We start from the raw sequence: 40,472 nt of genomic DNA, 5'->3' as shown, positions 1-40,472 counted from the left end.
CCGGTAAACAGATCATCTGCGCGGCGATGCGCAAGCTCCTGTGCATCGTTTATGGCGTGCTGAAATCCGGTGTGCCCTTTAACCCCGAATTGGCACTTGCTCGGTGAGGGCCAAGACGGTATCTACGTCAGGGCCTATGTCGATATTCGATGTGTGACGCGACACCAGGTCTGCTGGCGACCGAGTGTCGCGGTGGCGGGCGACGGTTTGCGCAGGGTGCGCACCGATCATGCGGGGGTCAGGATGCCTGGAATTCCAGCACCACGTTATGCGCGTCATCGGCAGCGATGCGGATCGCCTCGCCCAGTTCCTCGAAAGCGATGTTCGCCGAGCGCAGCCAGTCGCGGGTTGCATCGAGATCGGCGCTGTCGAAGCTGACCAGGCCGCTGGCCTGGCCGTGGGGCCAATGCGCCGTGGCGACGAAACGGAGCGGGGCGCTGCCGGTGTTTAATTCCAGGGCGTCGTCCTGGCGCCGATAGGCGTCGCCGCCGGCCAGCGCGCGCAGACGCGACTCCACCGGCTGCAGGTCGGCGACCGGCACGGTGATCGCCCGGACGCCGAGGGCACTGTTGGGATGGGCCGGGGCGTCGGCCTGGTAGACCCGTTCCGGGGTCAGGTGCTGGCAGAAGAACAGTTGCGCCTCCAGGGGCGCGCCGACGGCCTGCGGCAGGAGCACGTTGAACAGCAGTTCGACTTCCCCGCCCTGCGCGCCGGGGCCCTTGCGGCTGAGGGCGAAGGGGCCGAAGGCGTCGATTGCCTGGGCCTGCAGGTGGGCCTTGGCGGCCTCGGCGTCGGCGCTGCCCAGCGCCAGCATGCGCAGGCCGTCGCCACCCTGCTCGAGGAGGTCGGCCAGGGGCTGGTTGAGGGCATCGGCCTGGGTCACGGTCAGCAGCTCCAGGTAGTCACGCTGGAATACCGCGACATGGTTGGCGGTGGAGGACTGCGGGTGGCGGTTGCGCGGCGACAGGCGAAAGCCCAGTTGGCTGTAGCGTCGCTGGGCGCTCTCCAGGTCCTTGACCAGGATGACGAGGTGATCGAAGCCGGTGATATGGGCGCTGGTGGTCATGGGCATTCCTGTCTGACGGGCTGGGCGGGATAAGGGCGACACACCGGTGTCTCCGGCGTGCTCCAGGGGGCGATTGTCCCGCCCGGGCAGGACGCGGGCGATGGCCATCAGGCTTTCTGATGGTGGCGATGAGAAACGGTTATGCCGGCCCGGCCGCCAGCCGCAACAGGGCTGCGGGGACCGGGCTGTCGTCCAGTCGCCGGGCCTGGAAGCCTGCCCTGGCCGTCTCGGCCAACAGCGTGTCGAGGCCGAGGGTGCGCCAGTCGCGCTCGACCGAGAAGCTGCGGATGCGTGTTGCTCCGGCCGATTGATCGAAGCGCATATGCCAGCGGATCAGTTGCGCATCGTCCTCGACGGGTTCTCCGCGCAGCCAGATGTCGAACCGGTGATCGCCGATGTCGGCGCTGGCGACGAGGGATTCCGGCACCTGCTGCGGCCTGTCTAGCGGCATCGTATCCAGCAGGACGATGCCCGTGGGGCTGAGGGCCGCGGCCAGTCTCGGCCAGAGCGCGAGGCGCGCGGGCTCGTCGAAGAAGCCTACGCAGCCGCACACCATCGCGACATCGATTCCGCTGGGCAGGGGGGCTGTCGCGATGTCGTGCGGATGCACCGTCACCTTCTGCCGCAACTGCGGGTCGGCGAGGATGCGCGTCATCAGGCCGATGCGCATCGAGGCGGATGGCTCGATGGCATGGATGCGTGCCTGTGGAAAGGCTTCCCGGATGATCCCGAGCGCCACTCCGGTGCCGCTGCCGATATCTAGCACGAGTTCCGTCTCGGGGCTGGCCGTGCGGAAGGCATCGAGAACCGAGGTGCGCCGCGAGGCCCAGTGCTGCTCCGAGAGGATGTCGTATATTTCCGCCGATTGGCCGTAATACTCATGGGGTTCCCGGGAATTGTCGGACATACGCTTGCTGCTCCTGTGATGCTGATGTCTGTCGCGGGCGACCGTCGGCGGTGCCTGCATGGCCCGCCGCGGCTGTCGGCGGATGCGGGCCGTTTCGGCAATTCCCGCGGTTGTGCAAGGGCGGTGTACTGCAAAGGCGCTGCGGAGGCGATTGTCCCGTCCGGTTGTGGCGCGGGCGACGCCCATCAGGCTTTCTGATGCTGGCGATGAGAAACGGTTATGCCGCTGGGGCGCTGGTGAGGCGCGTTGCACAATCCGTCGCTCCATGATCCGCCAGGAAGCAGCGACGATGAGCAAACCGGCAAGCCCCCGCAAGATCATCCCGCCCGGCGTATGGCCGACGCCGGCCCAGGGCTGGTACGCGGTGGCCGCGCTGACCTTCGCGCACTTCGTGTCCTACCTGGACCGCACCATCATCAGCCTGCTGGTGGAGCCGATCAAGGCCAGCCAGCAGTTGTCCGACACCCAGGTCAGCTTCCTGCTCGGCTTCGCCTTCGCGGTGTTCTACGCGCTGGCGGGGATTCCGCTGGGCTATCTGGCCGACCGCAGCCGGCGCAAGCGGCTGATCCTTGCCAGCATCGGTATCTGGAGCCTGATGACCGCCGCCTGCGGCCTGGCCAAGGGCTTCTGGGGGCTGTTCCTGGCGCGGGTCGGCGTCGGCGTCGGCGAGGCCGGCCTCAACCCGGCGGCGATTTCCCTGATCTCGGACTGCTTCCCTCCACGCAAAAGGCACTTCCCGGTGGCCACCTTCATGGTCGGCGGCACCCTGGGCGGCGGCCTGGCGATCATCCTCGGCGCCGGCCTGGTCAGCCTCGGCGAGCGCCTGACCTTCACCCCGCTGCCGCTGCTGGGCATCCTCGAACCCTGGCAGTGGGTGTTCGTGCTGGTCTCGCTGCTCGGCCTGCCAGCGCTGCTGCTGGCGGCCGGGGTGCGCGAGCCGGCGCGCAAGGGGTTGTTGCAGGCCAGCGACAGTGGCGCGGCGGTCAACGCCTACCTGCGCCGCCACTGGCGCTGCCTGGCCGGGCTGTTCGTCGGCACCAGCCTGATCCTGATGGTCAACGTCTGCTACCTGGTCTGGGGGCCGACGCTGTTCGTCCGTGTGCATGGTTTGACTTTGCAGCAGGCCGGGCTGATGGTCGGCCTGCCGTGCTTTGTCGCCGGTATCGCCGGCAATTTCGTGGCGCCGGCGATCGCTCGTCGCCTCGGCCGGGGCGGCCGGCAGGACGCACCGTTGCTGACCATCCAACTGGTGGCCCTGCTGGTGGCGCTGCCGATGGTGCTGGGGCCGTTGCTGCCGACGCCGCTGGCGGTGATCGCCACCGTGGCGCCAGCCATCGGCCTGATGGTCGGCTCGGCCTCGGTGGTGCAGATCGCCGCCCAGCAGATCCTGCCCAACCAGTTGCGGGCGCGGGCGGTGGCCTTCTACAACCTGGCGGTGAATGCCCTGGCCTTCGGCCTCGGGCCGTTGCTGATCGGCCTGCTCAGCGACCGCCTGTACGCCGACGAAAAGCTGCTGCACTACTCGATCGCCACCCTGGCGCTGGCGGCGATCCCGCTGGCGCTGTTGGTGCTGGCGCGGACCCGGCGGCATTTCCTGGCCGCCGCCGCCGATGCGCGTGACTGGAGCCCGACATGAACGATGGCATTCTCGATATCGACCACGTCACCTGTGTGGTCGCCGACCCGGACGCCGCCGGGCGCCAGCTGCAGGCGCTGGGCTTCAGCGTGGCGCCGCTGAGCGTGATGGCGACGGCCGGCGTGGCCAACCGGCTGGTGCTGTTCGAGCCGGCCACGGTCGGCGTGGCCAACTTCATCGAGCTGATGGGCATCGTCGATCGCGAACGGTTGCCGGCGACGCTGTTGCCGCACCTGGAAGGCGAGCGCGGGCACCGCTGGCTGGTGCTGTCCGGTCCGGATGCGGCGGCCAGTGTCGCCGCGCTGCGCCAGCGCGGCTATGGCCTGGGCGAGCCGCTGCCGATCCGCCGCGAACTGCGGCTGGAGAGTGGCGAGGTGCTGCGTATCGCCTTCGACGTGGCGATGCCGATCGAGGCGCCGCTGCCGTTCAATTTCTGCCAGTACCGCACCCTCGAACATTACCTGCACCCGTCGCTGCTGCGGCATGCCAACGGCGCCCGCTCGCTGACCGGGCTGCTCTGCCGTTCGCAGCAGCCGGAAGCGCTGCTGGGCTATTTCGAAACGTTGTTCGGGCGGCCACGGCGGGAGCACGGCGATGGCCTGGCGAGTGTCTCGCCGGCGGCGCTGGAACTGCTGGTCGCCACCGACGCGGCCTGGCACGACTGGCTGGCGACGGCATTGCCGGCGCAGCGGCTGCACCCGCACCAGGTGTTCGGCTGCCGTATTCGCGTCGACGACCTGGCGGCGACGGCGGCCTGGTTCGCCGCCCACGGCGTGGCAGGCCACGCTTGCCGCCTCGGGCTGGCGGTCGCGGCGCCCGTCGCCGAGCTCGGCCTGCTGGTATTCCATCAATGAGCGGCGCGCCCCGGGTCGCCATCGCCGGTTTCGTCCACGAGACCAACAGCTTTTCGCTGCTGGCGACCCGCTACGAGGACTTCGACAGTTGCATCTTCACCGGCGGCATCCTGCGCGGGGCCGCGCTGGATGCCTTCCTCGCCCGCGCCCCGTTGGCCTGTGGCGGTTTCTACCGGCGGGCGCTGGACGAAGGCCTGCAACCGCTGCCGCTGCTCTATGCCTTCGCCGAACCGAGCGGGCTGGTGCGCGAGGATGCCTTCGAGGCGATCGTCGGCGAGATGATCGCCGGGCTCGAAGCGCTGACGGAGGTCGACGCGGTGTTCCTCGAGCTGCATGGTGCGATGATCTGCGAGGCGTACGACGAGGCCGAGGCGCAGATCGTCGAGCGGGTGCGGCGGGTGGTGGGCGAGGCGGTGCCGATCGTCGCCGCCTTCGACCTGCACGGCAACCTGACGCCGCGCACCCTCGGCCAACTGGATGCCGCCGTGGCCTTCAGGACCTACCCGCATATCGATATGGTCGCCACCGGCGAGCGCGCCTGCGCCGTGCTGCAACGCCGCCTGGCCGGCGAGCGCTTCGTGCTGGCCTGGCGCGCGCTGCCGTTCCTGATACCGATCAACCGCCAGTCGCACCTGGAGGAGCCCTGCAAGTCGCTCTACCCGCTGCTGGCAGCCAGCGAGGCGCGTTCGCCGGCGCTGGCGTCGCTGAACCTGCTGACCGGCTTTCCCCTGGGCGACGTGCCCGAGGCCGGTCCGAGTGTGTTCGCCTATGCCGCCAGCCAGGTACTGGCCGAGCGGGCGGTGGACGAGCTGCTGGCGGCGGTGCTGCGCCGCGAGCCGCAGTTCGTCAGCCACCTGGCCAGCGCCGACCAGGCCGCCCGCGAGGCCGCCGCCTGGTCGGCGGACAAGCCGCTGCTGCTCGCCGACGTGCAGGACAACGCCGGTGGCGGCGCCAGTTCGGACACCGTCGAGGTGATCGCCGCGCTGCTGCGCCACCGGGTGCAGGGGGCCATCGTCGGCCTGCTGCACGACCCGGAATTCGTCGAACAGGCCCATCGCCATGGCGTGGGATGCAGTGTGGAACTGGCGCTGGGCGGCAAGTCGATGCCCGGGCAGTCGCCACTGCGGGAGCGTTTCGAAATCCTCGCGCTGTCGTCCGCGCCCTTCCAACTGGTCGGCGCCGTCGCCGGCGGCGTACGCATGGACCTGGGCCGTTCGGCGCTGGTGCGCTGCCAGGGCGTGCGCATCGTGGTCACCAGTGGCAGGACGCAGTGCATGGATAGCGGCTATTTCCGCCATTTCGGCCTGCAGCCCGAGCGGCAGCGGGTGATCGTGGTGAAGAGCGCCAACCATTACCGCGCCGATTTCCAGCCGCTGATCGGGAGCATCATCGAAGTCGAAAGCCCCGGCGCCTGCATGATGGACCCGGGGCGGATCCCTTACCGCCGCCTGCGTGTGCAGGTACGCCGGGTGGCCGCCAGCGTCCCGCCCCTGGAATGAGCAAGAGGTTGCCTTATGCCCATCGCCGAACTGCTGGCCTGCCAGGATGAGTTGAGCGCCTGGCGCCGCCACCTGCACCAGTACCCGGAAGTCGCCTTCGAGGAACGGCGCACGGCACAGTTCGTCGCCGACAAGCTGGCCTCCTTCGGCATCGAGGTGCATCGCGGCCTGGCCGTCACCGGTGTGGTCGGCGTCTTGCGTTGCGGGCCGGGGCCGGCGATCGGCCTGCGCGCCGACATGGATGCGCTGGCGATCGAAGAGGCCAACGATTTCCCCCACCGCTCGCGCCACCCGGGACGGATGCACGCCTGCGGCCACGACGGGCATACCGCGATGCTGCTCGGTGCCGCCCGCCACCTGGCACGTACCCGGCGCTTCGCCGGCACGCTGTATTTCATCTTCCAGCCGGCCGAGGAGAACGAGGGCGGCGGCCGGCGCATGGTCGAAGAGGGGCTGTTCGAGCGCTTCCCGATGCAGGCGGTGTTCGGCCTGCACAATATCCCCGGTATCGCGCTCGGTCGCTTCGCCGCGCTGCCGGGGCCGGCGATGGCCTCGTTCGATGTGTTCGAGATCGTCGTCGAGGGCCGTGGCGCCCATGCCGCGATGCCGCAACAGGGGGTGGATGCCATCGTCATTGCCAGCGAACTGGTGCTGGCGTTGCAGAGTGTGGTCAGCCGCAATCTCGACCCGCACGAAGCGGCGGTGCTCAGTGTGACCCAGTTGCAGGCCGGCGAGACCTGGAACGTGCTGCCGGACAGCGCGACCCTGCGCGGCACCGTGCGCGCCTTCGACGAGGCGGTGCGCAGGCGTATCGAGCAGCGCCTGGGCGAGCTGGCCGAACACATCTGCGCCGCCCACGGCGGCAGCGCCCGGGTGCGCTATGAGCGCCGCTATCCGCCGACGCTCAACGACGCCGGCTGGACCCGCCGTGCCGCCCAGGTGATCGTCGATACCTTCGGCGCCGACGCGCTGCTGACCGACGTGCGGCCACTGATGGCGGCGGAAGACTTCGCCTATATGCTGCAGGCTTGCCCCGGCTGCTATGTGTGGCTCGGCAATGGCGATGACGCAGGTGGCTGCACGGTGCACAACCCGCATTACGACTTCAACGACGAGGCGCTGGTACATGGCGCCAGCTACTGGGTCCGGCTGGCGGAGACGATCCTGGCTACCCCGGAACGGCCATAGGCTGCGGGCGCCGCGTCAACGATCGAGTGTCATGGTGGGTAGCGGCGGCCTGCCGTAGGGCGCGCCGTGCGCACCTGGGCGCTCGACGCCGCCATCCCCGCTGCGCGCAGAGAGGTTTCGGCTCAATCTCCCAATGCCGCGCAATGGACCTCCAGCGCCTGACGCAGCCAGGCGTGGTAGCTGCGCGGTACCAGCAGTTCGGCATGCTCGCCGGCGGCCGCCACCAGGATGCGCACCGGCACTTGCAGCAGCAGGGTGCCGGCGACCGACTCGCGATCGGGCGGGAAGCAGGTGTGCAGGTCCAGCGGGCAGGTGCGGGACAGCAGGCCGCGCCAGTGCCGGCCGCCGATGCGGATCAGGCGCCAGTGGTCACTCAGGTCCTGCGTGGTACAGCCCGGCGGCGCCGGGTAGGCGGCGGCCTGGGGGCCGTCGAGCAGCCAGCGGCCTGGTGCCAGCCAGGCGATGCGCAGGCCGTCGGCGCTCAGTCGGCAGCTATTGGGCGCCAGCGGAAAGCCCTCCGGTGGCGCCGCGTCCCGGCCCTGGTCGAGCAGCCACAGGGGGCGCCCGTGGATATCCTGCAAATGGATGTCGCTCATTGTCCGTGTTCCATCTTGCCGAGGGCTTCGACCCGCACGGCGACCTGCCGCTGGCGCAGGGGATCGGCGGCCAGCAGTACCTGGCCCTGGCGTGCCAGCCCGTCGCGCAGCAGGCCGAGGGCGATCCAGCCGCCATGCCGGGCGCTGTGGGCGGCGCTGCTGACGTGGCCGAGGCTGTCGCCGCCCTCGGCGGTGAGCAACTGGCTACCGGCCGGGATGAGTGCAGTGGCCTGCAGCGGGCGCAGGCCGACCAGCCGTGGCCGCGCGGGGTCGGCGAGGCCGGGGCGCTGCAGCAGGGGGTAGCCGATATAACGCTTGTCATGGCGCAGCAGATGGCCCAGGCCGAGGTCGGCGGCGCTGCGGCGGCCGTCCAGTTCGTTGCCGCCCGGTTGGCCGCGCTCGATGCGCAGCAGTTCCTCGCAGGCCTGCCCGTAAGGGGCTATGCTCAAAGGCTGGCCGGCCTGTTCCAGGTCACTCCAGAGGCGCGCCGCGGTGCCTGCGGGGACGTGCAGCTCCCAGGCTGGCTCGCCATACAGGCCACAGCCGAACAGCCGCAGCGGGCGCCCATGAGGTTGCAGTTGCAGGGCCTCGCCAGGTCGCGGTGGTCGTTCCAGCAGGCCCAGCCGAGGGCTTTGCAGCAGCGCCTGCGCCTGCGGCCCGCGCAGCAGGATGGCGGCCCACTGTTCCGCGACATCGAGGGCGCGCACCGCCAGTTCCGGCCAGAGCACCTGCAGGCAATACTCGACGTGCCGCCTCACCGCCGCCGCGCGTGCCGCGTCGCTGGTCAGCAGATAGTGATCGTCGGCGAGGCGCACCAGCATGCCCAGTTCGAACAGCAGGCCATCCTCGCGCAGCATCAGCCCGGGGCCGGCTCGCCCGACCGCAAGTGCATCGGCAGGGTTGGCGTACAGCCGTTGCAGCAACCGCACGCAGTCCGGCCCGCGCAGTTCGAGCCTGCCGCTGGCCGAGCGGTCGAGGAAACCGCCGGCGGCGTGTACCGCCAGGCTTTCCCGCTGCGCCGACTGCGGCGTCGTTTCGCCTGGGAGCGGGTAGCCGGCGGGTAGCCGCCAGGGGCCGCTGTCGACCATCGCCGCGCCCAGGCGCAGGTGTTCATCGTGCAGCGGCGAGTGCCGGCGCGGGCTCTGCAGCGATTGCCGGCGCGAGCCGGCCAGGGCGCCGAGGCTGACCGGCACGCTGGGCGCGCGGGCGCGGATGGTGCCGATGGCCGCGGGCGCCTGCCCGCTGAGGCTGGCCAGTGCGCTCAGGCCATTGAGGTTGCTGCCCTTGCCCTGGTCGGTGCCCATGCCCAGGGCGGTGTAGCGCTTGAGGTGTTCGAGGGTCGCATAGCCCTCGGCGGCGGCCTGGCGGATATCGGCCAGGCTGACGTCGTTCTGCAGGTCGACGAAGGCGTCTTTTTCCCGAGATGTGGCGAGGATCGCCGGGCCGTTCGGCTGTGGCGCGGGTGTGCTGGCGGCGCGTGGCCGCCGCGCCCCGCCGCCGGCGGCCAGCCAGCCCTGTTCGAGGGCACCGTCCAGTCCCAGGCAGCCGTTGCAGGCGCCGACGGACACATGCCGCTGGTGCGCCCGCTCGGGCACGAAGGCATCCAGCCGGGGATCGTGGCGCAGCGTGCCCTGGGCCTGGACATGCAGTTGCACCGCCGGCATCCAGCCGCCGGACACGCACAAGGCATCGCAGTCGATGCGCTGGCGCCGGCCATTACGTTCGATATCCAGGCCGGACAGCCGTTGCCGGCCACGGGTCCGCAGCGCTTGCGCATGCAGGGGATGCCCGGGACGGGTATCGAGCTGGGCGACCACCTCGACGCCGGCCGCCAGCAACTCGTTGCCGAGGCTGTGGGCGTCGTCGTTGTTGGCGAGGATCGCCACCCGGTGGCCCGGCGCCACGGCGTGGCGATGCAGGTAATGACGGGCGGCGCCGGCCAGCAGGATGCCGGGGCGGTCGTTGCCGGGGAATACCAGCGGCCGCTCGTGCGCGCCGGTGGCGAGGATCACCCGCCCGGCGCGGATCCAGTGCAGGCGCTCGCGGAGCTGGCCGGCGGGCGCGTCGTCCAGCGTTTCGACGGCGGCGACCAGGTTGTCATCGTAGTAGCCGAAGGCGCTGGTGCCTTGCAGCACGCGCACCCCCCGTTCGAGCAGGCGGGCCTTGGCCCGCTGCGCCCACAGTTGGCCGCCCAGCCCTTCCAACGAGGCCGGCCGCGACAGCAGCGAGCCGCCCGCCAGGGTGTCAGCCTCTACGGCGATGACCCGTTGCCCGGTGCTTTCGCTGGCCGCCAGCGCCGCTGCCAGCCCGGCGGGGCCGAGGCCGATCACCAGGCAGTCGCAGTGCCAGTGCCGATGCTCGTAGCGGTGCGGGTCGGCCAGGCGCGGCGCGCGGCCCATGCCGGCCATGCCGCGCAACAGGCGTTCGTACCAGGGCCATAGCCAGCGTGGGCGCATGAAGGTCTTGTAGTAGAAGCCGGGGCCGAGCAGCGCCGCCAGCCAACCGCTGGCGGCGGCGAGGTCCAGGCGCAGCGACGGCCAGCGGTTCTGGCTGTGGGCGACCAGGCCCTGGCGCAGCGGCACCTGGGTGGCGCGGCTGTTGGGCGTCGCTTCGGCGCCACTGCCCAGGCCCAGCAGGGCGTTGGGTTCGTCGCCGCCGCTGGCGTACAGGCCGCGTGGCCGGTGGTACTTGAAGCTGCGCGCCAGTAGCCGCACGTCGTTGGCCAGCAGCGCCGAGGCCAGGGTATCGCCGGCGAAGCCGTGCAGCAGTTGGCCATCGAAGTGGAAGTCGAGCGGTTGCGAGCGGTCGATCAGGCCGCCGCCGGGCAGGCGCAGGGGTTGTCCGGTGTGGCTCATGAAAGCGCCGCGGCGGCGAGGATGCGGTGGCTGCGGGTATCGCGCCGCAGTTGCAGCCACTGGCCGCAGCCGGCCTGGTGCTGCCAGAGTTCAAGGTGTTCGCCGCAAGGGTTGTCGCGCAGGTAGACGTGCTCGACCCAGTCCTGCAACGGGGCGTCGTCGGCCGGGCGCACGCGGCCGGCCTCGCCGCCATAGTGGTATTCGGTCTGCGCCCGAGGGCCGCACCAGGGGCAGGGGATATTCAGCATGGAGACAGGCTTCCTCGTGTTCGTATTCAGTGCGCGTTGGGGGTCGGGCCGGCGCCCTTTTCGTCGATCAGGCGGCCTTCGGCGAAGCGCTCCAGGCCGTAGGGGCGGTTCAGCGCATGGGGCTGGCCCTCGGCGAGGGTGTGGGCGAACACCCAGCCGGACGCCGGGGTCGCCTTGAAGCCGCCGTAGCACCAGCCGGCATTCAGGTACAGGCCGTCGAGCGGGGTCGCGCCGATGATCGGCGCGCCGTCCATGCTCATGTCCATGATGCCGCCCCAGGTGCGCAGCACCCGCAGCCGGCTGAAGCAGGGGAACAGGCCCAGTACAGCGGCGGCGCTGTGCTCGATCTCAGGCAAGTTGCCACGTTGCGCGTAGCTGTTGTAGAAGTCGATGTCGCCGCCGATCACCAGTTCGCCCTTGTCGGACTGGTTGACATAGACGTGCAGCGCCCCGGAGGTGACCACGGTGTCGAGCACCGGCTTCACCGGTTCGGTGACGAAGGCCTGCAGCACATGGCTTTCCAGCGGCAGGCGCAGGCCGGCGAGGCGCGCCAACTGGCTGCTGTAGCCTGCCACCGCCATGCCGACGCGGCCGGCGCCGATGGTGCCCATACTGGTCTCTACGCCGCTGATGCGCCCACCCTGGCGGGTGAAGCCGGTGACCTCGCAGTTCTGGATGATATCCACGCCCAGGCTGTCCGCCGCGCGGGCGTAGCCCCAGACCACAGCGTCGTGGCGCGCGGTGCCGGCCCTTTCCTGCAGCAGCCCGCCAACCACCGGATAGCGACTCTGTTCGGAGCAGTCGAGCAACGGTACGCGAGCCTGCACTTGCTCGCGGTCGAGCAGCATGGCGTCGATACCGCCCTGGCGCAGAGCGTTGCCGCGGCGGGCATAGGCCTCCAGTTGCGCCGTCGAGTGGGCGAGATTGAGCACGCCGCGCTGCGACAGCATGACGTTGTAGTTCAGCTCGCGGCTGAGGCCTTCCCAGAGCTTGAGTGAAAATTCGTAGAAGCGGGCATTCTCGGACAACAGGTAGTTCGAGCGCACCATGGTGGTGTTGCGCCCGGCATTGCCACCGCCGATCCAGCCCTTCTCCAGCACCGCGACGTTGCCGATGCCGTGGTTGCGCGCCAGGTAGTAGGCGGTGGCCAGGCCATGGGCGCCGCCGCCGATGATCACCACGTCGTAATTGCGTTTGGGTGAAGCCGCGCGCCAGGCCCTGGGCCAGTGCCGGTTGCCGCCGAGGGCGTGTTGCAGAAGCTGCCATGCCGAATATCGATTCATGGCACCATGATCGGCATTCCGGTGCCGGCGAACAGCACTATAGGAACATGTGATGGCGCGGATAAGGCGCCGTGATCGAGTGGGCGGGGCGGGCTCCCATATGGACACAGTGGGACGCTTCAGGCGCGCTGCGGTACCCTCGGCGCGACCTGTGGCGAGGTGGCTCCGGGAGGCTTCAATCCAGGCGCGGGGGCCGCCCGATGCTGTCCGACAGGTCCGGTGGCAGGAAGTCGGTGTCGGGGTTGTAGTCTGGCTTGAGGTAGTTGGCCAGCTCCTGCAGGTCGCCGGGGTTGAGCGTGCCGGCGGACTGTTTCAGCAGCAGGTTGTCGAGGATGTAGTCGTAGCGGGCGTTGTTGTAGTCGCGAACGGCGGCGAACAGTCGGCGTTGTGTGTCGAGCACGTCGACGATATTGCGCGAGCCGACCTGATAGCCGATTTCCGTCGCTTCCAGGGCGCTCTGGTTGGAGATGATCGATTGCCGGCGCGCTTGCACCTGTTCGATATCGGTGTTCACCGCCCGGTGCAGGTTGCGTGTGCTTTCGACGATCTGCCGGCGCAGGCTCTCGCGCAGTTGTTCGCTCTGGTCGAGCTGGTGCCCGGCCTGGCGCGTCTGCGAGTTGGTCAGGCCACCGCTGTAGAGCGGTATGTTCAATTGCAGGCCGATGCTGCCCTGCTCGGCGTCGCCCCGATAACGGGTAGCCACGGCGGCGCTGTTGCTGAAACCGAGGGTGTCGTTGTCGCCCTTGCGGTAGGAGGCCACCGCATCCAGGGTCGGCGCGTGGCCGGAGCGGCGTTGGCGCAGGGTCTGCTCGGCGGCGATCACCGCCTGGTCGCTGGCTTGCAGCGCGAGGTTCTGGCGGGCCGCGGTCTCGACCCAGGCCTGGGCGTCGTTGGGCAATGGCGGCAGAACCGGCAGGCTGTGCCGGATGCCTTCCAGGGCCAGGTACTGGCGATTGGTCAGCGTGGCGAGCGCCTGGAAGGCGTCGTCGACCTGGCGCTGGGCGATCATCCGGTTGGCACGGGCGGTATCGTACCCGGCCTGGGCTTCGAGCACGTCGGTACGGTCGGACAGGCCGACCTCGAAGCGCTCGTTGGCCTGGTCGAGCTGGCGTTTGAAGGCGGCTTCCTCCGCTTTTACCGCGGCCAGGTTGTCCTGGGCGCGCAGTACCGCGAAATAGGCCTGGGCGCTTTGCAGGACCAGGTTCTGTTCGGCGACCGAGTATTCCAGGGCGGCCTGTTCGCTGCTGGCCTTGGCGGCTTGCAACTGATACCAGCGATCGGCACGGAACAGCGGCTGGCTGAGGTTGGCCTGGTAGGCGCTGCCGCTGCGCGAGAAGGATTGCGAGCCCTGCTGGGTTTCGATACGGGTACGGCTGTCGCCCAGTTCGGCGGAGGCGCTGAGGTTGGGCAGCAGGCCGGCGCGCGCCTGTGGCACGGTTTCCTGGCTGGCCTGGAACTGTGCCCGGGCCGCGGCCAGGTCAGCGTTGTTGTTGAGGGCTTCGCGATAGACGCTGAGCAGGTCGCTCTTGCTCGCCGGCGTGAGGACATTGTCCGCCCAGGCGTTGCTTGCGAGCGACAGGGTGATGGCGATGGCCAGGGGAAGTCTGCGCAGCATGTCGATGATCCTGATGAACGAGAGCAGGCGCTGAGACTAAACGGCGCCATGCCGCGGGGTCAAAAGTTTCCGGCGGAATCGACAGGGTTGCCGGGGCGGAAGGGTGAGGTCGCCGTGGACGTGGGGAAGCGCCCGGGGCGAGCGCATGAAATCCGCTCCATGGCCGTGGAAGCCGCAGTCGTGTTGCGACCGGGTTGGCGATTTTGTGTGGGCTGGTGGTGTGCTGCCCCGTCCCGCCACCAGGCATTCGCACAGAGACGGTGGTCCCTGGGGCACGCTGTACGCTCTATAGCCGGACACAGGATGGCCAAATCCGCTATCCCTCATAGAGCACCAGGGCGATCGCGCCATGCCGTTATTCACCGGCAAGGTGCTTCGATAAAAGCGCTGGAGGCTGGAACGCTGGACGAAAAACACCGGCTGTCACGCTCTTTCGTCCAGGCTCGAGCGCTTCCAGCGCTGTTTTCGGCTGTTTGCCGTGCATGGCGCGATCGCCCTGCATAGGGCACGATTTCCTCCCCATACAGCCCGATCATGCCCTCTCCCATCGCCCCGATCCGTTATCCTGCGGCCTTCGATTTCCCCGGGATGCGACCATGAAAGAGCAACTGACCGAACTGATTCGCCTGATAAGCTCGGGCTGCATGCGCGAGGAGGACATCCTGCGGGTCGCCGACGAGGCCAGCCAGGCCTATGCCGATCCACAGGCCTTCCTGCAGGCCAATGCCGATATCAACTACGACGATGACTTTCCGATCCCCCTCGGCGAGTGGGTGGTGGTGGGCAGCCTGCCGGATACAGTGCTGTTCCAGGCCGATGACTACCCGCAACTGTTCGCGCAGATCGTCGCTTCGTTCGGCGAGAGCGTGAGCTTCGTACTCAAGCCCAAGCAACTGGGGAAAACCGAACCGTTGAAGGCGCTCAACCGTATCCAGGTGCAGATGGGCAGCCTGTACCCGGAAAAGGGCGGCTATGTGCTGGTGGACTTCAGCGAGCCGCTGGACGATGAGTTGCAGGCGGTGCTGGTCTATCGCGAAGACTTGCCGCGCGTCATGCAACTGGCGGTGGAGGTGGGGATTTACGCGGAGCCTGCCCTGGAGGCGCTGAAGGTGCAAAGCCATCAGCCATAAGCGGGTTGCAATACCTGACGGCTACCCGAGCATTTGGAAGCTTGCAGCTTGTCTTATGGCTGCCTTTTCCGGCGCAGCGGGTCGAGCAGGGCGGACAGGCCGTTGTGGTCGATCTCGTGCATCAACTCCAGCAACTGGCCCAGGTCGCCGCGCGGGAAGCCGCTGCGGGCGAACCAGTTGAGGTAGTCGCCAGGCAGGTCGGCGATGGCGCGGCCCTTGTATTTGCCGTAGGGCATGGTCTGGGTCAGCAGGCGTTCGAGGTCCTCGGGGCGCATGGGTGTCCTGTGTTCAAAGGGTGTGGTATTTGCGGGCGTCTTTCCAGTAGCCGCGTATGCGCTCGACCAGGGCCGAGGGCGGTTCCCCATAGAGTTGCCGGCCCTGGACCAGGGCTTCGTGGCGCAGGGCCTGGCGGCGCTGCCCGATCAGGCGGGCGAGCAGGCTGCGCTCTTCTTCATCGCCGAACAGCGCGGGTTCGCGTTCCAGTGCCTGCTGCATCATATAGAGGTCGTGTTCGTCGCCGAGTGCTTCGGCCAACTGCTTCAGTGATTCGCAGCGTTGCGCCATCAACCCTGGCCAGACCGGGGTGAGCAGGCGGCACTGGTACCAGTGGTCCTTGACCCGCTTGCGCCACTGGTGGAAGCCCTCGTCGTCGGGTTCCTCGCCGAGTTTCGCCAGTTCCCGGGTGCCCGCCCGGTAGATGTCATGCAGCCCCTCGGCCAGTAACTCGAAGCCTTTGCCGTGCAAGCGCCAGTTGTCCACCCCGTGCATGATTGCCTGCAACTGCGCCTGGACTCCGGAGATCACCACGCCGAGGCCGGCATCGCAGGCCTCGGCCGTTTCGGCACGGGCCTGCAGGCGCTGGCGGGTCTGGCGCATGGCCTGGTTGTCGAATGGCTGGCCGAAATGGCCGGCCAGCAGGTCCCAGCTTTCCAGCATGGCCGTGGCATCGCGCGACTCGGACAGTTCGCGGGCGATGTCGCGCAGGCGGCGGTTTTCCCGGTCGAAGGTCACCCCCAGCGGTTTGCGCACCAGGCGCAGCAGCGCCCGGAGTTCCTTGATGCGCTTGCGTGCCTGGTGGATGCCTTCGCCCACGTCCATCGGTGGGGCTGCCAGGGCGTCTATCGCTTCGGCCAGTCGGTCGCGGGCGGCCTTGCGCACCTGGGCGGCGACGGATGAGCGGGGACGTAGCTGGTATGCCATAAGAGCCTGCTCCTGCATGCAATGCACGGGCGGTTGCCTGTGCCTGCATCAACCGTAGCGCTTCCTGGCCTCGATGGCCAGACCGTTGCCGATGCTGCCGAAGCGGTTGCCCTCGACGTGGCGTGCCTGCGTCAGCCTGCTGGCGACACACTGCCTCAAGGCCGGGATGACGCTGGAGCCCCCGGTGAAAAAGACGCTATCGACATCGCCCGGGCGCAGCCCGGCGTCGTTCAGCAACTGGTCGATGCAAGTACCGATACGTTCCAGCAGGGGGGCGATCGCCTGTTCCAGCGTAGTGCGTTGCAGCCTGGCGAGCAGACCGGGTTCGATGCGCCCCAGGTCGATGTCGCGCTGCGGCTGGTCGGTCAGGGCGATCTTGCTGTCCTCGACCTGCATGGCCAGCCAGTGCCCGGCCCGTTGCTCGACCAGGCGCAGCAGGCGGTCGATGCCGCTGGGATCGACGATGTCGTAGCGCATGCTCTGCAGTGCGCGCAGCGAGGCCTGGGCATAGACCGCGTTGATGGTGTGCCAGGTGGCCAGGTTGAGATGGGGGCTGGTGGGCATCAGGGCATCGCTCTTCATGCGGCTACCGTAGCCGAACAGGGGCATGACGCCCTGCAGGCTGAGCTGCCGGTCGAAGTCGGTGCCGCCGATATGGATGCCGCGGGTCGCCAGGATGTCGTGCTGGCGCTGGTCCAGGTGATGGCGCTCGGGGGACAGCCGGACCAGGGAGAAATCCGAGGTGCCGCCACCGATATCGACGATCAGCACGCGCTCTTCGCGTTCGATGCGCGATTCGTAGTCGAACGCGGCGGCGATCGGCTCGAACTGGAAGGAAACGTCGCGGAAGCCCAGCTTGCGCGCCACGCCTTCCAGGGTGTCGGCGGCTTCGCGGTCGGCCTGCGGATCGTCGTCGACGAAGAACACCGGGCGCCCCAGTACCACTTCCTCGAAGCTGCGTCCGGCCTGGCGTTCGGCACGCTGCTTGAGGGTGCCGAGGAACAGCCCGAGGATTTCCGTAAAGGGCAGGGCGCTGCCCAATACCGTGGTCTCGCTCTTGAGCAGGCGGGAGCCGAGCAGGCTCTTGAGCGAACGCATCAGGCGGCCTTCGTAGCCATCCAGGTATTCGGCCAGTGCCTGGCGTCCGTAGACCGGGCGGCGTTCTTCGAAATTGAAGAACACCACCGATGGCAGTGTGTCGTGGGCGTCTTCCATGGGCAACAGCGACTCTGCGCCCGGGCGCCACCAGCCGACCGTCGAGTTCGAGGTGCCGAAGTCGATACCGCAGGCGCGGGCGGGAGTGGGGGTTCGCATGGGGGCACCGGTGCCGGAAAAAAGGGCGCGCAGTTTAGCGTCAACGGCGATTCTTTCAAGCTTCAAGCTTCAAGCTTCAAGCTGTTGGCTTGCAGCGTCAGCGCCAGTCTTCGAGCCAGCCGAGGCTCTGCCGGGTGCTGTCTAGGCCGGGCCAGTATTCGGCGCCGAGCCAGCCCTGGTAGTCGATGTCGCGCAGGGCCTGCAATGCCCGCGGGAAGTCCATCTCGCCGCTGCCGGGGGCGCCGCGGCCGGGGCAGTCGGCGAACTGTACGTGGCCGATGCGCTTGCCCAGTCGCTGGATGCTGGCCGCGATGTCCAGCTCCTGGCGCGCCAGATGGTAGAGGTCCAGTTGGGCCAGGCAGTTCGGGTGGTCGACCCGTTCGAGGATTTCCAGCAGGTCATCCGGGGTGTTGATGAGAAAGCGCGGCATATCCAGCGGATTGATCGCTTCGCACAATACCGGGATGCCCAGCAGCTCGAACTCGCGGGCCGCGCGGCGCAGGTTGTCGGCCAGGGTCTGCATGGCCTGCTCGCGGTCGACGCCTTCGATCAGCCGTCCCGCGAGCACGTTGACGCATTGTGGGCGCACCATGGCCGCATAGCTCAGGGCATCGCGCAGTGCCTGGCGGAATTCATCCTGGCGCTGCGGTATGCAGGCGAGGCCGGGGCCGCCTTCCATCAGGTCGCCGGCGGGCAGGTTGATCAGCACCAGCGGCAGGCTGGCGCGTTCCAGCGCTTCCTTCAGGCGTATTGCCGCGATTTCGTAGGGAAACTGGATTTCCACGCCGGCAAAGCCGGATGCACAGGCCTCGTCGATGCGTTCGAGCAGCGGATATTCGCTGAACAGCAGGGACAGGTTGGCGGCAATCTTCACGGTGTCTGCTCCCTATACAGTTGTACCAGCGTCGCCGGGTCTTGCTGCAGGTTGCCGCGGCTGGCGTGCTGGCGCATCAGTTGCGCGGCCAGGCCGCTCATCGGGGTGGCGCAGCCTGCTTCGCGGGAAAGACCGACGGCGGTGTCGAGGTCCTTGAGCAGGGTGCGGACATGCCATCTGGCCGGTTGGAAAACACGGCTGGCCATTTGCGGCGCAAGTATCTGCAGCGGCCTCGAGTCGGCGAAGCCGCCGGCCAGCGCGGGTGCGAGCAGGCTGGCATCGACCCCGGCGCGCTCGGCCAGGGCGACCGCTTCGGCGATCACCATGGCATTGCAGGCGACGATCATCTGGTTGCAGACCTTGGCGACCTGGCCAGCGCCGACTTCCCCCATGTGGGTGACGCGTTGCCCTAACACGAGCAGGTGAGGGCGTACGCGTTCGATATCCTCCCGCCGGCCGCCGGCCATGATCGCCAGGCTGCCGGCCTCCGCCCCGGCCACGCCGCCGGAAACCGGCGCGTCCACCCAGCGCATGCCGGTACGCTCGAGCAGGCGTGCGGCCATTTCGCGGGTGGCGGCCGGCTCCAGGCTGGAGTGGTCCAGCAGAATCTGTCCGCTGCGGGCGCCTGCTGCGATACCGCCCGCGGCGAAGACCACCTCACGCACCGCCGAGGTATCCGTCAGGCACAAGTGGACGATATCCGCCTGGCAAAGCTGTGCCGGCGTATCCACGGCTGTCGCCCCGAGCGCCTGCAGTGCTGCGCATTTTTCCGGCGAGCGGTTCCATACGCGTAGCGTATAGCCCGCCGCCAGCAGGCGCCGGCACATGGGCAGGCCCATCAGGCCTATGCCGGCAAAGGCAAGGGTTGGCAGGGTCGTGGACATGGCCAGGCCTCCAGTTGTCGGGGGGCGGGATAACGAGACGAGTGCTTCCCTGGGCATCCGGCTCAGCCGAAGCTGATCGGCGGCAGGTTCTTCAGTTCGACGGTTTCGGCCTTGCGCGGCGCCAGCACTTCCGCTTCGCCTTCGACCACCTGTTGCCCATCCTGATTGAAGACGTTGGTGGCGATGCGCACTTTGTTCTTCGGCAGTTTTTCCAGTATTTCCAGGTGCACGCTGAGCGTGTCGCCGATCTTCACCGGGCGCACGAAGCGGATGCTCTGGCCCAGATAGATGGTGCCCGGCCCGGGGATGGTGCAGGCTACCGCGGCACTGATCAGTGCACCGCTGAACATGCCATGGGCGATCCGCTCCTTGAAGCGGGTGCCGGCGGCATAGTCGGCATCCAGGTGGACCGGGTTGCGATCACCGGACATGGCCGCGAACAACTGGATGTCGCGCTCCTCGACCGTCTTGTCGAAGGTGGCGGTCTGGCCGACTTCCAGGCTGGCGTAGGGTGTGTTGCTAAGGGTGCTCATAGACGTTTCCGGATTCTGATGGTGCGTGGTCGTTGGTGCTTTACGTATGACATCGAAGGGGCGCGATGGCATGCCGGAGTCTCGACAAAGGGCGGCATTCTATGGGCTGTTGGGGTCCAAAGGCGAGCCGCATCGACGTGATGTCGATGTTCGGGTATGGCTATTGGCCATATCATGCGGCCGTTTGTCCGACGTGGGCAGCGGCTCGTCGCAGCAGCCGGTCCCATGTACAGGTCGCATGGGCGCCCGCTGGCGAGAACTGCATTCCAGAGCGATTTGTCCATGGAATGCTTTGTGACTTGTTTTTTGTATTTGGTCATATAGTGTCCTTTTGTTCGTTTCGCGGCTCTATTCGCCCTGTTTTAAAGCTGATAATCTCGGGTCACTTTTGGCCGGAATCGTTGCCAGAACGCACACAAACAACAAAAAACAGCCGCCGCCTGTGCGGTGAAATAGCTGTCTCTCAGGAGTGGGTTCCATGACAGATAATTTCTGGAAGGATAAGTATCCCGTCGGCATTGCCAGCGAAATCGATCCAGACACCTATCCGAATATCCAGTCCGTGCTCAGGCAGTCCTGCCAGCGTTTCGCGGACAAGCCTGCGTTCAGTAACCTCGGCAAGACGCTGACCTACGGCGAACTCTACAGGCTCTCCGGCGACTTCGCCGCCTATCTGCAACAGCACACCGACCTGCAACCGGGCGACCGCATCGCGGTACAACTGCCCAATGTCCTGCAATATCCGGTGGTGGTCTTCGGTGCCTTGCGCGCCGGGCTGATGGTGGTCAACACCAACCCGTTGTATACCGCGCGGGAGTTGGAGCACCAGTTCAATGACGCCGGCGCCAAGGCCTTGGTATGCCTGGCCAACATGGCGCACCTGGCCGAGCAGGTGCTGCCCAGGACCGGCCTGAAGACCGTGATCGTGACCGAGGTGGGCGACATGCTGCCGCCGCTGAAGCGCCTGCTGGTCAACGCGGTGGTCAAGCATGTGAAAAAGATGGTGCCGGCCTACGACCTGCCGTCGGCGGTCAGCTTCACCAGGGCTATGGCGCTGGGGCGCGGCAAGGCCGTGCGCGAGGCCGAGCCGGACCGCGAGGAGGTCGCCGTGCTGCAATACACCGGCGGCACCACCGGGGTGGCCAAGGGCGCGATGCTGACCCACCGCAACCTGATCGCCAACATGCTGCAATGCAAGGTGCTGATGGGCTCCAATCTGAACGAGGGCAGCGAGGTCGTGATCGCGCCGCTGCCGCTCTATCACATTTATGCCTTCACTTTTCACTGCATGGCGATGATGCAGTGCGGCAACCACAATATCCTGATCACCAACCCCAGGGACTTGCCAGCTTTCATCAAGGACCTGGGCCAGTACCGCTTCACCGGTTTCGTCGGTCTCAACACGTTGTTCGTCGCGTTGTGCAACAACGACAGTTTCCGCAAGCTGGATTTTTCCGCGCTGAAAGTGACGATCTCCGGCGGCATGGCCTTGCAGCGCGCCACCGCCGAGCGCTGGGAGCAGGTTACCGGCTGTCCGGTCTGCGAAGGGTATGGCCTGACCGAAACCAGCCCGGTGGCTTCGGTCAATCCGATCCAGCGGATCCAGATCGGCACCATCGGTATTCCCGCGCCCTCGACGCTGTTCAAGGTCATCGACGATGAAGGCCGGGAACTGGCGCTGGGCGAGATCGGCGAGCTGTGTGTCCAGGGGCCGCAGGTGATGAAGGGCTACTGGCAGCGCCCCGGCGATACCGCCGAGGTGCTGGATGCCGAGGGCTGGTTGAAGACCGGGGACATCGGGTTGATCCAGGAGGATGGCTATATCCGCATCGTCGACCGCAAGAAGGACATGATTCTGGTGTCCGGCTTCAACGTCTATCCCAACGAACTGGAGGATGTGCTGGCGACTTTGCCCGAAGTGTTACAGGGCGCCGCCATCGGTGTCCCTGACGAGCGCTCGGGGGAGGCGATCAAGCTGTTCGTGGTCACCCGGCCGGGCAAGAGCCTGACCCGGGAGCAGGTGATGAAGCACATGCATGATAACCTCACCGGCTACAAGCGGCCGAAGGTGGTCGAGTTCCGGGACAGCCTGCCGACCACCAACGTCGGCAAGATCCTGCGTCGCGAGCTGCGTGACGAAGAACTGCGCAAGGCCGGGCTCAAGTAACCGCATGGGCGTTTGCGTTGCGCCCGCCCGTTCATCTCATCCTTCGGGAGATAGCCATGCCTGTATCGAGACCGTGGGTCGCCCTGGCCCTGGCATGTGCCAGCGGCGCGGCCCTGGCCGCCGAGTGTCCACCGCTGTTGCAACATGAACTGCCCAAGCTGCGCTCCAAGGAAGTCGTCGATTTCTGCGAGCGCTTCAACGGCAAGGCGCTGGTCGTGGTCAATACGGCCAGCCACTGCGGTTTCACGCCACAGTTCAAGGGGTTGGAGGCGCTTTACCAGCGCTTCAGGAAGGATGGGCTGGAAGTGGTGGGCGTGCCTTCCGACGATTTCTTCCAGGAGGCCGATGACGACCGGAAGACCGCCGAGGTCTGCTATGTCAATTACGGCGTGACCTTCACCATGACCCAGACGCAACCGGTACGGGGGCGCGATGCCACGCCCTTGTTCCGGGAACTGGCCGAGCAGGCGGGCAAGGCGCCACGCTGGAATTTCTACAAGTATGTGGTCGATCGCAATGGGCAGGTGGTGGCCAGTTTCCCGAGCAAGGTCAAGCCGGATGACCCGCAACTGATCGAGGCGGTGCAGAAGGCGCTGGCGAACTGACGCGGCGGGCGTGCTGGTCCAGGCCGCCTGGAACCATGGCCTTCAAGGTCCTTGCAGACAAAGCAGCCGCAAGCGGAATGCGCCTAGTGTCACGACACGCATCAACTGTCGGCATGTGCTCAGCTCTCTGTGGGAAGGGGTGCGCCGTGCGCACCTGGGATAGCGGTGCCGATCGTTCAGGTGCGCGCGGCGCACCCACACAAGGCTGCCGTCCGCGACATTTGATCGTTGACGCGATACCAGGGCGCTGTGCGCACCGGGGAATTGCGCGTCGCTTGCCGGTGTACGCGGCGCACCCTGCAACGGCTTCAGGCTTTCGACCGCTCCTGTGCATTCGTATGGGGCTCGCAGGTAGCCGAATTTCAAGGCCAGGCGTTTTTCCAGTGCGGCGCTGTGGCCTTCTTCCCGTGCCTCCTTCAAACATCTGACTTTGTCATGCAGGGCGCGTTCGCGGACGAAGGCCGGGCGCCGGGCTTCGGCGTCTTCGGAAAGGTGCCGGAGCTTTTCCTGGGCCTGTCTAGCAGGCGGATGATGAATGCCTTGCATGATGCTGTCCTCCTGTCAATGCTCGAACTAGGCGGTCCAGTACGCCGTGGCGTTTCATTCAGCCTCCAGCTTTCCAGCGCTCTTTTCGATGCTGGCGCGTTCGCCCTGGGCGATGGGGGCGCCCGTTGCCAGAGCCAGCCTGTATGGCATGGGTCATGCCGGCTGGCGCCTATCGGCTTCTCCAGAGATGGATGGCCAGCGCCAGGGCTGTTAGCGGCAGCGCGTAGTGGAACATGATCTCGCCGAGGCGCTCGAGTTGCGGCCTGCCGGTGGCGAACAGTGCCAGGTAGAGGATGTAGGCGGCATAGTGGCCGAGCAGCAGCAGGCCCAGCCAGCGCGGCAGCTTGCCGGCACAGAAGATCATCAGGACGGCCAGGGTCGCCATGAGCATGACGGGGAAGTCGATATCCAGGGCGTTCGGCGAAATCGACAGGGGCTGTGGCGACAGCAGTGCCGCCAGGCCCAGGGTGCCCAGGAGGTTGATGATGCAAGCGGTGGTGATATGGCCCGCGGCGGTGTCGCGCCGACCGCGCAGCAGGCCGGCGCAGATATTCAGCAGCAGCGGGATGGATGTGAGCAACGCGAGTAGCGTCAGCCCACTGAGCAGGTCGGAAAGCCCCAGGAGCTGTGCCGCGTCACGCACGCCATCGACCAGGAAATCGGCGCCGCTGCACAGCAGCGTGATACCCAGCAGCAACTGCAACGGACCCAATAGCCAGGTGCGACGTCGCTGGCGGATGCCGCCATTCTCGCCACCGGCGTTCCGCGCATCTGTCGGGAGCCTGGGGCTGGCCCGCCGGCGCAGTAGGATATAGGCGAGGCTGCCCAGCAGCAGGAGGCTGGCGTCCAGCCGCCCCAGCGTACCGTCCTGGGCCAGGACGAATGCCAATAGCAGGGCACCGAACAGGCTGGGCAGTTCCACGCGGAGCAGGCGTGCCGGGATCAGCAGGGGCGCGAGCAGGGCGCTGCCGCCGAGCACCGCGAGCAGGTTGGCGATATGCCCGCCGAGTACGCTGCCGAGGGCGAGGTCGTCATGGCCTTTCAGTATGGCCGTGACGCTGACGACCAGCAGTGGGGCCGTATTGTTGAGGGCCAGCAGGGCATTCGAGTCGGCTGGCCATGCCTTGCCCAGCCTGGCGCCCAGGCGCGCCAGGGCTGCCGTCGTCATCTCGTTGCCGGCGATGATCAGGGTCAGGCCCAGGGCCAGGTGGAGAAACACGAACATGCTCATCGGCGGCCCGCTTTCCGGTCCGGACTCAGGGTTTCAGCGGCTGGATGCGCACCGGGGCGATGCCGGCGCGAAGCATGTCGAGGCGTTGCGCGGCGGCACGGGACAGGTCGATGACGCGGCCGCGCTTGAACGGGCCGCGATCATTGATGCGCACGGTCACTTCCCGGCCATTGTCCAGGTTGGTGACCCGCACCCGGGTGCCGAAGGGCAGCGTGCGATGGGCGGCGGTCATGGCGTGTTGGTCGAAGCGCTCGCCACTGGCGGTCTTCTTGCCGTGATGGGGGCTGCCGTACCAGGACGCCTTGCCCGTCTGTGAGTCGCCACCACCCAGGGTCGAGCAGCCGGCAAGGGCAACCGCAAGCGACAAGCCCCAAGCTGCAAGAGAGAAGCGGGTGCGGCCTGCTCGAGGCTTGTGGCTTGAAGCTTGTGGCTGCTCTTTCATCCTTCCAGTTTTTTCTTCAACAGTTGGTTGACCTGCCCCGGGTTGGCCTTGCCTTTCGAGGCTTTCATCGCCTGGCCGACGAAGAAGCCGAACATCTTGCCGCGCTTGGCTTCATCGCTGGCGCGGTACTGTTCGACCTGGGCGGCGTTGGTGGCCAGCACCTCGTCGAGCATGGCTTCGATGGCGCCGCTGTCTGTGACCTGTTTCAGCCCTTTCTGTTCAATGACCTGGTCGGCGCTGGCGCCTTCGCCATTGACCAGTGCCTCGAACACCATCTTGGCGATCTTGCCGCTGATGGTGTTGTCCCTGATGCGCAGGATCAGGCCGCCCAGTTGCTCGGCGGACACCGGCGACTGGTCGATTTCCAGGCTTTCCTTGTTGAGCAGGCTGGACAGTTCGCCCATCACCCAGTTGGCCGCCAGCTTGGCGTCGCCGCAGGTCTTCTCGACCGCTTCGAAGTAGTCGGCCAGTTCACGGCTCGCCGACAGCACGCTGGCGTCGTAGGTGGACAGGCCGAACTGGTGCTCGAAGCGCTCGCGCTTCTGCGGCGGCAGTTCCGGCAGGCCGGCTCGCAGCTCATCGAGGAAGCTGCGCTCGATCACCACCGGCAGCAGGTCGGGGCAGGGGAAGTAGCGGTAGTCGTTGGCTTCTTCCTTGCTGCGCATGGAGCGGGTCTGGTCCTTGTTTGGGTCGTACAGGCGGGTTTCCTGCACCACCTGGCCGCCGTCCTCGATCAGTTCGATCTGCCGCTGCACTTCATGGTTGATGGCCTTCTCGATGAAGCGGAAGGAGTTGACGTTCTTGATCTCGGCGCGGGTGCCGAACGCGGCCTGGCCCTTCGGGCGGACCGAGACGTTGCAGTCGCAGCGCAGCGAGCCTTCGGCCATGTTGCCGTCGCAGATGCCGAGATAACGAACCAGCGCATGGATCGCCCTGACGTAGGCCACGGCTTCCTTGGCGCTGCGGATGTCCGGCTCCGAGACGATTTCCAGCAGCGGCGTGCCGGCGCGGTTGAGGTCGATGCCGCTCATGCCGTGGAAGTCTTCGTGCAGGCTCTTGCCGGCATCTTCTTCCAGGTGCGCGCGGGTGATGCCGATGCGCTTGACCGTGCCGTCTTCCAGGGTGATGTCGAGGAAGCCCTTGCCGACGATGGGGTGGTCCATCTGGCTGGTCTGGTAGCCCTTGGGCAGGTCCGGGTAGAAGTAGTTCTTGCGTGCGAAGACGTTGCGCTCGGCGATCTCGGCGTCTATCGCCAGGCCGAACCGGCAGGCCATGCGCACCGCCTCGGCATTGAGCACCGGCAGGGTGCCGGGCATGCCCAGGTCGACCAGGCTGGCCTGGGTGTTGGGCGTGGCACCGAAGGTGGTGGCGCTGCCGGAGAAGATCTTCGACTGGGTGCTGAGTTGGGCGTGGATTTCCAGCCCGATTACGGTTTCCCATTGCATCTGTGCGTTCCTCAGAATCCGGCGGGGGCCTGTTGGTGCCAGCCGGTGACCTGCTGGTACTGGTGCGCCACGTTGAGCAGGCGGCTCTCCTGGAAGTAGTTGCCGAGCAACTGCACGCCCACCGGCAGGCCATCGACGAAGCCGGCCGGCATCGACAGGCCGGGAATGCCGGCCAGGTTGGCGGTGATGGTGTAGATGTCTTCCAGGTAGGCGGAGACCGGGTCGGCATTCTTCTCGCCCAGCTTCCAGGCCAGGTTCGGCGTGGTCGGGCCGAGAATCACGTCCACCTGCTCGAAGGCGGCGACGAAGTCGTTCTTGATCAGCCGGCGGATCTGCTGGGCCTTGATGTAGTAGGCATCGTAGTAGCCGGCGGACAGTGCATAGGTGCCGACCATGATGCGGCGCTTGACCTCGGCGCCGAAGCCTTCGCCGCGCGAGCGCTTGTAGAGGTCTTCGAGGTTGACCGGGCTCTCGCAGCGGTAGCCGAAGCGCACGCCGTCGAAGCGCGACAGGTTGGAGCTGGCCTCGGCGGGAGCGATCACGTAGTAGGCGGGTATGGCGTGTTGCAGGTTGGGCAGGCTGATGTCCTTGAGCGTGGCGCCGAGTTTTTTCAGCTCCTCGACCACGGCCAGGACTTTCTCGCCGATACGGGCGTCCAGGCCGTTGCCGAAATACTCCTTCGGCAGGCCGATGCGCAGGCCGGCCAGGGGCTGGTCCAGGGTCGCCAGGTAATCGTCCACCGGCACGTCGACGCTGGTGGAGTCCTTGGCATCGAAACCGGCCATGGCCTGCAGCAGCAGGGCACAGTCTTCGGCGCTGCGCGCCAGCGGGCCGGCCTGGTCGAGGCTGGAGGCGTAGGCGATCATGCCCCAGCGCGAAACGCGGCCGTAGGTTGGCTTGATCCCGGTGAGGTTGGTCAGCGCCGCGGGTTGGCGGATCGAACCGCCGGTGTCGGTGCCGGTGGCGGCCGGCAGCAGGCGCGCGGCGACGGCGGCGGCCGAACCGCCGCTGGAGCCGCCGGGGACGCGGCTCGGGTCCCAGGGGTTGTGCACCGCGCCGTAGTGGCTGGACTCGTTGGCCGAGCCCATGGCGAACTCGTCCATGTTCAGTTTGCCGAGGCTGACGGCGCCGGCGGCGGCGAGTTTCTCCACCACCGTGGCGTCGTAGGGGGCCTTGAAGTTATGCAGGATCTTCGAGGCACAACTGGTCAGTACGCCCCGGGTGCAGAACAGGTCCTTGTGGCCGATCGGCGCGCCGAGCAGGGCGCCGTTCTCGCCAGCGGCGCGGCGGGCATCGGCGGCTTGCGCCTGTTCGATGGCCGCTGCTTCGGTGACGGTGATAAAGCTGTTGAGCTGGGGGTCGAGGCGGGCGATGCGTGCCAGCAGGTCGCGGGTCAGCTCTTCGGCGGAGAATTGTTTGCCGGCGAGGGCGCGGGCGATGCCGGCCAGGGTCAGTTGATGCATGTCGTTCATTCGATCACCCGTGGGACCAGATAGAGGCCGTCCTGTACGGCCGGGGCGATGGCCTGGTAGGCATCGCGCTGGTCGGTTTCGGTCACCGCATCGGCACGCAGGCGCTGGGTGGCTTCCAGGGGGTGGGCCAGGGGCTCGATGCCGCGGGTGTCGACGGCCTGCATGCGATCGACCAGGCCGAGGATGCTGTTGAGGGTTTCGGTGGTGCGGGGAAGCTCGCTTTCATCGAGGCCCAGTCGGGCCAGGTGAGCGATCTTTTCCACCTCGGAGCGTTCAAGCGCCATCGGGGATTCTCCGTGGAAAACGGGCTGGCTGCGGATGCTGCGCGATGATCGTCCGCCGGCAATTCGCAGCCAGGCCATGAAAAGGGCATGGTCCATGAAAACCGTGCATCTTACATGCACGGGCCTGATCCCGGTAGGGAAGGGGTTATGAGCCCAGGGCGATCGCGTCATGCCGTTATTCACCGGCAAGGTGCTTCGATAAAAGCGCTGGAGGCTGGAACGCTGGACGAAAAACACTGCTTGCCACGCTCTTTCGTCCAGCCTCCAGCCTCCAGCCGTCAAGCCGATGGCTTGCCGCTTATTCGCCCAGATAGCTGGCCGGTGTGCTGGGCAGTTCCTGCAGCAGTTGCCGCAGGCCGTTCCCCCACTGCTGCCTGACCGCCTCGAAATAGGCGTCGCCTTCCTCTACCCGATAGCCGTGCGGCACTTCCAGGCTGTCGTTGCGATAGACCAGCAGGTCCAGCGGCAGGCCGACCGAGAGGTTGCTGCGGATGGTCGAGTCGAAGGAGATCAACGCACAGCGTAGCGCGTGCTCCAGCGTGGTGCGGTGGTTGAGGGCGCGGTCGAGGATCGGCTTGCCGTACTTGCTTTCGCCGATCTGGAAGTAGGGCGTATCGACGGTGGAGGCGATGAAGTTGCCCTGCGGATAGAGGTTGTACAGGCCGGGCGCCGCCCCGGCGATCTGGCCGCCGACGAGGAACGAACTGCTCATGTCGACGCCGGCGGTCATGCTCGGCGCGCTGTCGTGCTCGACCACTTCGCGCAGGGTCTGGCCGACCAGCCGGGCGGCGTCGAACAGCGTCGGGACATTGTGCAGGTTCGGGGCGTCGCCATGCAGGCGCTGGCGCAGCAGGCTGATGACCGACTGCGAGGTGGCCAGGTTGCCGGCGGTTTGCAGCACGATCAGGCGCTCCCCGGGGATGCCGAAGATATGCAGCTTGCGGAAGGTGGCAATGTGATCGACGCCGGCATTGGTGCGTGAGTCGGAGACGAACACCAGGCCATCGGCCAGGTGCATGGCAACACAGTAGGTCATGATCGGGCGGCTCTACTGGACATCGTAAAAGTGGCTCGGGGTGCGGAGTATAGCGTGAGCTTCAGGCTGATGGCTGGCAACCGCCCCTGGGGTTATCGCGTTATGCCGTTATTCTCCGCCAAGGTGCTTCGACAAAAGCGCCGGGGGCTGGAAAGCTGGACGAAAAGCATCGGCGGCCACGCGCTTTCGTCCGGCTTCCAGCGCTCTTTTCGGCTCTTTTCCGTACGCCGTGGATCGCGTGACCGCTTTGCCACAACCCCATCGCTGCCTCACTGCTGGCTCATCTGCATCGGCGAGACGCGTACCTTCGCGTGCATGCGTTCGTCGCCGCCGCCACGGCGCATGCCGCGCACCGGGCAGGCATCCAGGTAGTCGAGGCCGACCGCCAGCTTGAGGTGGCGTTCAGGGCGGGTCAGGCGGTTGGTCACGTCGAAGCTGTACCAGGCGCCGTCCAGCCAGGCCTCGGCCCAGGCATGGCTGGCCAGGTGGCCACTGTCCTCGGTGTACAGGTAGCCGGAGACGTAGCGGGCGGGTATGCCGATGCTGCGGGCGCAGGCGAGGAAGGCGTGGGCGTGGTCCTGGCAGACGCCGGCGCGTCCGGCGAAGGCCGCGACGGCGCTGCTGTCGACGTGGGTGGCGCCGGGGACGTATTCGATATGGTCGGCCAGGGCCTCCATCAGCCGTGCCAGTGCCTGGTGGCTGTGCTGGCCGGCACTGTGCTGCCAGGCGAAGTCGCGCAGGGCTTCGTCGGCCTGGGACAGCGTGGTGCTGCGCAGGAAGGGCAGGGGCGAGCCGGCTTCCTCGCCGGTATCGCTGTCGACATCGATCTCCACCTGGCCGCGGGCGCGGATGAGGATCGAGTCATGGGGTTCGTCCAGGGTCAGCACGTGCAGGATATTGCCGTACGGGTCGATCTGCGCCGAGGCCGGGCGCGGCAGTTCCAGGTTCCAACTGAGAATGCGCTGGCGGCGGCTTTCCTGGGGTGTCAGGCGCAGATACTGGATGCTGGCGCGTACCTGATCGTCGTAGCTGTAGGTCGTGTCGTGGTCGATGGAAAGTTTCATGCGGCCTCCAGGTAAGCACTGTGGATGGCGTTGCTCAGTGAGTGCAAGTGTTCGATCTGGCGCGTGATCGAGTCATGCAGGCCCTGTTGCAGCACTTCTTCTATGGTGATGTAGCGCACGCCGGCGACCAGTTCGGCGGCCAGGCGCTGGGCCGGGCGACCGTTGTCGCCGGGCAGGCTGGAGAGGATCCGGTCGATCTCTTCCAGGCAGGTGCGCAGCGAGCGCGGCACTTCCGGGCGCAGCAGCAGGAGTTCGGCGACCTTGCCGGCGCGCGGCGAGCCACGGTAGATGTCGGCGAAGGCTTCGAACGAGGAGAGCGCGCGCAGTAGCGCGCTCCACTGGTAGTAGGCATGGGCCGAGCGATCGTCGATCGTGTCCACTTCCTCGCCCAGCAATTCGTAGCGCGCATCCAGCAGGCGCAGGGTGTTGTCGGCGCATTCTATGAAGGTGCCGAGGCGGATGAAGCGGTAGGCGTCGCCACGCATGATGGTGCCGACGGTGGCGCCTCGGAACAGGTGCGAGCGTTCCTTGACCCACTCGCAGAAGCGGCTGATGCCGTATTTCCCCAGGCCCTGGGCGGCGATGTGGCGCATGTCCAGCCAGGAGGTGTTGATGTTCTCCCACATGTCGGTGGTGATGCGGCCGCGTACCGCATGGGCATTGGCGCGGGCGCTGGCCAGGCAATTGTAGATACTGGCCGGGTTCTGCTCGTCCAGGGCGAAGAAGTGCGGCATGTTTTCCGCGTGCAGGGCGCCGTGGCGCTGCAGGTAGGCTTCCTGGGTGCCGGTGATCAGCAGCGGCATGGCCAGTTCTTCCAGGCCGTTGCCCTGGCCGGCCTGCGGCATCAGTGACAGCGAGTAGCTGACATCCATCATGCGTGCGAGGTTTTCCGCCCGCTCCAGGTAGCGGGACATCCAGTAGAGATCGGCGGCGGTACGGCTCAGCATGGGCAATCCTCCACGATCCAGGTGTCTTTGGTGCCGCCGCCCTGGGACGAGTTGACCACCAGCGAACCTTGGCGCAACGCCACGCGGGTCAGGCCGCCCGGTACCAGGCGGGTGTCGCGGCCACTGAGGACGAAGGGCCGCAGGTCTATATGGCGCGGGGCGATACCGCTTTCGACGAAGGTCGGGCAGGTCGACAGGCTGAGGGTCGGCTGGGCGATGTAGTTGGCCGGATTGGCCTTCAGGCGCAGGCGGAAGTCCTCGATCTCGGCCTGGCTGGCGGCGGGGCCTACCAGCATGCCGTAGCCGCCGGAGCCCTGGGTTTCCTTGACCACCAGTTGCGGCAGGTTGGCCAGTACATGGGACAACTCCTCGGGCTTGCGGCATTGCCAGGTCGGCACGTTCTTGAGGATCGGTTCTTCCGATAGATAGAAGCGGATCATGTCCGGCACGAAGGGGTAGATGGCCTTGTCGTCGGCGACGCCGGTGCCGAGGGCGTTGGCCAGCACCAGGTTGCCGCGCCGGTAGGCCGACAGCAGGCCGGGCACGCCGAGGGCGGAGTGGGGGTTGAACGCCAGCGGGTCGAGGTAGGCATCGTCCAGTCGGCGGTAGATCACGTCCACCGGGCGGGCGCCGTAGGTGGTGCGCATGAAGACGCGGTCGTCGCGGACGAACAGGTCGGCGCCCTCCACCAGTTCCACGCCCATTTCGCGGGCGAGGAAGGCATGTTCGAAATAGGCGCTGTTAAAGCGGCCCGGGGTCATCACCACCACGCTGGGGTTGTCCAGCGGGCTGGAGTTGCGCAGGGTCTCCAGCAGCAGGCTCGGGTAATGGTTGATCGGCGCGATACGCTGGCTGGCGAACAGTTCGGGGAACAGCCGCATCATCATCTTGCGGTCTTCCAGCATATAGCTGACTCCGCTGGGGGTGCGCAGGTTGTCTTCGAGGACGTAGTAGCTGCCGTCGCCATCGCGTACCAGGTCGACGCCGGAAATGTGCGCGTAGAGGTTGCGGTGCAGGTCGAGGCCGCACATGGCCAGTTGGTAGTGGTCGTTGACCAGCACCTGCTCGGCCGGAACGATACCTGCCTTGAGGATGCGCTGGTCGTGGTAGATATCGTCGAGGAACATGTTCAGCGCCTGTACGCGCTGGATGCAGCCGCGTTCGACGTGCCGCCACTCGCTGGCGGGTATGGCGCGGGGGATGGTGTCGAAGGGGATCAGGCGCTCGGTGCCCTGTTCGTCGCCGTAGAGGGTGAAGGTGATACCGGCGCGGTGGAACAGCAGGTCGGCTTCGCGCCGACGCTGCTGCAGCAATTCTTCCGGGGTGTCGGCCAGCCACTTGGCGAATGCCTTGTAGTGCGGGCGGCATTCGCCGCTGGGGTCGACCATTTCATCGTAGAAGGCTGGCATGCATTGCTCCTTTTGCCCTTTGTGCAAAGCCTGAAGCAAGGTGCGAGCCATAAAGATTTCCTTATCATATTCAATTGGTTACGTTTTTTATTCGAGTGCCTTGCATCGTTTTGGTGCGCGCTTGTCGCGTCGCCCGTAAATCGGGCTCGATTTCGGGGCGGTCGTGTCCGGCGCTGCCAGGGCGATCGCGCTATGCCCGGCAAACAGCCGAAAACAGCGCTGGAAGGCTCAAGGCTGGACGAAAGAGCGTGGCAACCAGTGTTTTTCGTCCAGCATCCAGCTTCCAGCGCTTTTATCGAAGCACCTTGCCGGTGAATAACGGCATAGCGCGATCGCCCTGCCGAATCCCGCGTGGCGGGTGGACCGGAGAGCGCCCTTTCTGTATGATTCCCACTTTAGTGTGTCCACTAAAAGTAAAAGTTGCGCAGAATGAATCAGATAAAAAAGCGGGATGACCTTCACACGTCATCCCGCTTTTTTACAATCTGCGTGTGCTTCAGCCAGATCTTCGGGAGGTCTCTTGACTAAGCCAGCCCTTCAACCTGCCATTCTGGCACTCGCCGATGGCAGCATCTTTCGCGGCGAATCCATCGGGGCCGATGGCCAGACCATAGGTGAAGTGGTCTTCAACACTGCCATGACCGGCTATCAGGAAATCCTTACCGATCCATCCTATGCCCGGCAGATCGTCACCCTGACCTATCCGCACGTCGGCAATACCGGCACCACGCCAGAAGATGCCGAGGCTTCGCAAGTATGGGCCGCCGGCCTGGTGATCCGCGACCTGCCGCTGGTCGCCAGCAACTGGCGTAATCGTCAGCCGCTGGACGAGTACCTGAAAGAGCGTGGCACTGTCGCCATCGCCGGTATCGACACCCGCCGCCTGACCCGCATCCTGCGCGAGAAGGGTGCGCAGAATGGCTGCATCCTGGCTGGCGAAGGTGCGACCGAAGAGAAAGCCCTGGAGCTGGCGCGCAGCTTCCCGGGCCTGAAGGGCATGGACCTGGCCAAGGAAGTCAGCACCCGCGAGCGCTACGAATGGCGCTCCAGTGTCTGGAACCTGAAGGATGACAGCCACCCGGAGGTTGCCGCCGAGGCGCTGCCCTACCATGTGGTGGCCTACGATTTCGGCGTCAAGCTGAACATCCTGCGCATGCTGGTCGCGCGCGGTTGCCGCGTCACCGTGCTGCCGGCCCAGGCGCCGGCCGGCGAAGCGCTGGCGCTGAAGCCGGATGGCATCTTCCTTTCCAACGGCCCGGGCGACCCCGAGCCTTGCGACTACGCCATCGAGGCGATCCAGCAAATCCTGGCGACCGACATCCCGCTGTTCGGTATCTGCCTGGGCCACCAGTTGCTGGCGCTGGCTTCCGGCGCGAAGACAGTGAAGATGCCAAACGGCCACCATGGCGCCAACCACCCGGTACAGGACCTGGACTCCGGCGTGGTGATGATCACCAGCCAGAACCACGGTTTCGCGGTGGACCATGACAGCCTGCCGGGCAACCTGCGCGCCACCCACAAATCGCTGTTCGACGGCACCTTGCAGGGTATCGAGCGCACCGACAAGTCCGCGTTCAGCTTCCAGGGGCACCCGGAGGCGAGCCCGGGGCCGCACGATGTCGCGCCGCTGTTCGACCGTTTCATCTCCGCCATGGCTGCCCGCCGTTGATCCGCTGAGCGAAGGATTCGAGTAAGACCTATGCCAAAACGTACAGATATCAAAAGTGTCCTGATCCTCGGCGCCGGCCCCATCGTCATCGGCCAGGCCTGCGAGTTCGACTACTCCGGCGCCCAGGCCTGCAAGGCGCTCAAGGAAGAAGGTTTCCGCGTCATCCTGGTGAACTCCAACCCGGCCACCATCATGACCGACCCGGCCATGGCCGATGCTACCTATATCGAGCCGATCAAGTGGCAGACGGTGGCCAAGATCATCGAGAAGGAGCGCCCCGACGCGCTGCTGCCGACCATGGGCGGCCAGACCGCGCTGAACTGCGCGCTGGAACTGGAGCGCAACGGTGTGCTGGAGAAATTCGGCGTCGAGATGATCGGCGCCAACGCCGACACCATCGACAAGGCCGAGGACCGCTCGCGCTTCGACAAGGCGATGAAGGACATCGGCCTGGCCTGCCCGGTCTCCGGCATCGCCCACAGCATGGAGGAGGCCTACGGCGTACTCGACAAGGTCGGCTTCCCCTGCATCATCCGTCCGTCCTTCACAATGGGCGGCACCGGTGGCGGCATCGCCTACAACCGCGAGGAGTTCGAGGAAATCTGCACCCGTGGCCTGGACCTGTCGCCGACCAAGGAACTGCTGATCGACGAATCGCTGATCGGCTGGAAGGAATACGAGATGGAGGTGGTCCGCGACAAGAAGGACAACTGCATCATCGTCTGCTCCATCGAGAACTTCGACCCGATGGGCGTGCACACCGGCGACTCGATCACTGTCGCGCCGGCGCAGACCCTGACCGACAAGGAATACCAGATCCTGCGCAACGCCTCCCTGGCGGTGCTGCGCGAGATCGGCGTGGAAACCGGCGGCTCCAACGTGCAGTTCGGTATCTGCCCGAACACTGGCCGCATGGTGGTGATCGAGATGAACCCGAGGGTGTCGCGCTCCTCGGCGCTGGCCTCCAAGGCCACCGGCTTCCCGATCGCCAAGATCGCCGCCAAGCTGGCGGTCGGCTACACCCTCGACGAACTGCAGAACGACATCACCGGTGGGCGTACGCCGGCGTCCTTCGAGCCGGCCATCGACTATGTGGTCACCAAGGTGCCGCGTTTCGCCTTCGAGAAATTCCCCAAGGCCGACGCCCGCCTGACCACCCAGATGAAATCCGTGGGCGAGGTCATGGCCATTGGCCGTACCTTCCAGGAGTCCCTGCAGAAGGCCCTGCGCGGCCTGGAAGTCGGCGCCAGTGGCTTCGATCCCAAGTTGAACCTGGCCGATGCCGAGGCCGAGAGCACCCTCAAGCGTGAGCTGACGGTGCCCGGTGCCGAGCGCATCTGGTACGTCGGCGATGCCTTCCGCGCCGGCAAGAGCGTCGAGGATGTGTTCGCGCTGACCCGTATCGACCCCTGGTTCCTGGTGCAGATCGAAGACCTGATCAAGGACGAGGCGCTGATCAAGACCCTCGGCCTGTCCTCCATCGACCGCGAGCTGATGTACAGGCTCAAGCGCAAGGGCTTCTCCGATGCGCGTCTGGCCAAGCTGCTCGGTGTCACCGAGAAGAACCTGCGCAGCCATCGTCACAAGCTGAAGGTGCTGCCGGTCTACAAGCGCGTCGACACCTGCGCCGCCGAGTTCGCCACCGACACCGCCTATATGTACTCGACCTACGAGGAAGAGTGCGAAGCCAGCCCGTCGGGCCGCGACAAGATCATGATCCTCGGTGGCGGCCCGAACCGTATCGGCCAGGGTATCGAGTTCGACTATTGCTGCGTGCACGCTGCCCTCGCCATGCGCGAAGACGGCTATGAAACCATCATGGTCAACTGCAACCCGGAAACCGTTTCCACCGACTACGACACCTCCGATCGCCTGTACTTCGAGCCGGTGACCCTGGAAGACGTGCTGGAAATCGTCCGCGTCGAGCAGCCCAAGGGCGTCATCGTGCAGTACGGCGGCCAGACTCCGCTGAAGATCTGCCGCGCCCTGGAAGAGGCCGGCGTGCCCATCATCGGCACCAGCCCCGATGCCATCGACCGCGCCGAGGACCGCGAGCGCTTCCAGCAGATGGTGCAGCGCCTGAACCTGCGCCAGCCGCAGAACGCCACCGCGCGCAGCGAGGAAGAAGCCATCGCGGCGTCCAAGGTCATCGGCTATCCGCTGGTGGTGCGCCCATCCTATGTGCTGGGTGGCCGGGCGATGGAAATCGTCTACGAGGAAGACGAGCTCAAGCGCTACATGCGCGAGGCGGTGCAGGTGTCCAATGACAGCCCGGTACTGCTCGATCACTTCCTCAATTGCGCCATCGAGGTCGATATCGACGCGGTGTGCGACGGCGAGAGCGTGGTCATCGGCGCGATCATGCAGCATATCGAGCAGGCTGGTATCCACTCGGGCGACTCTGCCTGCTCGCTGCCGGTCTATTCGCTGCCGCAGTCGATCCAGGACGAAATCCGCGACCAGGTGCGGCGCATGGCGCTGGAGCTGGACGTGGTCGGCCTGATGAACGTGCAGATGGCGGTGCAGGGCGAGGACATCTACGTACTCGAAGTCAACCCGCGCGCCTCGCGCACCGTGCCGTTCGTGTCCAAGTGCATCGGCACCTCGCTGGCCAAGGTCGCCGCCCGCGTGATGGCTGGCAAGAGCCTGGCCGAGGTGGGTTTCACCGAAGAGATCATCCCGCCGTTCTTCAGTGTCAAGGAAGCGGTGTTCCCATTCGCCAAGTTCCCGGGCGTGGACACCATCCTCGGCCCGGAAATGAAGTCCACCGGCGAGGTGATGGGGGTCGGCGACAGTTTCGCCGAGGCGTTCGCCAAAGCTCAACTGGGCGCCAGCGAGATCCTGCCGACCTCCGGTTGCGCCTTCATCAGTGTGCGCGAGGATGACAAGCCCTTCGTCGAACAGGTCGCGCGTGACCTGGTCAGCCTCGGTTTCGAGGTCGTGGCCACGGCGGGTACCGCGCGTCTGATCGAGGATGCCGGTCTGCCGGTGCGCCGCGTCAACAAGGTCACCGAAGGCCGTCCGCATGTCGTCGACATGATCAAGAACGACGAGGTGAGCCTGATCATCAATACCACCGCCGGCCGTCAGTCCATCGCTGACTCCTATTCCATCCGTCGCAACGCTCTGCAACACAAGATCTGCATCACCACCACCATCGCGGGTGGCCAGGCGATCTGTGAGGCGCTCAAGTTCGGTCCCGAGAAGACCGTGCGCCGCTTGCAGGATCTCCATGCAGGAATCAAGGCATGAACAAATTCCCGATGACCGTCCAGGGCGCCCGTGCCCTGGAAGAAGAGCTGACCCACCTGACCAAGATAATGCGCCCGAAACTCAGCCAGGAGATCGGTGCCGCGCGCGAGTTGGGCGACCTCAAGGAAAACGCCGAATACCATGCCGCCCGTGAGCAGCAAGGCATGGTCGAGGCGCGTATCCGCGATATCGAGGGGCGTCTGCAGCATGCGGTGGTCATCGATGTCACCACCATCGCCCACACTGGCAAGGTGATTTTCGGCGTCACGGTGGAAATCGCCAATGTCGAGACCGACGAAAGCGTGGTCTACCAGATCGTTGGCGAGGACGAGGCCGATATCAAGCAGGGCAAGCTGTCGGTGGGTTCGCCCATCGCTCGCGCGCTGATCGGCAAGATCGAGGGCGACGTGGCGACGGTCAGGACCCCGAGCGGCCTGGTCGAGTACGAGATCGTCGAGGTTCGCCATCTCTGAGTGGATCAGGGAGCAGGCGGCCAGCGCCAGCTGGCGGCTTGCCCAGGCATTCTGGGGCTGCGGGCTCTGGTTGCTGCAGTTCGTGATGCTGCCGTCTCTGCGCGAGCTTGGTTTCGCACCCTTGCTGGTGCAGGAGGTGGCCGCCGCGTTGCGGCCATCGCTGCTGAGCTTCGCCGCGTTCTGTATCCTGCTGCAGATGCTGATCCTGTCGCGTGCCCTGGGGCTGGCGGCGCTGCTGCGCGACTTGCGCGGGCAACTGCTGTCGCTGGCCTTGTTGCTGACCGGGGTTCACTTCATGCTGCGCGCCATCTGGCCTGCCGAGCAGGGGCTGATGCTCAGCTATCTGGCGGTGGGTGGCTGTGGCCTGCTGTTGCTGCTGCAGCCAGCTCCGCCGTCGAGGGCGAAGCGTGGCGGATGACCGTCGCCGGGCACGGCTTCATGCCTGAACGCTTGAAGCTTCAGCCCTGGAATCGACTGATATTGGACAGTTGCCGGTTGGCCTTGGGGTTGCGGCGATAGACCAGCGCCACCTTGCCGATGCTTTGCACCAGTTCGCAGCCGGCGCTGGCGCACAACTGTGCGATCACCGCCTGGCGGTCTTCGCGTTCGTTCAGGCGCAGTTGTACCTTGATCAACTCATGGTCGTTCAGGGCGCGCTCCAGTTCGGCCAGCACACCTTCGCTGAGGCCGTTCTCGGCGATGATCAGCACGGGCTTGAGGTGGTGGCCAATGGATTTGTAGTGTTTCTTCTGCTCGTTGTTGAGCGGCATAATTCGACCCTTTGCGTCGGAACCCTTGAAAAAGTCGGCTAGTGTAACCGAGAGACTCCGGGCCGCACAGACTATGAGGTAACAGCTTGGCACGCTCCAAGACCAGCTCCCGTTGGCTGAAAGAACATTTCGACGACCCCTATGTGAAGATGGCGCAACGCGATGGCTATCGCTCGCGGGCCAGCTACAAGCTGCTGGAGCTGCAGGAGCGGGATCGCCTGCTGCGCCCCGGCATGACGGTGGTCGACCTCGGCGCCGCGCCGGGCGGCTGGTCGCAGGTGACCAGCCGGGTGATCGGCGACAAGGGGCGGCTGATCGCCTCGGACATCCTGGAGATGGACAGCATTGCCGATGTCACCTTCATTCAGGGGGATTTCACCGAGGATGCGGTGTTCGCACGGATTCTCGAGGCCATCGGCGAGAGCCCGGTGGACCTTGTGATTTCCGATATGGCCCCCAATATGAGTGGGGTGCGCGCAGCGGATCAGGCCAAGGCGATGTTTCTCTGTGAGCTGGCGCTTGATCTGGCCACCCGGGTGCTGCGCCCGGGCGGGGATTTCCTGATCAAGATATTCCAGGGGGAGGGGTTCGATGCCTATCTCCGGGACGTACGGCAGCGCTTCGAAAAGGTACAGATGCGCAAGCCATTGTCGTCCCGTGATCGCTCCCGTGAGCAGTATCTGCTCGGGCGGGGTTTCAAGGGCGACTAGAACCCGTCGCCGGCATTGTAGGTCCTATGTTCGACGGGTTCGAGCGCGGTCCTGGAAAAAGCTTTCAATGGCCCGCCGACGGGCTATGATCTTCATATGGGGTTACAGACGACTTGTGCCTGAGGGTGTTCGTTGTGTAGTAACTTAGGCCGTACAAGCTGTTGGCCGTCATGCACTCCGCTCGGGCGGGGCGCTCCAGAGGGTAGTTAATTTGAACGATATGGCAAAAAACCTGATCCTGTGGCTGATCATCGCCGCCGTACTGGTCACGGTGATGAACAATTTCTCCAGCCCGAACGAGCCGCAGACGCTCAACTATTCGGACTTCATCTCGCAGGTCAAGGAAGGGCGCGTCGATCGCGTCACCGTCGATGGCTATGTGATCACCGGGCGTCGGGCCGACGGCGATACCTTCAAGACCATCCGTCCGGCGATACAGGACAATGGCCTGATCGGCGACCTGATCGACAACAACGTGGTGATCGAAGGCAAGCAGCCGGAACAGCAGAGCATCTGGACGCAACTGCTGGTGGCCAGCTTCCCGATCCTGGTGATCATTGCCGTATTCATGTTCTTCATGCGCCAGATGCAGGGCGGCGCGGGCGGCAAGGGCGGCCCGATGAGTTTCGGCAAGTCCAAGGCGCGCCTGCTTTCGGAAGATCAGGTCAAGACCACCTTCGCCGATGTCGCCGGTTGCGACGAGGCCAAGGAAGAAGTCAGCGAACTGGTCGAGTTCCTGCGCGACCCCGGCAAGTTCCAGCGCCTGGGCGGGCGTATCCCGCGTGGCGTACTGATGGTCGGCTCGCCCGGTACCGGCAAGACGCTGCTGGCCAAGGCTGTCGCCGGCGAAGCCAAGGTGCCGTTCTTCACCATTTCCGGTTCCGATTTCGTCGAGATGTTCGTCGGCGTCGGTGCCAGCCGTGTGCGTGACATGTTCGACCAGGCCAAGAAGCACGCGCCTTGCATCATCTTCATCGACGAGATCGACGCGGTCGGTCGCCACCGTGGCGCTGGCCTGGGTGGCGGGCATGACGAGCGCGAGCAGACCCTCAACCAGTTGCTGGTGGAGATGGACGGTTTCGAGATGAACGATGGCATCATCGTCATCGCCGCCACCAACCGCCCCGACGTGCTCGACCCGGCGCTGCTGCGTCCCGGTCGCTTCGATCGCCAGGTGGTGGTCGGCCTGCCGGACATCCGTGGCCGCGAGCAGATCCTCAAGGTGCATATGCGCAAGGTGCCGCTCGGCGAGAATGTCGAGCCGGCGG

At 66.1% G+C, this 40,472-nt stretch carries 37 protein-coding genes and 1 pseudogene (1 of these 38 cut by a window edge); 14 read left to right on the top strand and 24 right to left on the bottom strand.

The window, feature by feature from the left end; genetic code table 11:
- Window positions 1–107, top strand: a pseudogene (locus DNJ95_RS19780) (IS110 family transposase); the annotation flags it as partial.
- 131 nt (window positions 108–238) lie between these two features.
- On the opposite strand, the gene DNJ95_RS05225 reads toward DNJ95_RS19780, so the two are convergent.
- The gene (locus DNJ95_RS05225; protein WP_165491577.1) at window positions 239–1,066 is read right to left on the bottom strand and encodes a VOC family protein; all 828 of its coding nucleotides are present in this window, start codon (window positions 1,064–1,066) and stop codon (window positions 239–241) included.
- 139 nt (window positions 1,067–1,205) lie between these two features.
- A complete protein-coding gene (locus DNJ95_RS05220) occupies window positions 1,206–1,973 on the bottom strand; it encodes a class I SAM-dependent methyltransferase (RefSeq protein ID WP_165491578.1) in 768 nt (255 codons plus the stop codon).
- Window positions 1,974–2,262: 289 nt separating this feature from the next.
- On the opposite strand from DNJ95_RS05220, the gene DNJ95_RS05215 reads away from it, so the two are divergent.
- From DNJ95_RS05215 to DNJ95_RS05200, 4 genes are read left to right on the top strand one after another with little or no spacing between them, the layout of a single operon-like run.
- Window positions 2,263–3,609 carry an MFS transporter gene (locus DNJ95_RS05215; RefSeq protein WP_165491579.1) on the top strand — a complete coding sequence of 449 codons (1,347 nt, stop codon included), beginning with the start codon at window positions 2,263–2,265 and terminating at the stop codon, window positions 3,607–3,609.
- Complete coding sequence (locus DNJ95_RS05210; protein ID WP_131183665.1) at window positions 3,606–4,463, top strand: VOC family protein; 858 nt, start codon at window positions 3,606–3,608, stop codon at window positions 4,461–4,463. Before DNJ95_RS05215 ends, DNJ95_RS05210 begins: the two co-directional genes overlap by 4 nt.
- Window positions 4,460–5,962, top strand: coding sequence for a M81 family metallopeptidase (locus DNJ95_RS05205; protein ID WP_131183664.1), 1,503 nt, complete (start codon window positions 4,460–4,462; stop codon window positions 5,960–5,962). The genes DNJ95_RS05210 and DNJ95_RS05205 overlap by 4 nt, the downstream gene beginning before the upstream one ends.
- Window positions 5,963–5,977: 15 nt before the next feature.
- Window positions 5,978–7,150: a M20 aminoacylase family protein gene (locus tag DNJ95_RS05200; protein WP_131183663.1), complete on the top strand. Its 1,173-nt coding sequence runs from the start codon at window positions 5,978–5,980 to the stop codon at window positions 7,148–7,150.
- Window positions 7,151–7,272: 122 nt separating this feature from the next.
- Here the strand turns inward: DNJ95_RS05200 and DNJ95_RS05195 are convergent, their stop codons facing one another.
- From DNJ95_RS05195 to DNJ95_RS05175, 5 genes are all read right to left on the bottom strand, one after another.
- A complete protein-coding gene (locus DNJ95_RS05195; RefSeq protein WP_131183662.1) occupies window positions 7,273–7,746 on the bottom strand; it encodes an aminomethyltransferase family protein in 474 nt (157 codons plus the stop codon).
- On the bottom strand, window positions 7,743–10,601 hold the full coding sequence (locus tag DNJ95_RS05190) for a 2Fe-2S iron-sulfur cluster-binding protein (protein ID WP_131183661.1): 2,859 nt from the start codon (window positions 10,599–10,601) through the stop codon (window positions 7,743–7,745). The genes DNJ95_RS05195 and DNJ95_RS05190 overlap by 4 nt, the downstream gene beginning before the upstream one ends.
- Window positions 10,598–10,849 carry a sarcosine oxidase subunit delta gene (locus DNJ95_RS05185; protein WP_131183660.1) on the bottom strand — a complete coding sequence of 84 codons (252 nt, stop codon included), beginning with the start codon at window positions 10,847–10,849 and terminating at the stop codon, window positions 10,598–10,600. The genes DNJ95_RS05190 and DNJ95_RS05185 overlap by 4 nt, the downstream gene beginning before the upstream one ends.
- Window positions 10,850–10,875: 26 nt before the next feature.
- On the bottom strand, window positions 10,876–12,132 hold the full coding sequence (locus DNJ95_RS05180; RefSeq protein WP_131183659.1) for a sarcosine oxidase subunit beta family protein: 1,257 nt from the start codon (window positions 12,130–12,132) through the stop codon (window positions 10,876–10,878).
- 175 nt (window positions 12,133–12,307) lie between these two features.
- The gene (locus DNJ95_RS05175) at window positions 12,308–13,747 is read right to left on the bottom strand and encodes a TolC family outer membrane protein (protein WP_131183658.1); all 1,440 of its coding nucleotides are present in this window, start codon (window positions 13,745–13,747) and stop codon (window positions 12,308–12,310) included.
- Window positions 13,748–14,343: 596 nt separating this feature from the next.
- Between DNJ95_RS05175 and DNJ95_RS05170 the strand changes: the two genes are divergently transcribed.
- Window positions 14,344–14,877, top strand: a complete 534-nt coding sequence (locus DNJ95_RS05170) for a hypothetical protein (protein WP_131183657.1) — start codon at window positions 14,344–14,346, stop codon at window positions 14,875–14,877.
- A gap of 53 nt (window positions 14,878–14,930) precedes the next feature.
- On the opposite strand, the gene DNJ95_RS05165 is transcribed toward DNJ95_RS05170, so the two are convergent.
- The 6 genes from DNJ95_RS05165 to DNJ95_RS05140 all read right to left on the bottom strand — a co-directional run bounded on the left by DNJ95_RS05165 (window position 14,931) and on the right by DNJ95_RS05140 (window position 19,682).
- The gene (locus DNJ95_RS05165) at window positions 14,931–15,152 is read right to left on the bottom strand and encodes a DUF3820 family protein (protein WP_131183656.1); all 222 of its coding nucleotides are present in this window, start codon (window positions 15,150–15,152) and stop codon (window positions 14,931–14,933) included.
- A 13-nt stretch (window positions 15,153–15,165) separates the two neighbouring features.
- Window positions 15,166–16,077, bottom strand: coding sequence for a CHAD domain-containing protein (locus tag DNJ95_RS05160; protein ID WP_131183655.1), 912 nt, complete (start codon window positions 16,075–16,077; stop codon window positions 15,166–15,168).
- Between the two features lie 48 nt (window positions 16,078–16,125).
- A complete protein-coding gene (locus tag DNJ95_RS05155; protein ID WP_131183654.1) occupies window positions 16,126–17,391 on the bottom strand; it encodes an Hsp70 family protein in 1,266 nt (421 codons plus the stop codon).
- Between the two features lie 97 nt (window positions 17,392–17,488).
- Window positions 17,489–18,265 carry a hydroxypyruvate isomerase family protein gene (locus DNJ95_RS05150; RefSeq protein WP_131183653.1) on the bottom strand — a complete coding sequence of 259 codons (777 nt, stop codon included), beginning with the start codon at window positions 18,263–18,265 and terminating at the stop codon, window positions 17,489–17,491.
- Window positions 18,262–19,149, bottom strand: coding sequence for an NAD(P)-dependent oxidoreductase (locus DNJ95_RS05145; RefSeq protein ID WP_131183652.1), 888 nt, complete (start codon window positions 19,147–19,149; stop codon window positions 18,262–18,264). The genes DNJ95_RS05150 and DNJ95_RS05145 overlap by 4 nt, the downstream gene beginning before the upstream one ends.
- A 62-nt stretch (window positions 19,150–19,211) precedes the next feature.
- Window positions 19,212–19,682 carry a MaoC family dehydratase gene (locus DNJ95_RS05140; protein WP_131183651.1) on the bottom strand — a complete coding sequence of 157 codons (471 nt, stop codon included), beginning with the start codon at window positions 19,680–19,682 and terminating at the stop codon, window positions 19,212–19,214.
- Between the two features lie 478 nt (window positions 19,683–20,160).
- Here DNJ95_RS05140 and fadD1 point away from each other — a divergent pair, with 478 nt between their 5' ends.
- Window positions 20,161–21,849, top strand: coding sequence for a long-chain-fatty-acid--CoA ligase FadD1 (fadD1, locus tag DNJ95_RS05135; RefSeq protein WP_131183650.1), 1,689 nt, complete (start codon window positions 20,161–20,163; stop codon window positions 21,847–21,849).
- Window positions 21,850–21,905: 56 nt separating this feature from the next.
- Complete coding sequence (locus tag DNJ95_RS05130; protein WP_131183649.1) at window positions 21,906–22,454, top strand: glutathione peroxidase; 549 nt, start codon at window positions 21,906–21,908, stop codon at window positions 22,452–22,454.
- Window positions 22,455–22,496: 42 nt separating this feature from the next.
- Here the strand turns inward: DNJ95_RS05130 and DNJ95_RS05125 are convergent, their stop codons facing one another.
- From DNJ95_RS05125 to DNJ95_RS05080, 10 genes are all read right to left on the bottom strand, one after another.
- Entirely contained in the window at window positions 22,497–23,000 is a 504-nt protein-coding gene (locus DNJ95_RS05125) for a hypothetical protein (protein ID WP_131183648.1), read from the bottom strand.
- 169 nt (window positions 23,001–23,169) lie between these two features.
- The gene (locus DNJ95_RS05120) at window positions 23,170–24,231 is read right to left on the bottom strand and encodes a sodium:calcium antiporter (RefSeq protein WP_131183647.1); all 1,062 of its coding nucleotides are present in this window, start codon (window positions 24,229–24,231) and stop codon (window positions 23,170–23,172) included.
- Window positions 24,232–24,256: 25 nt separating this feature from the next.
- A complete protein-coding gene (locus DNJ95_RS05115; protein ID WP_131183646.1) occupies window positions 24,257–24,673 on the bottom strand; it encodes a septal ring lytic transglycosylase RlpA family protein in 417 nt (138 codons plus the stop codon).
- A complete protein-coding gene (gene gatB / locus DNJ95_RS05110) occupies window positions 24,670–26,118 on the bottom strand; it encodes an Asp-tRNA(Asn)/Glu-tRNA(Gln) amidotransferase subunit GatB (protein WP_131183645.1) in 1,449 nt (482 codons plus the stop codon). The genes DNJ95_RS05115 and gatB overlap by 4 nt, the downstream gene beginning before the upstream one ends.
- An 11-nt stretch (window positions 26,119–26,129) precedes the next feature.
- Window positions 26,130–27,581, bottom strand: a complete 1,452-nt coding sequence (gene gatA, locus DNJ95_RS05105) for an Asp-tRNA(Asn)/Glu-tRNA(Gln) amidotransferase subunit GatA (protein ID WP_131183672.1) — start codon at window positions 27,579–27,581, stop codon at window positions 26,130–26,132.
- 5 nt (window positions 27,582–27,586) lie between these two features.
- Window positions 27,587–27,874, bottom strand: coding sequence for an Asp-tRNA(Asn)/Glu-tRNA(Gln) amidotransferase subunit GatC (gene gatC, locus DNJ95_RS05100; RefSeq protein ID WP_131183644.1), 288 nt, complete (start codon window positions 27,872–27,874; stop codon window positions 27,587–27,589).
- Window positions 27,875–28,172: 298 nt separating this feature from the next.
- Window positions 28,173–28,910 (bottom strand): proteasome-type protease, encoded by a 738-nt coding sequence (locus DNJ95_RS05095; protein ID WP_131183643.1) that lies wholly within the window; start codon window positions 28,908–28,910, stop codon window positions 28,173–28,175.
- A 269-nt stretch (window positions 28,911–29,179) separates the two neighbouring features.
- Window positions 29,180–29,974 carry a transglutaminase family protein gene (locus DNJ95_RS05090; protein ID WP_131183642.1) on the bottom strand — a complete coding sequence of 265 codons (795 nt, stop codon included), beginning with the start codon at window positions 29,972–29,974 and terminating at the stop codon, window positions 29,180–29,182.
- On the bottom strand, window positions 29,971–30,921 hold the full coding sequence (locus DNJ95_RS05085; RefSeq protein WP_131183641.1) for an alpha-E domain-containing protein: 951 nt from the start codon (window positions 30,919–30,921) through the stop codon (window positions 29,971–29,973). Before DNJ95_RS05085 ends, DNJ95_RS05090 begins: the two co-directional genes overlap by 4 nt.
- The gene (locus tag DNJ95_RS05080) at window positions 30,915–32,330 is read right to left on the bottom strand and encodes a circularly permuted type 2 ATP-grasp protein (protein ID WP_131183640.1); all 1,416 of its coding nucleotides are present in this window, start codon (window positions 32,328–32,330) and stop codon (window positions 30,915–30,917) included. The genes DNJ95_RS05085 and DNJ95_RS05080 overlap by 7 nt, the downstream gene beginning before the upstream one ends.
- A 520-nt stretch (window positions 32,331–32,850) precedes the next feature.
- Here DNJ95_RS05080 and carA point away from each other — a divergent pair.
- From carA to DNJ95_RS05060, 4 genes are all read left to right on the top strand, one after another.
- Window positions 32,851–33,999: a glutamine-hydrolyzing carbamoyl-phosphate synthase small subunit gene (carA, locus tag DNJ95_RS05075; RefSeq protein WP_242671909.1), complete on the top strand. Its 1,149-nt coding sequence runs from the start codon at window positions 32,851–32,853 to the stop codon at window positions 33,997–33,999.
- A 30-nt stretch (window positions 34,000–34,029) separates the two neighbouring features.
- Complete coding sequence (carB, locus tag DNJ95_RS05070) at window positions 34,030–37,251, top strand: carbamoyl-phosphate synthase large subunit (protein ID WP_131183638.1); 3,222 nt, start codon at window positions 34,030–34,032, stop codon at window positions 37,249–37,251.
- Window positions 37,248–37,724, top strand: a complete 477-nt coding sequence (greA, locus tag DNJ95_RS05065; protein ID WP_131183637.1) for a transcription elongation factor GreA — start codon at window positions 37,248–37,250, stop codon at window positions 37,722–37,724. Before carB ends, greA begins: the two co-directional genes overlap by 4 nt.
- Before the next feature lie 85 nt (window positions 37,725–37,809).
- Window positions 37,810–38,142 carry a DUF4149 domain-containing protein gene (locus tag DNJ95_RS05060; RefSeq protein WP_420824381.1) on the top strand — a complete coding sequence of 111 codons (333 nt, stop codon included), beginning with the start codon at window positions 37,810–37,812 and terminating at the stop codon, window positions 38,140–38,142.
- Between the two features lie 40 nt (window positions 38,143–38,182).
- On the opposite strand, the gene yhbY is transcribed toward DNJ95_RS05060, so the two are convergent.
- Window positions 38,183–38,494, bottom strand: coding sequence for a ribosome assembly RNA-binding protein YhbY (gene yhbY, locus DNJ95_RS05055; protein ID WP_131183635.1), 312 nt, complete (start codon window positions 38,492–38,494; stop codon window positions 38,183–38,185).
- Between the two features lie 86 nt (window positions 38,495–38,580).
- Between yhbY and rlmE the strand changes: the two genes are divergently transcribed.
- Both rlmE and ftsH read left to right on the top strand, forming a co-directional pair.
- The gene (rlmE, locus tag DNJ95_RS05050; RefSeq protein ID WP_131183634.1) at window positions 38,581–39,204 is read left to right on the top strand and encodes a 23S rRNA (uridine(2552)-2'-O)-methyltransferase RlmE; all 624 of its coding nucleotides are present in this window, start codon (window positions 38,581–38,583) and stop codon (window positions 39,202–39,204) included.
- Window positions 39,205–39,424: 220 nt separating this feature from the next.
- A protein-coding gene (ftsH, locus tag DNJ95_RS05045; protein ID WP_131183671.1) for an ATP-dependent zinc metalloprotease FtsH crosses the window boundary here: on the top strand, window positions 39,425–40,472 show its 5' portion. 866 nt of this gene lie beyond the right edge of the window; 1,048 of the gene's 1,914 nt are visible here — the first part of the coding sequence; its start codon is at window positions 39,425–39,427; the stop codon falls past the right edge of the window.

The sequence above is a fragment of the Stutzerimonas kirkiae genome (assembly GCF_004327335.1).
GTDB lineage: Bacteria > Pseudomonadota > Gammaproteobacteria > Pseudomonadales > Pseudomonadaceae > Stutzerimonas > Stutzerimonas kirkiae.
The sequence above is the reverse complement of the archived record's forward strand: the minus strand, read 5'-3'. Positions and strand labels throughout refer to the sequence as shown.

Excerpts from the sequence above, each read along its gene's own strand:
- DNJ95_RS05225 (WP_165491577.1), bottom strand. The coding sequence starts at position 1,066 with ATGACCACCAGCGCCCATATCACCGGCTTCGATCACCTCGTCATCCTG.
- DNJ95_RS05220 (WP_165491578.1), bottom strand. The coding sequence starts at position 1,973 with ATGTCCGACAATTCCCGGGAACCCCATGAGTATTACGGCCAATCGGCG.
- DNJ95_RS05215 (WP_165491579.1), top strand. The coding sequence starts at position 2,263 with ATGAGCAAACCGGCAAGCCCCCGCAAGATCATCCCGCCCGGCGTATGG.
- DNJ95_RS05210 (WP_131183665.1), top strand. The coding sequence starts at position 3,606 with ATGAACGATGGCATTCTCGATATCGACCACGTCACCTGTGTGGTCGCC.
- DNJ95_RS05205 (WP_131183664.1), top strand. The coding sequence starts at position 4,460 with ATGAGCGGCGCGCCCCGGGTCGCCATCGCCGGTTTCGTCCACGAGACC.
- DNJ95_RS05200 (WP_131183663.1), top strand. The coding sequence starts at position 5,978 with ATGCCCATCGCCGAACTGCTGGCCTGCCAGGATGAGTTGAGCGCCTGG.
- DNJ95_RS05195 (WP_131183662.1), bottom strand. The coding sequence starts at position 7,746 with ATGAGCGACATCCATTTGCAGGATATCCACGGGCGCCCCCTGTGGCTG.
- DNJ95_RS05190 (WP_131183661.1), bottom strand. The coding sequence starts at position 10,601 with ATGAGCCACACCGGACAACCCCTGCGCCTGCCCGGCGGCGGCCTGATC.
- DNJ95_RS05185 (WP_131183660.1), bottom strand. The coding sequence starts at position 10,849 with ATGCTGAATATCCCCTGCCCCTGGTGCGGCCCTCGGGCGCAGACCGAA.
- DNJ95_RS05180 (WP_131183659.1), bottom strand. The coding sequence starts at position 12,132 with ATGAATCGATATTCGGCATGGCAGCTTCTGCAACACGCCCTCGGCGGC.
- DNJ95_RS05175 (WP_131183658.1), bottom strand. The coding sequence starts at position 13,747 with ATGCTGCGCAGACTTCCCCTGGCCATCGCCATCACCCTGTCGCTCGCA.
- DNJ95_RS05170 (WP_131183657.1), top strand. The coding sequence starts at position 14,344 with ATGAAAGAGCAACTGACCGAACTGATTCGCCTGATAAGCTCGGGCTGC.
- DNJ95_RS05165 (WP_131183656.1), bottom strand. The coding sequence starts at position 15,152 with ATGCGCCCCGAGGACCTCGAACGCCTGCTGACCCAGACCATGCCCTAC.
- DNJ95_RS05160 (WP_131183655.1), bottom strand. The coding sequence starts at position 16,077 with ATGGCATACCAGCTACGTCCCCGCTCATCCGTCGCCGCCCAGGTGCGC.
- DNJ95_RS05155 (WP_131183654.1), bottom strand. The coding sequence starts at position 17,391 with ATGCGAACCCCCACTCCCGCCCGCGCCTGCGGTATCGACTTCGGCACC.
- DNJ95_RS05145 (WP_131183652.1), bottom strand. The coding sequence starts at position 19,149 with ATGTCCACGACCCTGCCAACCCTTGCCTTTGCCGGCATAGGCCTGATG.
- DNJ95_RS05140 (WP_131183651.1), bottom strand. The coding sequence starts at position 19,682 with ATGAGCACCCTTAGCAACACACCCTACGCCAGCCTGGAAGTCGGCCAG.
- fadD1 (WP_131183650.1), top strand. The coding sequence starts at position 20,161 with ATGACAGATAATTTCTGGAAGGATAAGTATCCCGTCGGCATTGCCAGC.
- DNJ95_RS05130 (WP_131183649.1), top strand. The coding sequence starts at position 21,906 with ATGCCTGTATCGAGACCGTGGGTCGCCCTGGCCCTGGCATGTGCCAGC.
- DNJ95_RS05125 (WP_131183648.1), bottom strand. The coding sequence starts at position 23,000 with ATGCAAGGCATTCATCATCCGCCTGCTAGACAGGCCCAGGAAAAGCTC.
- DNJ95_RS05120 (WP_131183647.1), bottom strand. The coding sequence starts at position 24,231 with ATGAGCATGTTCGTGTTTCTCCACCTGGCCCTGGGCCTGACCCTGATC.
- DNJ95_RS05115 (WP_131183646.1), bottom strand. The coding sequence starts at position 24,673 with ATGAAAGAGCAGCCACAAGCTTCAAGCCACAAGCCTCGAGCAGGCCGC.
- gatB (WP_131183645.1), bottom strand. The coding sequence starts at position 26,118 with ATGCAATGGGAAACCGTAATCGGGCTGGAAATCCACGCCCAACTCAGC.
- gatA (WP_131183672.1), bottom strand. The coding sequence starts at position 27,581 with ATGCATCAACTGACCCTGGCCGGCATCGCCCGCGCCCTCGCCGGCAAA.
- gatC (WP_131183644.1), bottom strand. The coding sequence starts at position 27,874 with ATGGCGCTTGAACGCTCCGAGGTGGAAAAGATCGCTCACCTGGCCCGA.
- DNJ95_RS05095 (WP_131183643.1), bottom strand. The coding sequence starts at position 28,910 with ATGACCTACTGTGTTGCCATGCACCTGGCCGATGGCCTGGTGTTCGTC.
- DNJ95_RS05090 (WP_131183642.1), bottom strand. The coding sequence starts at position 29,974 with ATGAAACTTTCCATCGACCACGACACGACCTACAGCTACGACGATCAG.
- DNJ95_RS05085 (WP_131183641.1), bottom strand. The coding sequence starts at position 30,921 with ATGCTGAGCCGTACCGCCGCCGATCTCTACTGGATGTCCCGCTACCTG.
- DNJ95_RS05080 (WP_131183640.1), bottom strand. The coding sequence starts at position 32,330 with ATGCCAGCCTTCTACGATGAAATGGTCGACCCCAGCGGCGAATGCCGC.
- carB (WP_131183638.1), top strand. The coding sequence starts at position 34,030 with ATGCCAAAACGTACAGATATCAAAAGTGTCCTGATCCTCGGCGCCGGC.
- greA (WP_131183637.1), top strand. The coding sequence starts at position 37,248 with ATGAACAAATTCCCGATGACCGTCCAGGGCGCCCGTGCCCTGGAAGAA.
- DNJ95_RS05060 (WP_420824381.1), top strand. The coding sequence starts at position 37,810 with ATGCTGCCGTCTCTGCGCGAGCTTGGTTTCGCACCCTTGCTGGTGCAG.
- yhbY (WP_131183635.1), bottom strand. The coding sequence starts at position 38,494 with ATGCCGCTCAACAACGAGCAGAAGAAACACTACAAATCCATTGGCCAC.